Here is a 57,671-nt window from a genome sequence, read left to right as displayed (position 1 = left end):
GGCCATGGCGCTCGATCCAACTGGGATCAACATAATCGGCGGGATGAATAACGATCGCCCGCTGTCGGGCCAGATCATTGATGCCCGGCTCCAGGCCATCCATGCGCAGGGAATAGCCGTGCTTGCCGAAGTAGCTTTCCTGGGTGCGGAACAGGCCGATACTCGACTGATGGCTGCCCTCGATATTGGAGAAGTTGCTCGCCAGGTTATCACCCGAGCCCTGGCCGTGGGCGACCAGATCCTGCAGCACCAACGTCCTGGTCTGCAGATCGAAGATCCACAAGCGCTGATCGCTGGATGGCAGGGAGAAGTCGATTACGGCAAGACGCTCGGCCGGCTCGGCGCCACTATTGACCGCACATTGCATCGCCGACACGGCGGTCAGCAGTACCTGCGGATTGAGATCAGGGGCCTGGCTGGCCAGGGTGCTGGCCAAGTGGCTCTGCGGGTAGGATTGGGTGGGTGGATGGGTGATGGCGGTCTCCATGGCGGCCGCCGGGCCGGCTACAAATGCGAGATAGGCAGCAGTCAATACGCCAACGCAGCGTAGACGATCGAACATCGAATTACCCCTCGGCTCAAAAGGGTCGAGCCAACAAAAAATAAAGAAAACAGGTCGCTCTCCGGCTGCTTATCAAACAGTCTGCGTGGCTTTGCCTATACTGCAGAACAGGCCGGATGAACAGATGCGCCCCCAAAATGTCGTTGGGAGATTACCTGTTGCTCAAAAAATGTACAGTGCTATTCGTCAGTTGCCTTTGCTGGGCCGCAGTACCCGCCAAGGCAGAATTCACCGTCAAGGTTGCATTGACGCCCATCCAGGAGAGCTTGATGCAAGGCACCGCCCAGCGGTGTGAAGGGCTGCCGGAACTACGCAGTATGCCGATCGACGAAGCCCTGGAGCAGCTCTACGAGGTCAATGGCTACATTTCCATCTGGCAACAGGAAGAACGTTTGCAGAGCCTGCAGGAGGAGTTGCTCGAGCTGGCCACTGACGGGCTGGAGCCGCGGGAATATGCTCTTGCCTTTGCCGACCCGCCCGAAGATGTCTGCGCAGAACTGCGGGTGACCGGCACTTATCTGCAAGCATTGGAGCACCTGAGCCGCGGCCGTCTGGACCCCGAAGACCATGAACCCATGTGGCATCCGAAGGATTATCCGCCACCCATGCGGTCGACCGTTGCCGAGCTGGCCCGCTATGGACTAGCAGACATGTCCCGGGCATTCGACCGTGCGCGCCCCACTCTGCCCCAATACGTGGAATTACGCCGCGCCTACCGACAGATGGACCGCGAACCGATGGTCTTCACTGCCTTCCCCGAGGGCCCGTCGATCAAGCCGGGAGCGACCGATCAGCGCCTGCCCCAGCTGGCCCAGCGGCTCATGCTGGAAGGTTTTCTGCCATGGGAAGACCCTTCTGCCGGCCCGCTCACCGACCCGATCACCTCTGTTGCCGAGCCGGTACGCGCTCAGCCGCTGAGCTATGATAGTCAACTGCAACAAGCAGTCCGGGCATTCCAGGTTGCCCATGGTTTGCAAAGCGACGGCATTGTCGGTCGGCAGACGGTGGCGGCGCTGAACGTCACCCCGCAAGAACGTCGGCTGCAGCTACTCATCAACCTGGAACGTCTGCGCTGGCTGGAGGCCAGGAGGGATGAGCATGTGTTGCTGGTCAATTCGGCTGGCAGCACCGCGGTCATATTCCAGGGCAACGATGTCCGCTGGGCATCCCGGGTGCAATCGGGCACAGCCGACCGAGCTACTCCGCTTATGGTATCGCGCATCAACCGGGTTACCCTCAATCCCAGCTGGACCATTCCGCCAACCATTTTCCGCAAGGATAAACTGCCACAGATCCGCAGCAATCCGGCCTACTTTGCCGAGCGCAATCTGCAGGTGCTGGATTACCAGGGTAACCGGTTGAATCCGGCGGATATCGACTGGTACAACCCCCAAGGTGTGCTGTTGCGTCAACCACCGGGGCCAGAGAACCCGCTCGGGGCCATGGTGTTCCGCTTCGAAAATCCCTTTGCCGTATTCCTCCACGATACGCCCAGCCGGTCGCTGTTCGAACGGGCTGCGCGGAATGTCAGCTCCGGCTGTGTGCGGGTGGAGCAGGCAACGGAACTGGCGGATTATCTATTCGATAACCTGGACGCAAGCGAGCGAGAACGCATCCGCAAACTCCAAGCCACCGGAAAAACCCATGAGATCCGGGTCAGGAATGGCCCGCAGGTGATCCTCGGCTACTGGACGGTGCAGGTGATGGAGGACGGCAGCCTGCGCTATCTGCCTGACCCCTACGACATGGATGAGGCATTGGCGAAAGCCCTGAACGCGGCTCTCCAGGAGGACTGAATTCAGAAGCCCAGCGCCGCCAGCCGCTGGGCGATCGATTGCAGTATTTCCAACCCCTGCACATCGGTTTCCAGCCAGGGCAAGCGCGGACGGGGCAGTTGGCTCAGTTCGGTATCGATCCGTTGCAGATACACGGCTTCCTGCTCGCGACGGCGGCGCAGGAAGTCGCCATCGGCCTGCTCGGGAATGACCCGGTTGACCAGTGTCGCAACCACGGGAATGCCCACTTCCGCGAGAGTTGCCACGGCCCGTACGGTTTCCAGAATCGGCAGCCGCTCGGGCGTCATCACGAACAGAAAACCACTGATCGCAGGATCTTCCAGCTTGCGCCGCGCCTGATGAAACAGCCGACGACGGTCCATCAGGGTTTTGGCAACATCCCGTGATCGCCGGTCCACGGTGCTCAGCGAGTCATGCTCCGGATCGTCAAAGGGCGTGGCGATGTCGCGCCCTGCTTTGGGTGTCAGATGCTGCAACACCTTGCCCAGCTCGGCGGACTTGCGATTATGCGACAGCAAGCCATCAGTCCAGGCGGCCATGGCTTCCGGCAATGACAAAAGGCGCAGCGTATGACCGATGGGCGCGGTATCAAAAATGATCAGGTCATATGCACTGGCCGGATCATTGATCAGCCGGGCAATGCGCTCCAGCAAAGCCGCTTCCTGAGTGCCCGGGGATTGTCGCGTCAGCTGCATCTGCCGCTTGAGTTCGCCGAGCATTTCCGGGGCGGCAAAGCCCTTCATCTGCTCCATTACCCGCTTGAGGTGGCTGTCGACCTCGGCATCCGGATCGATCTCCATGGCGTCCAGATTCGGCAGTATACGTCGCGGCTGGTCGTCCAGCTCACGGGCGAAGACGTCCCCGAGACTATGGGCCGGGTCGGTGGACACCACCAGGCAACGCTGACCGCGCTCTGCGGCGAGGATCGCCAACGCAGCCGACACCGTGGTCTTGCCCACGCCGCCCTTGCCGCCGACCCAGACCAGCTTGCGGCTCAACAGATCAAACATGGGGTTCTCTCAACAGCAACGAAAGTGATCCAGCGGCGAATGTTCCATGCCCATGCGCCGATGCCAGTCGTGGAAACGCTCCAGCAAGAACGGCTGCAGCTCCAGTGTGTAATAGGCGGCCGGGTTCGGCACACCCATCATCTCGGCAAAGACCAGCAGCATGAAGAGGTCATCCTCATCGCGCCGGGCCCGGGCAATCGCGCCACGATAGCGGCTGCTGTAGGCCTCTTCCAGGAAGAAACGGGCCTGGTCAAGCCAGCCCCGCTGCTTCGGCTCTCGCCCTCCGGTCACGGCTGTTCCTGCGCCGCAATGGCGCGGTGGCGCTTGAGCGCCGAGGCGCATTCCATGGCGACCAGGATCGACGCAACCAGCACCACCAGGTCCAGGACCAGCAGGAAGTAGTTGCCTTGCTCGTAGAAAGTCCGCACTTGGAGCACCAGCGCGATGACCGTCATTACCAACACGAAGCACAGGGGCACCAGGGTATACCTGATCGGTCGACGCAGGTGGACCAGCATCACGGTGATGACTAACAGCGTCAGGCCCGCCAGTAACTGGTTGGTGGTGCCGAACAGGGGCCAGATCAGCATGCCGCCGGAGCCATCTGCGCCACCGGCGCCAAAGGCCAGCAACAGGCAGGAAGCAATCGCCAGGATGGTCGCCGGCAGCCCCTTCTTCATCCACTCGATATTGTAGATATCACCCCACTCCTGGAATATGTAGCGCTGCAGGCGCAGGCCAGTATCCATGGTAGTGCCGGCGAACAGCGCAGCCATCACTGTCAGCATGGTGGCCGCCAGCACATCGGATACCCCCATGGCGTTGGAGATGATATAGGCGCCGCCCTGCACGAATGCCGTCACCCCACCCTGGCCGAACGCGGAATACATGGCCTCCCAGTCTGCCAGCGAGGCAAATCCGGCCGAAGCCACCAGAATCGCCGCCAGGGCCAGCATACCCTCGCCCACCGCACCGAAATAACCAACGAAACGAGCATCGGTCTCGCGGTTAAGCTGCTTGGAGGTAGTGCCTGACGAAACCAGACCGTGGAAGCCGGAGATGGCACCACAGGCAATGGTCACAAACAGCAGCGGAAGAATGGATGGCGTACCGGCCGGCACGTTGTCGTTGAACATCGGCGCGATCATGCTCGGGTTGAGCAGCACGATAGCGGCATACAGGATCAGCAGCCCGACGAACAGTTGCAGGCCGTTAATGTAGTCGCGGGGTTGCAGCAGCATCCACACCGGCAATACCGAGGCGACACCGGCATAGAGGAACAGCAGCAGGATCCAGACGGCGTTACCAGACATGCCAGCGACCTCAGCTGGCATCTGAACCGGCACTGACGGCCCGAGCAGAATCAGACCATACAAGGCCGCCACGCCGACGACCGATACCGTGATCAGACCAATCTTGCGCCGATAGATCAGTTGTCCGATAACCAGCGCCACGATGATCGCACCCCACACCGGCACGACCGCCGATGGGAAAGCCATCATCAGATTGGCGATCACCACGGCGAATACCGCGTTAACCATCAGCAGCAACAGGAAGATGACGATCATGAATATGCTGCGTGCCCGCTTGCCGACCACATCACCGGTCAGCGATCCGACGGAGCGGGCCTTGTTGCGGACACTCGCCCAGATGGCCCCGGCATCGTGCACGCCAGCGAAGAAGATGGTACCAAAGACCACCCAGAGAAACGCCGGCGCCCAACCCCAGATGACCGCGATGGCCGGCCCCACAATAGGCGCGGCCCCGGCAACCGAGGTGAAATGGTGACCCCAGAGAACGTATTTGTTGGTGGGGACGAAATCGACGCCGTCTTCCAACTCATGGGCAGGCGTACGAAAGTCCGGGTCCAGACGGAATATCTTCTCGGCGATGAATTTGGAATAGACGAAATATCCCAATGCCATCAGGATCAATCCTGCCGCCAATACCAATACTGCGCTCATCCCATGCTCCTTGTTTTTATTTGTTTATCGCCATGCAATATAGCCCATGATTAGAAGCGAAGCTGCATATCAGGTGCAACCTCGAATTGCCCATGGAAACGGCCTGGCGCAGCGGTTCCGGGTCAGATCCAGCGTCGCCGACGAAAGAATACCAGCAGACCGACGACGATCACCAGCATGAGGGCCATCACCGCTGGATAGCCCCAGCGCCAGCGTAACTCCGGCATTACATCGAAATTCATCCCGTAGACGCCGACAATGAAGGTCAGCGGCATGAACAACGTGGCGAAGATAGTCAGCACCTTCATGATTTCGTTCATGCGCTTGCTGATGCTGGATAGATACAGATCGAGCATGCTGACCAGTAGCTCGCGAATGGTGTCGATGCTGTCCATCACATGGATGGCATGGTCATATACATCACGCAGGTAGAGCCGGGTTTCTTCGGAAATCAGCGTGCTTTCGTCCCTGCTCAACCGGCTGAGCACTTCGCGCAATGGCCAGATCGACTTGCGCAACAACAGCATCTCCCGCTTGTAGTGATGGATGCGCGCCAGCGTGTCGGGGCCGGGTGCGTCGATCAACTGGTCTTCCAGTGCCTCGACCTGCTCGCCGATGTATTCCAGCATTTCGAAATAATGATCCACCACCGCATCCAGCAGCGCGTAGGCGAGATAATCGGTGCGCATGAAACGGATACGCCGGCCGGCCCGCAGCCGTTCGCGCACTCCCTCGAACACATCGCCCGGGCGCTCCTGGAATGACAGAACGAAATTCGGTCCCAGCACCAGGCTCAGCTGCTCGGAATGAATCTGCTGCCGCCCCTGGTCGAACTGCAGCATGCGCAGCACGATATAGAGATAGCCCTGATAGTCTTCCACCTTGGGCCGCTGGTCGGTATTGAGGATGTCTTCCATCACCAACGGATGCAGTTCGAACAGCGCCCCGAGCTTTTCCACTACTGCTGCGTCGCTGACACCATCGACATTGAGCCACAGGATGCGCTCGGCGTCTGTCTCCCTGGCATAGCTATCCATATCCTCGATGACCGATTCGGACAGCTCGTCAGGGGTATAACCGATCAGGCGGATGGCCGCGCTGTCCGGCTTGTGCTTGCCGATATGCACCAGTGTCCCGGGCGGTGCTCCGACCTTGGCCCCGCGCCTGACTACCAACTTGCGTGCCATATGCCCTCCGGATCAGCCTTGTTCTGGCGTGTCGAACCATTTCAGCTTGTCGCGCAGACTCACCACCTCACCCACGATCAGCAGGGTCGGCGGCTTGATTTCAGTCTGCTCGACCAATGCCGGCATACTGGCCAGTGTACCGGTCAGCACCATCTGGCTGGACGTGGTGCCCTGCTGGATCAGCGCGATGGGCGTGGTTGGCGCCCGGCCATGCTGGATCAATTGCTCGCAGATCACCGGCAGCCCAACCAGCCCCATGTAGAACACCACCGTCTGGCCCGGCACCACCAGTTCCTGCCAGGGCAGATTGGTGCTGCCGTCCTTGAGGTGGCCGGTGACAAAGCGTACCGATTGGGCGTGGTCGCGGTGGGTCAGCGGTATACCGGCATAGGCGGAACAGCCGTTGGCTGCGGTGATACCCGGTACCACCTGAAAGGGAATGCCGTTGGCGGCCAGCTCCTCGATCTCCTCCCCGCCCCGGCCGAAGATGAAGGGGTCGCCACCTTTGAGCCGCAACACCCGCTTGCCCTCCTTCGCCAGGCGCACCAGTAGCTGATTGATCTGCTCCTGGGGTACCGCATGGTTGGCGCGGGCCTTGCCCACATAGATACGGTCCGCGTCACGCCGGCACAGATCGATGATGGTATCCGGCACCAGCCGATCATGCAGCACCACATCGGCCTGCTGCATCAGACGCAGTGCGCGGAAGGTCAGCAGATCCGGATCACCCGGGCCAGCGCCGACCAGATAGACCTCGCCTCGGTAGGATTGGCCCTTCTGCTCCTGCAGACGTGCGATCAACAACTGTTCGGCTTCGGCATCGCGACCGGCGAATACCCGCTCGGCGATATCGCCCTGGAAAGCGTCTTCCCAGAATACCCGGCGTTGGTTGATACCAGGAAAAGCGGCCTTGACCTTATCCCTGAAACGTTGGGCGAGCTGCGCCAGGCGGCCCCAGGTATGGGGAAACAGGGTTTCGATACGGGCGCGGGTCAGGCGTGCCAACACCGGCGCATGACCGCCACTGGAGATGGCGATCATCAAGGGGGAACGATCGACGATGGCAGGAAAGATGACAGTGCAATGCTCCGGTGCATCCACCGCATTGACCGGCAGGTTGCGCGCCTGGGCATCGCGGGAGACCTGGGCATTGAGCGTCTCATCGTCCGTGGCGGCGATCACCAGCTGCACACCATCCAGCTGCGCCGCTTGGTAACCCTGTAGCAACCCTTCCCCTTCATGCTGCTCCAGCAGTTCGTGCAGCGGAGGGGTGATATCCGGCGCCACCACGCGCAGCCGGGCACCGGCGTCGGTCAACAGGCGCGCCTTGCGCAGGGCGATGTCACCACCGCCAACGACCAATACCAAGCGCCCACGCAGATTATGAAACAGTGGTAGAAAATCCATATTTACCCTCTCTCGATAGCGACACGCGAGACTCTCGTTGAATTACGGCCAGCGCCGTTCCCACACAAGCGCTTCCGCACTCAGCCGATGCGCTCGAGCCCGCCCATATAGCTGCGCAGCACCTCGGGTACGGTCACACTGCCATCGGCCTGCTGATAATTCTCCAGCACCGCTACCAGGGTGCGGCCCACCGCCAGGCCAGAGCCGTTGAGGGTATGAACCAGCTCCGGTTTACCGGTTTCCGGGTTGCGCCAGCGCGCCTGCATGCGCCGCGCCTGGAAGTCGCCACAGCTGGAGCAGGAAGAAATTTCCCGGTATTTGTTCTGGCTGGGAACCCACACTTCCAGATCGTAGGTCTTCACCGCGCCAAAGCCCATATCACCGGTGCACAGAGCCAGGGCGCGATATGGCAGGCCGAGGCGCTGCAGCACGTCTTCGGCGTGGCCAGTGAGTTCCTCCAGAGCACGTTCGGAATCATCCGGGCGCACGATCTGCACCATCTCAACCTTGTCGAACTGGTGCTGGCGGATCATGCCACGGGTATCGCGGCCGGCTGAGCCAGCTTCACTGCGAAAGCACGGCGTATGCGCAGTCATCTTCAGTGGCAGGCTGGCTGCATCGAGAATGCTCTGGCTGACGATATTGGTCAGCGAGACCTCCGCGGTGGGGATCAGATACAGGTCACGCTGATCTTCACCGCGCGGCACCTTGAACAGATCTTCCTCGAATTTGGGCAGCTGGCCGGTGCCCTGCAGCGCTTCGGCCTGCACCAGGTAAGGGGTATAGACCTCTTCATAGCCGTGTTCGTTGACATGCAGGTCCAGCATGAACTGGGCCAGAGCACGGTGCAGCCGGGCAATCGGCCCGCGCATCAGCGCAAAGCGCGCGCCGGACAGCTTGGCGGCAGTTTCGAAATCCAGGTAGCCATACAGCTCGCCAATGGCGACGTGGTCCTTGGCCTCGAAATCGAACTGGCGCGGGGTGCCCCACTGGCGCACTTCAACGTTGTCATCCTCGCTCAAGCCCACCGGCACACTGGCATCCGGCAGGTTGGGGATGGCAAGCATGATGGCATCGAGTTCTGCCTGAATGCCGTCCAGCTCCTGCTTGGCCGCATTCAGTTCATCGCCCATGCGGTCCACGTCAGCCAGCAGCGGCTGGATATCCTCCCCACGCGCTTTGGCCTGACCGATGGATTTGGAGCGGCTGTTGCGCTCGGCCTGCAGGTTCTCGGTATGGGTCTGAACGGCCTTGCGGCGGGCTTCCAGCGACTCGAGCAGACTGACGTCCAGCTCGTAACCGCGGGTGGCAAGGCGTTCGGCGATCAGTTGGGGTTGGCTACGGACCAGTTTTGGATCAAGCATCGGGCATCATCTTATGGTTGCAGGTTACAGCCTGACGACTAGCGGGTCAGCATCAGGCCGGCCCAGGTGGCAATCAGACAAAGGCACACACTGAGCAGGACATATCCCAGAGCCAGCAGGCTCTGGCCTGTCTCCAGCAGACGCCAGGCGTCCAGGGAGAAGGTGGAAAAAGTGGTAAAGGCACCCAGGAAACCGATCATCAGTCCCTGTTGCAGCAGCGGGGACAGCTCCGGGCGGTTCAGCCACGCGCCATATAATACACCTATCGCCAGGCATCCCAGCAGGTTGATGAGCAATGTACCCAATGGGAAGGCCCCTGGCCACAGGGTTGCGACACCCTGCCCCAGGCCAAAGCGAGCCATCGCGCCCAGCGCCCCACCCAGAGCGATCGCCAGCAGGCTCTGTATCATGGTCGTCGGCGCTTGTTCGGGCTGGCGGCGTCCAGCGAGCGCAGATACTCCAGTTTCTGGCCGATCTTCAACTCCAGCCCACGGCTGACCGGCTGGTAGTAGCTGCGCGGCTCAAGCTCCTCGGGGAAGTAGTCTTCCCCGGCAGCGTAGGCTTCGGGCTCGTCATGGGCATAGCGGTAGCCCTGACTGTAGCCCAGCTCCTTCATCAACTTGGTTGGTGCGTTACGCAGATGCAGCGGCGGCTCCAGCGACGACTGGCCGGCGACATCCTGCATGGCTTTCTTGTAGCCCATGTACACCGCATTGCTCTTCGGCGCACAGGCCAGGTAGACAATAGCCTGGGCAATGGCGAGCTCGCCTTCCGGGCTGCCGAGGCGCTCCTGGACATCCCAGGCATGCAAACACAGGGTCAGGGCCCGGGGATCGGCATTGCCGATATCCTCGCTGGCCATGCGCACCACGCGCCGGGCGATGTACAGCGGATCGCAGCCACCATCGATCATGCGGGCATACCAGTACAGGGAGGCGTCCGGATTGGAGCCGCGCACTGATTTGTGCAGCGCGGAAATCTGGTCATAGAAGGCTTCGCCGCCCTTGTCGAAACGCCGGCGGTTATCATTGAGCAGGTCACCCACCAGCTCGACATCGATAGTCCCGCCATCGGGCACCAGATCGGCGGCGATCTCCAGCAGGTTGAGCAGCCGGCGGGCGTCCCCATCGGCGGCGCCGATCAGGATGCTCCTGGCCTCGGCGCTGATCGACAACTGATGCTGCCCCAACCCGCGCTCCCCATCGCTCAGCGCGCGTGACAGCAAGGCATCCAGCGCTTCTTCGTCCAACGACTTGAGCACATAGACCCGGGCTCGGGACAGCAGTGCGTTGTTCAGCTCGAACGACGGATTCTCGGTGGTGGCTCCGATGAACAACAGGGTGCCGTCTTCGACATAGGGCAGAAAGGCGTCCTGCTGAGCCTTGTTGAACCGGTGTACTTCATCGACGAAGAGGATGGTCTGCCGGCCGTTCTGCGCCGCATGCTGGCGTGCTTGATCCACCGCCAGGCGGATATCCTTGACGCCGGCCAAGACCGCGGAAATGGTCACGAAATGCGCATCCGCCAGGGTAGCCAACAGCTTGGCCAACGTGGTCTTGCCCACCCCCGGCGGCCCCCAGAAGATCATGGAATGCAGCGCGCCCTGCTCTAGCGCCACGCGCAGCGGCCGTCCTGGGCCAAGCAGGTGCTGCTGGCCAGCATACTCATCCAGGCTGGCTGGCCGCATCCGCGCCGCCAACGGCTGATGTGGCGGCGTCCGGGCGGCAAACAGATCCATGTCACTCACTGATGACATCGACCCCGTCAGGTACTTCGAAGGTGAACTGCGCATCGTCCAGCGGCGCATTCAGCTCCACGTTGCGGAACAGGATATTGGTGCGCTGGCCAACCGGATCACTCATCTGCATATCGTTGATCACGCCATCGCTGAAGGAAACCCGCAAGCTGTCGAACATGGAGTCCGCGTCCTTCGGCGTCAAGGTGAAATCCTGCACACTGCTGCCCTTGCTCCAGTCGATATCAAAGCTTTCCTGCAACTGGCTGACATCACCCGACAGCAGCAAGGCCGGTGTGTGGCTCAGGCGCTTGTCCACGGCCTGGATGGTGACCTGCTGCAAATCCGGGTCATACAGCCAGATCCGCTCGCCATCGGAGACCAGCAACTGTTCCAGCGGCGGATCGGTATGCCAGCGGAACATCCCGGGGCGCTTGAGCGCCAGGGTGCCGGTGGTTTCCTGCAAATTGGCGCCGTTGGAGCTGAGGGTCATCTGCGAGAAGCCGCCGGTCATGGTCTGGGCGCGGGACAGCAGCTCGTTCAGCCGCTCGGCGGCTTCGGCCTGGTCGTCCGCTAGCGCCGCCAGGGGCAGCGCGGCAAGGCACACGGCGGTAATGGTGGAACGCAGTAAGGTGCTGATCATCTTGGTTTGGTTGCTCCGCTGAAACTAGTCGCGTACAGGAGGCGGCGCGATCACCTCGCGCGAGCCATTGGTATTCATTGGTGTTACGACACCCGCCATTTCCATGGATTCAATCATGCGCGCGGCTCGGTTGTAACCAATCTTGAGCTTGCGCTGCACCGCGGAAATGGACGCCCGGCGGCTCTCGGTGACGAAACGCACAGCCTCGTCGTACAGCGCATCTTCCTCTTCGCCGTCACCGCCCATGCTGCCGGCATCGAAGCTGCCGCCACCGCCATCATCGGCGCCGTCGAGAATATCCTGAATATAATCGGGCTCGCCACGCAGCTTCCATTCATCCACCAGCCGATGCACTTCGCCATCGGAGACAAAGGCGCCATGTACCCGCACCGGCAGACTGGTGCCTGGGGGCATATAGAGCATGTCACCGTGACCAAGCAGTTGCTCTGCCCCGCCCTGGTCCAGAATGGTCCGCGAGTCGATCTTGCTCGATACCTGGAACGCCATCCGCGTGGGAATGTTGGCCTTGATCAGACCAGTGATCACATCCACCGACGGGCGCTGGGTCGCCAGGATCAGGTGGATACCCGCCGCCCGCGCCTTCTGGGCGATCCGGGCGATCAGCTCTTCCACTTTCTTGCCGACGATCATCATCATGTCGGCGAACTCGTCGATCACCACCACGATCACCGGCAGGGTTTGCAGCTCGGGCGGGAGATCGTCCATGCTTTCCCGACGATACAGCGGATCAGTCAGCGGCTCCCCGGCCTTCTGCGCATCCTTGACCTTGCGGTTGTAACCGGCCAGGTTGCGCACGCCCATAGCCGCCATCAGCTTGTAGCGACGCTCCATTTCCGCGACGCACCAACGCAGGGAATTGGCAGCCTCCTTCATGTCGGTTACCACCGGGCACAACAGATGCGGAATGCCTTCGTAGATCGACAATTCCAGCATCTTCGGGTCGATCATGATCAACCGCACCTCTTCGGGCGGCGACTTGAACAGGATGCTCAACAGCATGGCATTGACACCCACCGACTTACCCGAACCGGTGGTACCGGCCACCAGCAGGTGGGGCATCTTGGCCAGATCGGCGAGGATCGGCTTGCCGCCGATGTCGTGCCCCAGGGCGAGCGTCACGGGCGAACTCGCTTCGTCGAACTCGCGGGTCTGCAGCACTTCCGACAGCCGTACGATCTCGCGATCCTCGTTGGGAATCTCGATACCGACGGTGGTCTTGCCGGGGATGACTTCCACCACCCGCACACTGATCACCGCCAGCGACCGCGCCAGGTCCTTAGCCAGATTGGAGATCTTGCTGACCTTGACTCCGGGCGCCGGCTGGATTTCGAACCGGGTGATAACCGGGCCAGGCTGGACTTTCTCCACCTCTGCCTCGACGCCGAAATCCTTCAGCTTGATCTCCAGCAGGCGCGACATGGCTTCCAGCGACTCGGGCGAAAAGCCCTTGTTGATCTTGCTCGGCGGGTCCAGCAGACCGATTGGCGGCAGTGAACCGGGTACCACGGGCTCAAAGCCCAGCGGGGCCTGCTTTTCTTTCTGGGTCCGCACACTGGCGGGCGCCGGTTTGGTGTCCAGCGGTTCGATCTTCGGCGGCTGGCGTTTTTCCTGAGCGGCGACATGCCTGGTCAAGGCTTCATGACGCTGGGCGCGGGATGCTTCGGCCTGGCGTTTCTCTTCAGCCGATACCGACGGCTCCCGGCGCACGGACGGGGCCTTGTAGGCCGGCTCGTCCCGTTCGGCGGCTCGCCGTGCCAGCCAGCCGCTCCAGGCACGCTTGAGCAGATCCAGCAGATCCAGGGTAATCCGACCGATAAGATCCATCACCTTGAACCAGGACAGGTTGGTGAAAACCGTGATCCCGAACAGGAACAGAGTGAGGTACACCAGGGTGCTGCCCTGCATGTTCAGCACCGGAATGGCCATATCCTGCAGCAACTGGCCCAATACCCCACCGGCGCCGGCGCCTTCGGGGAAGCTGTCCGGCGCGGTCCCATGCAGGGCCGCCAGCGCGGTACCGGCCAGCAGCGTGAGCACAAAGCCGATCAGCCGCCAGGAGAACAGCCAACCGTTCCAGACGAACGGCAGGTGCCGGCGGCGGAACATCTGCCACACCTTGACCGCTACGATGAGAGGGAACAGATAGGCCAGATAACCCAGCACGAACAGCAGCACATCTGCGATCCAGGCGCCCATGCTGCCGCCGGCGTTCTGCACGGCCACCGTGCCGCTGCTGCGCGTCCAGCCGGGATCACTGGCATCATAGGTGAACAACGCCATGCACAGATACAGGCACAGGGCGATCATGCCCAGCAGCGCACCTTCGCGCAGGCGCAAACTGAGCTGCTCTTGCCAGGCAAAGTGCTGGCCTTTGTGAGATCGGGTATCCTTCAACGCTCTGGCTTCCGTCATGATTCAGCCGCTTATTGTACAGGTTCTACAAAACTCAGTTGAGTTGACCTGCAAAGATGGGTTGCGTTCCGCCAGTTATGGGAACTATCTTGATAGAGGACAATAACTTAACGATGCTTTTTGATAAACCTTTCAACATTCCATTTATCTGAAATGCGAACCATACGGGATTTGCGATGACTGAACTGAGGTGGCTGGATCCGGATAGTCTGGACTTTCCACCCTCCAGCGAAGCGCTTGCCAGCCCCAACGGACTGCTGGCTGTCGGCGGTGACCTCGCCCCCGCCCGTCTGATAGCCGCCTATCGGCGGGGCATCTTTCCCTGGTACGAGGAAGGCCAGCCGCTGCTGTGGTGGTCGCCTGACCCGCGCACCGTACTGACACCCTCCACCCTGCATATCTCGCGCAGCATGGCGAAGTTCCTGCGCAAGACCGCCTTCCGGGTGACCTTCGATACGGACTTTTCGGCGGTCCTGCGCGCCTGCGCTGAACCGCGCGATTATACCGATGCCACCTGGATCACCGCCGATATGCGGCGTGCCTATGAGGAGCTGCATCGGCGCAACATTGCCCACTCGGTGGAGGTCTGGGATGGGACCGAGCTCGTCGGCGGACTCTATGGGCTCGCGCTGGGCAAGGTCTTCTTCGGCGAATCCATGTTCAGCCGCCGCAGCAACGCATCGAAAACCGGCTTTATCAGTCTGGTTCGCGAACTCGAGCGGTGTGGCTGCGAGCTGATCGACTGCCAGATGCCGACCGACCACCTGGAAAGTCTGGGCGCTACAACCATTTCCCGCGCGGCTTTCGTCCAGGTTCTCGACAGGCTGTGCAATGAGCAGATTCCCAGCTGCTGGCGGAACATGCCGGCTCGGGCGCAGCATTGAAGCCCTCCATGCAGCTTCTATACTCAGATCTCCTGGCAGACAGATTCCAGAGCGATTCCCATGACTGATCTGGCGCACCTGAAGTTCTACGCGACCCAGCCGCACCCCTGCAGCTACCTCACCGAGGAGCAGGCGGTGACGCTGTTTCTTGACCCGCAGCAGCCGATCGAGACGGATACCTACAGTCAATTGTCGGAACTGGGTTTTCGTCGCAGTGGCGAACATCTGTATCGCCCGCACTGCGCGCAGTGCCGGGCCTGTGTTCCAGCACGCATCCCGTCCGCAGACTTCGTCCCGAACAGGCAACAGGCGCGCATCCACAAGCGCAACCGCGACCTGCAGGTAACCAGCCGGCGTCCGGTCATGAATGAAGAGATCTACCAGCTGTATTCCCGCTATATCATCGCCCGCCACAGCGACGGCGACATGTATCCGCCGAGCCGTGAGCAGTTTCAGTCCTTTCTCGTCAGCGAGGATGCATTCTGCGAATTCAACGAGTTCCGCCTGGATGGCCGCCTGCTCGCGGTTGCAGTCACCGACCGGCTGAACAATGGGTTATCGGCGGTATACACCTTCTTCGATCCGGACGAGTCATCCCGCAGCCTGGGCCGCTATGCGATCCTCTGGCAAATCGAGCAGGCACGCCTGGCCGGTCTGCCAGCAGTCTATCTCGGCTACTGGATCAGAAACTGCCGCAAGATGAGCTACAAGACCGAATATCGGCCGCTGGAAATGTTGATCAATCAGCGCTGGATCAGGGTCAATTGATCAGGTTCAAGTAAAAGTACCGGCAAAACTTGGCTGTTGTTGCCTTTTGAGGCACAATTGCTCACCTTTTTTGCGGGCTCTCATACCGACAGCCCGCCTAATGCAACAGATTGAGAGGCCTTTGCTTAATGGCGAAAGAAGACAGTATTGAAATGGAAGGCACCATCGTGGACACCCTGCCCAACACCATGTTCCGGGTTGAGCTGGAAAACGGCCACGTCGTGACTGCCCACATTTCAGGCAAGATGCGCAAAAACTACATTCGCATCCTGACCGGTGACAAGGTGCGCGTTGAACTGACACCCTACGACCTGACCAAGGGTCGCATCACCTACCGCGCTCGCTGAGTTCAGCGGTAGCGTATCCGCAACGCCCCGACACTTCAGTCAGGGGCGATGATTTACCCCCGCTGGCTTTTCTCACATCCCCATAAACGAAAAACCGCGTGCAAACCTGCTGTCTGCACACGGCGAAGGGTGGTTGGCGGTCGTATCAGCGTGCCATGTATTTACCCAGCTCGATCTTGCCGATTGATGCGCGATGCACCTCATCCGGGCCATCGGCCAGACGCAAGGTACGCTGCATGGCATACATGTGGGCGAGCGGTGTGTCCTCCGACACCCCTGCCCCGCCATGCATCTGGATGGCACGGTCGATGACGCGCAACGCCACATTCGGAGCTACCACCTTGATCTGCGCAATCTCGCTCTTGGCGATCTTGTTACCTACGGTATCCATCATATAGGCCGCATTCAACGTCAGCAGGCGCGCCTGGTTAATCTCGATCCGCGATTCCGCGATCAGGTCGATATTGCCACCCAGCTGGGCCAGACGGCGTCCGAAGGCCTCACGCTCCACCGAGCGGCGGCACATCAGCTCCAGAGCACGCTCGGCTGCGCCGATCGAACGCATGCAGTGGTGGATGCGGCCTGGCCCGAGGCGACCCTGAGCAATCTCGAAGCCGCGACCCTCACCCAGCAGCACGTTGCTGTAGGGCACCCGGACGTTATCCAGAATAACCTCCGCATGACCATGGGGCGCGTCGTCATAGCCGAATACCGGGAGCGGACGCAGAACCTTTACGCCGGGCGCGTCCATCGGCACCAGAATCATGGAGTGCTGCTGGTGGCGCGGCGCATCGGGGTTGGTCAGACCCATGAAGATCATCACCTTGCAGCGTGGATCACAGGCACCGGAAGTCCACCATTTGCGGCCATTGATCACCCACTCATCGCCTTCGCGACGGGCATTGGCCTGCATATTGGTCGCGTCGGATGAAGCCACCCCTGGCTCAGTCATGCCGAAGCAGGAGCGGATCTCGCCGGCCAGCAACGGTTCCAGCCATTGTTTCTTGTGCTCTTCACTGCCATAGCGCACTAGCACTTCCATATTGCCGGTATCCGGCGCGCTGCAGTTGAAGGCTTCGGAGGCCAGGCCAGAGCGGCCCATCAATTCGGCCAGCGGCGCGTACTCCAGATTGGTCAAGCCAGCACCCAGCTCCGATTCAGGCAGGAACAGGTTCCACAGGCCGGCGGCACGGGCTTTTTCCTTCAGTTCCTCGACAATGGCGGTGGGCTGCCAGCGATCGCCTTCGGCAACCTGCCGGTGGAAAATTGCTTCTGCGGGAAAGACATGCTCCTGCATGAAAGCATCGACCTGCTCACGCAGCTGTTGAACCTTGGGGGAGTATCCGAAATTCATAATTCACGCACCTTTTCCGTTTTGTTGTACATATGTATCTGGGTCACAAAAAAGGTAGATGAGTCACGCAAATTTATCTAACCTATTTTCCGCGTGTATAAAGATTCATAAGTTATATATACTCAGCCCGTCTGTATCTATAAGAGCCTATAAACAAGCCATATGAAGGATCCAGCGATGAACCTCAGTAAAGTGGACCTGAACCTGTTCATTGTGTTTGATGCCATCTACACCGAAGCGAACCTGACCCGAGCCGGCCAGATCGTCGGCATCACCCAGCCAGCGGTGAGCAATGCTCTGGCCCGACTGCGTGACACCTTCAACGATCCGCTGTTCGTGCGCACCGCTCAGGGCATGGTGCCGACGCCGATGGCGCAGAACATCATCACTCCGGTGCGCCACGCGCTGCAGTTGCTGCGCGTTTCCGTACAGGAAAGCCGCAGCTTCAACCCCGACCAAGCCAACAAGACCTACCGCATCAGCATGACCGACCTCACCGAGGCGGTGATCCTGCCGCACCTGGCGGCGCGCATCCGGCGCCTGGCACCGAATATCAATATCGACAGCTTCCTTACCCGGCGCCGGGAAACCACCAAGGAACTGGCCGCCGGACGTCTGGACTTTGCCATCGACGCGCCGTTGAACACCGATACCCAGGTGCGCCATGTAAAGCTGTTCGAAGATCGCTACGTCTGCATCATGCGCAAGGGCCACCCGCTGGCGGGGAAAGACAAGATCAGCCTGGACGACTATCTGGCGCAGTCGCACATCCATATCTCCAGCCGCCGCAACGGGCTGGGCCATGTGGACCTGGCTTTGGGCAAGATGGGGATCCAGCGCCGCGTCGTGCTGCGCTCGCAGCATTACCAGATGGCGCCGCTGGTGCTGGAATCGACCGACATGGTGATGACCGTCAACGAGCGCTTCGCCCTTCGTCATAACCTGCACTGGGCGGAGCTGCCAATCGAGGACATTCCGCCGATCCAGACGCACCTGTTCTGGCATGAAAGTACCGATCAGGACCCGGCCAACCGCTGGATGCGCGAACAGATTATCGAGCTGTCGCAACAGCTCGAGCGCAAGATGAACAAGGAACGGGAAGCACAGCTGCAAGCCGGCGCCTGACCCGCTTCACTCCAGCGTCGGCTCTTCTCCGGGAGCCGGCGCGAACTGGCCTTCCCAGATTTCCCGATACTTCTCCAATAGCCGGCGCGGCTCGCCCTGACCGGCCATTCGATGCATGCCCTGAGCCAGCGCCGCGCGCAGCGCCGGCGAATTGCAGGCCGAGTTATGCGACACCGTGAAGTACAGTGCCTCGTTGATCAGCGAACCTTCAATAACGTCCAGCTGATCGAGGATGTTCATCTGCGCCGCCAAGGCCAACCCCTGATGCCGTTCGTAGATGACATAATCAACCCGCTCGCGCGCCAGCAATTCGAAGGATTGCTGAATGGAAGGAACCATGTTGATTTCGAGATGATCGGCAGCGTAGGTATCGAAAGCGGCGCCGAAGCTGTTACTGACCAGCGAGCTGCCGCGCTTGCCGCGCAGATCATCCCAGCCACTGTAGGGAAATGCCTTGCCACGCTTGACGAAGATCACGCTCGGCACATCCATGTACGCGGGATGTACATAGTCCATCTCGGCGAGGCGACTGGGCGTGAGAAAGGCGCCGGCAAGCATATCAACCCTACCGCTGCGCACTTCCTCCTGGGCGCGGGACCAGGGCCCCACATGCAGCGCATCGACGTGGATACCGCTGCCGTCCAGCACCTTCTCCAGTAGCTCTACCGCCGCGCCGGTCAATCGCTTGGGATCATCCGGGTCCACCCACAGCACCGGTGGATACTGAGCGTTGCCGGTGACCACGATGCGTTCACAGGTGCCGTTTGCCGCCAGAGTCTGGCCGCTGATGCCCAGCAGGGCGAATGTCAGCGCCACCGCTGACCACAGCTTGCCATTGCATGCCGTATGCTCCCTCATCCTGCGCTCTCCCGTCATCATCACAGACCGCAGTATAGCGACAGATCAGGCGGCCGATTCAACCGCACCGCTATGAAAGCGAAATTCCGCATCATCCTCGATGATCGCCTGGGCCTCGATCGCAGCAAAGAAGGCAATACGCTCGTCTATCGGCTCATCGGCGTAATCGCGGGCCAGCTTGAGATAGTCCTGGTAGTGACGCGCCTCGGATTTGAGCAGGGAGCGATAGAAGTCGCCCAGCTCGGCATCCAAGTGCGGCGCCAGTTTGGCAAAACGCTCGCAGGAGCGTGCCTCGATGAATGCGCCAACAATCAGCGTATCCACCAACCGCCCCGGCTCCACGGTACGCACATGCTCGCGCAGCCGCTGGGCGTAGTGGCTGGCGGATAACCCGCGATAGGCCACGCCACGCTTGCTCATCAGCGCAATGACCTGTTCAAAATGCCGCAGCTCCTCCCTTGCCAGGCGCGACATCTTCTGCAGCAGCTCCGGTTTGTCGATATAGCGGAACATCAGGTTCAGCGCCGTCGAGGCGGCCTTCTTCTCGCAGTTGGCATGGTCGATCAGCAGTTCTTCGGGATGTGCCAGTGCCTGGCGCACCCAGGCATCCGGGGTGGCGCGCCAGAGAAAGGCGAGCAATTCGTCGGGGAGTGTCATGTCTTCACGCAGTCAGTGGATCAACCGGCGATTATACGGCTACGGCGGTACCCTGTCAGACCCACGGCATTGATCCGAGTCAACAGCAGGACGGGAAAAAACGTCTACATTGTCAGTAAGGGAATCCGAAGGCTCCCAACAGCGACATGCCCCGTTGAAAAGGAAGAACCCATGCAAGCCATCAAACGAATACTGGTGGTCATCGACCCCACCCGGGAAGACAACGTAGCGCTGGTACGATCCAGGCTGATTGCCGCTTTCATCGGTGCCGAGCTGCATCTGCTGGCATGCGAGAACCGCCACGACCACAAACCGCTGCTGGCGGAGCTGTGCGCCGGGCTGGAAGCCGCCGGCGTCACGGCCAGTTATACCCAGACGTGGCACGCCAACCTGACCGAGACCATAGTACATACCCTGAGAGCCGAGGGCTGCGGGCTGGTAATCAAGCAGCACCTGCCGGATAACCCCTTGAAAAAAGCCCTGCTGACCCCGGATGACTGGAAGCTGCTGCGTTATTGCCCAGCACCGGTATTGCTGGTCAAGGACAGCGCCTCATGGATGCATGGCAACGTTCTGGCCGCGGTCGACCTGGGCAACCATGACGACCAGCATCATGTGTTGCATGACACCATCGTCAGCCACGCGGCGGATATCGCCGACATGATCAATGGCCAGATGCATCTGATCAGCGCCCACCCGGCGCCCATGCTGTCGGCAGCCAACCCGGTCTACCAGCTGCGCGAGAACATCGTCAGGATCTATACCGACAAGGCCGCGCGTTACCGTGATCAGTACAATATCCCCGAGTCCAACCTGCATATCGACGAGGGGCCGGCCGATACGCTGATACCCAAGGTGGCGCAGCAGATCGGGGCCAGCGTGACCGTTATCGGCACCGTCGCCCGCACCGGCATCTCCGGGGCGCTGATCGGCAATACCGCGGAAGTGGTGCTGGATCAGCTGGGCGGAGATGTGCTGGTACTCAAACCTGATGACATGGTGGCCCATCTGGAACAACTACTGGAAAAGTGAGCCAATGATCGCGGCCTGCCACCGGGCCGCGACCTTTTGTCCCTTGCCAACAACAAGAGGCAGGTTGTATCGCCGTCTGCCTTAACTTTGTGCGCCTATTCCTGTAGAATTGCTGGCCGCCGTGAGTGCATGTGTACAGGCGTTTGCCCGCAACCGTATTCTGTTACCCCAGTAAATCAGGTTGCCCCCACCAGATCGGGCCTGCGCTTGCACCCATCCCTATTTTCGGCATCCCAGGTCCGTGAGGATGACCGTTCCGTCACAAACGGAACAGACTGATGAGGGTAATTATTGTGCTTGAAGCCTATCGCAAACACGTTGAAGAACGCGCCGCCCAAGGCGTCGTGCCTCAGCCGCTTAATGCCGAACAAACCGCTGGTCTGGTTGAGCTTCTGAAAAACCCGCCGGCCGGCGAAGAAGAATTCCTGCTTGATCTGCTCACCAACCGCGTTCCGCCGGGAGTGGATGAAGCTGCTTACGTCAAAGCCGCTTTCCTGTCTGCAGTAGCCAAGGGTGAAGCCACCTCGCCGCTGCTGAACAAGGTCCGCGCCGTCGAACTGCTGGGTACCATGCAGGGCGGCTACAACATCGCCACCATGGTCGAGCTGCTCGACAGTGAAGAACTGGCTGCCACCGCCGCCGAACAACTCAAGCACACTCTGCTGATGTTCGACGCCTTCCACGACGTCGCTGAGCGCGCCAAGAACGGCAACGAGTACGCCAAGGCCGTGCTGGAATCCTGGGCCGCCGGTGAATGGTTCACCAACCGCCCTGCCGTTGCAGAAAAGATCAGCCTGACCGTGTTCAAGGTGCCTGGCGAAACCAACACCGACGACCTGTCCCCGGCTCCGGACGCCTGGTCGCGCCCGGACATCCCGCTGCACGCCCTGGCCATGCTGAAAATGGCCCGTGACGGCATCGAGCCGGTCGAGCCCGGCGTTACCGGTCCGCTGACTCAGATCGAAGCCATGAAGGCCAAGGGTCTGCCAGTTGCCTACGTTGGTGACGTGGTCGGTACCGGCTCTTCGCGCAAGTCCGCCACCAACTCGGTGCTGTGGTTCTTCGGCGACGACATCCCCAACGTGCCGAACAAGCGCGCTGGTGGTTTCTGCTTCGGCACCAAGATCGCTCCGATCTTCTACAACACCATGGAAGACGCCGGCGCCCTGCCGATCGAGTTCGACTGCAACGACCTGAACATGGGCGACGCCATCGACGTCTACCCCTACGAAGGCAAGGTCTGCAAGCACGGCACTGACGAAGTCATCACCACCTTCGAACTGAAGACCCAGGTGCTGCTCGACGAAGTACGCGCCGGTGGCCGTATTCCGCTGATCATCGGCCGTGGTCTGACCGAGAAGGCCCGCGCCGAGCTGGGTCTGGGCGGCTCCGAGCTGTTCCGCAAGCCGGAAGCACCTGCCGAGAGCAACAAGGGCTACACCCTGGCGCAGAAGATGGTCGGCAAGGCCTGTGGCGTCGAAGGCGTTCGCCCGGGTACCTACTGCGAACCCAAGATGACTACCGTCGGCTCCCAGGATACTACTGGCCCGATGACCCGTGACGAGCTGAAAGACCTGGCTTGCCTGGGCTTCTCCGCCGATCTGGTGATGCAGTCCTTCTGCCACACCGCAGCCTATCCGAAGCCGATCGACGTCAACACCCACCACACCCTGCCCGACTTCATCCACAACCGTGGTGGTGTCGCGCTGCGTCCGGGTGACGGCATTATCCACAGCTGGCTGAACCGCATGTTGCTGCCCGATACCGTCGGTACCGGTGGCGACTCGCACACCCGCTTCCCGATGGGCATCTCCTTCCCGGCCGGTTCCGGTCTGGTCGCCTTCGCCGCAGCCACTGGCGTCATGCCGCTGGACATGCCGGAATCGGTACTGGTGCGCTTCAAGGGTGAAATGCAGCCGGGTATCACCCTGCGTGACCTGGTCCATGCGATCCCCTACTACGCGATCCAGGAAGGCCTGCTGACCGTCGAGAAGAAAGGCAAGAAGAACATCTTCTCCGGCCGTATTCTCGAGATCGAAGGTCTGAGCGGTCTGACTGTCGAGCAGGCTTTCGAGCTGTCCGACGCCTCCGCCGAACGTTCCGCTGCCGGTTGCACCATCAAGCTGCCGGAAGACGCCATCGCCGAGTACCTGAAGTCCAACATCACCCTGCTGCGCTGGATGATTGCCGAAGGCTACGACGACGCTCGTACCCTGGAGCGTCGTGCCCAGGCAATGGAAGCCTGGCTGGACAACCCGGAACTGATGCAGGCCGACGCCGATGCCGAGTACGCTGCGGTCATCGAAATCGATCTGGCCGACGTCAAGGAGCCGATCCTGTGCGCGCCGAACGATCCTGACGATGCCCGTCTGCTGTCCGACGTTGTCGGCCGCCAGATCGACGAAGTCTTCATCGGCTCGTGCATGACCAACATCGGTCACTTCCGCGCCGCTGGCAAGCTGCTGGAGAAGAACAAGGACTCTCTGCCGACCCGTCTGTGGCTCGCCCCGCCGACCAAGATGGATCAGTGGATGCTGACCGAAGAAGGCTACTACGGCATCTACGGCAAGGCTGGTGCGCGCATGGAAATGCCGGGCTGCTCGCTGTGCATGGGTAACCAGGCACGCATCGCCGCCAAGTCGACTGCGGTTTCCACCTCCACGCGGAACTTCCCGAACCGCCTGGGTGATGGCGCCGATGTCTTCCTGGCCTCCGCCGAGCTGGCTTCGGTTGCCGCCATCCTGGGTCGTCTGCCGAGCGTTGATGAGTACATGACCTACGCAGCTGATCTCAACAGCATGTCTGCCGAGGTCTACCGCTACATGAACTTCAACGAAATCGCGTCCTACCAGAAGGCTGCTGCCAGCATTCCGGTGACCGAAATCTGATTACCCGTAATCAGTGAAAGAACCCCGCTTTGTGCGGGGTTTTTTTATGCCAGCGAAAAACAACCGGAACCGGCTGGAAGGATTTCTTGTCACAAATTTTGTACTTGCATTGAAAGATGACGCAAACAAGAGGATTGAAAACATGAAGAAATGGTTAATTGCCGCGTTCTGCATCTCCGGAATGTTTGCTCTGGTCGGCTGCTCCAACGATCACCTGATTCGCACCAGCGACGGACAGGTCATTGAAGCGGACAATAAACCGGAAATCGACGACGACACCGGCATGATCGAATACGAGGACCATAGCGGCCGCGATAATCAGATTCCGCAGGGCGATGTCCGCGAAATCAAGGAACGTTGATCTCGCCCTGCCCTGCGGGCGCGCGCCCCGCAGGGCACCCCAAAGCAGACCGCTCCACCCAGGATGAACATCAGGATCGACATTAAGGCAGCAGCAATGGCAAACGTACGGCGTTCACGTATACGCCGAAAGTCCCGCAGAAGACGCGCCCGCCGGCGCACCTATCTCCTTTTCCTTGACCGCCAGATAGAATCCTGGCGCGAACGTGGCGTATTGCTGGACAGGCTGCGCAAGAGACGGTAGGATGAAATGACCAAGCAGTGAGGTTAGTCAATACCTGTGGGAGCGGCTCTTCCATGAAGATGCCGCGTCCTACTGCAACAGGAACCCCGCCGCCTTGCCCTCGAACACCACCAGCCGCGCCAGGGTGTCATCACCTCCATCGGCAAAGCTGATCTTCCAGATTTCCACCCGGTACCCCTGCTGATTCAGATGGGTGAGGTAATCTGCTTCATAACCTTGCTCGACCCGCTCAGCGATGACGTCAGTCACCCGGTTGAACTCTTCCTCGGGGATTCCCGTCTGGAAGTCCTCGGTGCCCAGCACCCTGAACTGTTGGTAATCTTCCGCGGCGACCGCCTCCAGCAGGCTGGACAGCAGGTGGCGCGCTTGCGCCGGTTCGTTATCGGCCCAGGCGGCTGCCGGCAGCAGGAGAGCGGCAGCAATCAGAACACAACGCAGCATTGATGACTTCATGGCTACATCTCCGGTCATACGGGTGGATTGCCGCAGTATAGTCAGAGCGCTCGTACCATACCTAACGGCGGAAATGATCGACCGATGGTGTACCGCGGCTATGGCGCGGTGCAGGGCTGCCAGCTAGAATACGCCACGTTTTTTCTTACTCCATGGCCTTCGATGACTGACACCGCGACCCCCACCAAGAACAGTGCCCCCAGTGTAGGATTCATATCACTTGGGTGCCCGAAAGCGCTCGTAGACTCCGAACGCATCCTCACCCAGCTGCGCACTGAAGGCTATCAGGTAGTGCCGACCTATGAGGGCGCGGATGTGGTGGTGGTCAATACCTGTGGCTTCATCGACTCGGCCAAGGCAGAATCCCTGGACGCCATTGGCGAGGCGATTGCCGAGAACGGTCGGGTCATCGTCACCGGTTGCATGGGTGTCGAGGAAGGGACCATTCGCGATGTGCATCCCAGCGTGCTGGCAGTAACCGGCCCGCAGCAATACGAACAGGTAGTCAATGCTGTGCACGAAGTCGTGCCGCCGCGGGCTGATCACAATCCGCTGATCGACCTGGTACCGCCACAGGGCGTCAAGCTGACCCCCCGGCATTACGCCTATCTGAAGATTTCCGAAGGCTGTAATCACAGCTGCAGTTTCTGCATCATTCCTTCCATGCGTGGCAAGCTGGTCAGCCGCCCGGTGGGCGAGGTTCTGAGCGAAGCCGAGCGTCTGGTCAAGTCGGGCGTCAAGGAGCTGCTGGTCATCTCCCAGGACACCAGCGCTTATGGTGTGGATATCAAGTACCGCACCGGTTTCTGGAATGGCCGCCCGGTGAAGTCACGCATGACTGAAATGTGCGAGGCGCTCAGCGAACTGGGCGTCTGGGTGCGGCTGCACTATGTGTACCCCTACCCGCACGTGGATGAGCTGATCCCGCTGATGGCCGAGGGCAAGATCCTGCCGTATCTGGATATTCCCTTCCAGCATGCCAGCCCGAAAGTGCTCAAGGCGATGAAGCGCCCTGCCTTCGAAGACAAGACCCTGGCCCGTATCCGCAAGTGGCGCGAGATCTGTCCCGAGCTGACCATCCGCTCGACCTTCATCGTCGGCTTCCCCGGCGAAACCGAGGAAGATTTCCAATATCTGCTCGACTGGCTGACCGAAGCGCAGCTCGACCGCGTCGGCTGCTTCCAGTATTCCCCAGTGGAGGGCGCTCCCGCCGAAGCACTGGGCCTGGAAGCTGTGCCGGACGAGATCAAGCAGGACCGCTGGGACCGTTTCATGGCCCACCAGCAGGCCATCTCTACCGCTCGCCTGCAGCTGAAGATCGGCAAGACCATCCAGGTGCTCATTGATGAGGTGGACGAGGAAGGCCCCATCGCCCGCTCCATGGCCGATGCGCCGGAAATCGATGGCAACGTTTATATCGACAGCGATGAGCCGCTGCAGCCCGGCGACATCGTCAGCGTGCGGGTCACCGCCGCCGACGAATATGACCTCTGGGCAGAGCCGGTCTGAACCGAAACACACCGGGGCCCATGGCCCCGGTTTTCGTATCGAATGAACTCTTGGATGTTGCACCTGAGCCGCAAATGACAGTCCAACCTGTATACACCGCAATAACGGCTCATTCAGGAGGGCACCATGGCGATGCTAAGCAACTATTCCGAGCAGGCCCCTTCCCGCGCAGAGGTCGATGCTTACCAGGGCGCCACTGTGATCGAATTCGGTACCGACTGGTGCGGCCACTGCCAGGCAGCACAACCGCATCTCGCCAAGGCATTCAGCGAACATCTCCATCTGCAGCATCTGAAGATTGAAGATGGTCCCGGACGGCCACTGGGTCGATCCTTCCGGGTCAAATTGTGGCCCACCCTGATCTTCCTGCGCGACGGGGAAGAAATCGAACGGCTGGTGCGGCCGCAAGATGCAGAGTCGATTCGGCAAGCGATGAACAACATCGTTCGTTGATTCTGTGACCGCCATGGATGACCATTTATCTGGATGATAGTCGCGGTGCCGGCATGGCCTTTTCCGCTGCTCAAGGGCAGACTGACTGTCTGATCCATGAGACAAGTACAAGGCATTCCATGACAGAACAGGCATTGCAGGACCTTCTTTCACCGCACGGCGTATGTTACGGCTGTGGCGGCGGCAACCCGCACGGGTTACAGATCAAGAGCCACTGGGATACGGATGGGGTGCATGTGATCACCAGACATCTGCCGGAGACCAAATACTGCGGCTGGCCGGACCTGGTGTACGGTGGGCTGATCGCCATGCTGGTGGATTGCCACTCCAACTGGACGGCAATGGCCTATCACCTGCGCGCCGAACAGGCCGACGGCAAGGACCCGACCGCGATCAACTGCGTGACCGGCGAACTGGGCATCAAATATATCAAGCCAACCCCCATGGGCGTGGAGTTGACCCTGCGTGCCCGAGTGGATGGCCCGCTCGGGCGCAAGAGCCGCATCATTTGCGAGATCTACGCTGGTGATGTGCTGACCGCTATCGGTGATTCGATCTTCGTGCGGGTGGATGCCGGCAAGCTGGCGGAACAGGCACACGGGCGCGAGGCCTGAGGCCGGCTATCAACCGGCTGCCGGCAACCACCAGATCAGCAGTAACGGGATGAATATGAATGACAGCAGGGTCGAGCAGATGACCAGGCTGGCTACGGTTTCCGGGGAGCGATTGGCCTTCACCGCAAACAGGTAATTGAACACCGCCACCGGCATCGCCGCCTGCAATACCAGAACCCCCTGGGCCAGCGGTGGCAGGTCCAGGGCCAGGGCGATACCCCAACCGATGGCCGCGCCGCAGAGCATCCGCAGCCCGCCGAGCGCCATGCCCTTCCCTACCTGCTTGGGCCGAATGCTGGCCAGGGATACACCCAGCGTCAGCAACATCATGGGAATGCTCAGACTCCCCAGCAGATCAATCGTATTACCCAGCCAGCGCGGCAACTGCAGATCCAGCAAGAGAACCACCAGCGCTACCCCCAGGCTGAGAATCACCGGGTTGAGCAACAGGCGCCGCCAGGACTCCGCTGCGCCGGAAAGGATCATCCCCACACTGAAGTGCCCCACCGAGAGCACCACGAAGAACGCCACTGCCAACGCCAGTCCCGGCTCACCAAAGGCGTAGAGACTGATCGGCAATCCCATATTGCCGGTGTTGGGGAACATATAAGCAGGCACCAGCACTTTAGGATCAGCATTGATCGTGCGACTCAACACCCAGCCGACTACCGCCATCAACAGCGTGATCACCACGCAGCCCAGGGCCATCTGACCAAATATCTCCAGATCTATCTCGGCGCGGCTCAATGTCGAGAGCACCAGACAGGGGGTGCTGATGTTGAGCACCAGGCGGGTAACGAACTCGGTGGGATAGGCCTGACCGGAACGCGCCCAGCCATAGCCGATACCAGCGACGATCAGTACGGGAGCCATGACGGCGAACAGTTCGAAAAACATAGGGGTGCTCAGCTCAGTGATCGTTGACGCAACTGCTGATAACCACGGCGGGTCAGCAACAGCAGATGACGGGTACTGGGATAAATCCTGCCGTCGGCCTTGAGACTGTCGATCAGCTCCTGATGCTCAGCAGCCGGCAACAGGAAATAGTCCACCCTCTCAACGAGATCAGCCTCACAGACCTTGAACCAGCGGAAGTTGGTGCCCTTGGGCAGGCCGTTCAGCTCATCCAGCTGACGCAGACTCAGGGTTTCGGTTCCAGCGAAGGTAATCGGGTCTACAGCGGACATGGGACTTTCCCGACCAGCAAAAACAGGATGGCAACCATAACAGAATCAGCGGCTTTCGGGGCCGGCAATCGCAGACAGCCTGCACTTTCGGGCACCGTCCCGGTCTGAATTACCGAACCGCATCATTGCTGGAGGCCTGCTGTTGAAGACCATCCTGTTTCGATTGCTGAAGTGGCTGCTGGTCCTGGGGATCATTGCCGCAGCCGTGCTGACTCGCCCCTGGGAGCACATCCCGCCGCACTGGCATCCGTGGCAGCCACTGGCCATTGATCATCCAATGACGGTAGTGAGTAAATGGAAGCTATCCCGCCTCCAGGAAGACCCACAACAATGTCTGGCGGTGCTGGAAACCGCCCCCGAAGGCGCCATTGACTACCTGGCGCTGGATGACTACACACCCGTTGCCGGCTGCCCCTTGACCAATGTGGTGCGGGTCAGCCGTACCGGCGTGCGTTTCAGCTCCACCTTCACGGTGACCTGTCCATTGGCGGTGGCCTGGGTCATGTTCGAGCGCCAGCAGCTCCAGCCGCTGGCACAGCAGCATCTGGACAGCGCGCTGGTACGGGTCGACCATCTGGGCAGTTTTGCCTGTCGCAATATCTATCACCGTGAAGGCGCTCGGCGCAGCCAGCATGCAACGGCCAACGCCTTCGACGTGGCGGGCTTTCGTTTCGAGAATGGGCAGCAGATCTCGGTGCTGACGCATTGGGACGATGAAGATGCCACGTACAAATCGGCCTTCCTCAAGGATGCCCATGATGCCGCCTGTGGCTACTTCGGTACGGTGCTGGGGCCCGATTACAACCAGCCCCATGAAAATCACTTTCACTTCGACGGCAGTGGCTTCGGTTTCTGCCGCTGATGCTGTATGCCGATGCTAAAAAGCCGACCTCGCAAGGTCGGCTTTCTGTTGCTGTTGCCGATCAGTAAGGGCAGTTGCCGCGGTACTCGGAAATGTTCCGGTCGGACTCGTGATTCGGGCCACACAGGAACTGGCTGTAGCGCGTATCGTTATCCAGGAAGCGCTTCATCCAGGACACCCCGAAGCGGCTGAGTACGTCATTGTTCAGACCACCCCCATTGGCGCAGTAGTGCGATCCGTTGTTGATCTCGACATAGGCCTTATCGATGTCATCCGGCAGTTGATTGTAGAAGGGCGACGCGTGGCTGCGTACCGGGGCGATGAGATCGGACTCGCAGGCGAAGATCAGCGTGGGTGCCTGTACTCCCCTGAAGCGGGTGGTATCCCATGGCGCCAGCGGAATGGCTGCCTTGATCCGCCCTTCGCTGGCCACCCGCAGGGTGCCACCACCGCCCATGGACCAACCAATGACACCCAGGCGCTCGGTATCGATCATGCCATTGACCGGGCTGGTCCGGCTGGTGTTCTGACTAACCAGGTAGTCCAGCGCATTGTTGATCTGACGGGCACGACTAGGCGGCTGATCGAAGCCGGTGTTGGTGTCGATGGTCATGACCACGAAGCCATGGGACGCCAGTTTGGGGCCCCACCACTCGATGGAAGACTCGGCGGATACGAAGCCCGGAATCACCACGATGGCGGCCATGGTACCGGTGGTGCCGGTCGGGTAATGAATGGTCCCACCACCGAAACCGCTGACCAGCCCGGAAACCCGACTGGTCCGCACACTGTGGGGACCAGTGGGAGCCTCGAGGAAGGCGACGCTCGGGTCAGGCCCTCGCTCGTAAGCCTGATCGGGATCAGTCGGTCCATCAGTCGGCGGGTTGACCGCAAAGGCAGAGGACGATAGCAGCAGCGCGCCTGCGGCCATCATGGCCAGCAGCGATTGGGATAGATTTTTATTGATCATTATTACTCCAGGAACATGTTTTTCAGTTTGTTGTTACTTGCATATAACGCTTTATATTGATGTCCCGAACGAGAACCGCCATCAACAGCGGGAAAGTATTTTAGTTGCTGCCCACGGCGTCAATGGCGAACAGGCAAGTTCACCCGCATGGGTTAATTCAAATGCTCGCTTGGTTATAAACATGTCGACCAAGCGATGTATTTTGCAATAAATCAATGAGTTACAATCACCGCACTCACTCTTTCGTGTGAATGGCCAACTAACATCTATCCTGAATAAGCCACCGCCCGCCAGAGTGCTATTTAATTCTTCGCGGATGCTTCACGTTCGACTGCCAACATCACAGTCTCAGTCTGGAGGCAAGATGGGGCTGTTATACTTGCCGCGACTATTATTCGCGGCTCTGCTACCATCCCAGGCAGGTACCCGCCGGCTTGGGCTGCCGAAACCGCGAAGCACTATCGAGAAATGCCTAACACAGGTTGAAAACATGAAAGCGCTCAGAGCCGTGCCCCTGTTCATGTTACTGGCTGGCTGCAGCAACGCCGAAGAGCCTGCGGCCGACAGCTGCAGCAACGCCTTGACCACCATGGAAATCAATGCCTGTGCCGCGGCGCAACAGGAGCAGACCGAGGCCCAGTTGAATGCGGTATATCAGCAGTTGATGGATCGCCTTGCCGAGCCGGATAGCGGCCTGGATGATCCTGGCTCGGTACGGGAGCAGGTGCGCGCCGCCCAGCGTCTGTGGATCGACCTCCGCAAGGCTGATTGCGATGCCCAGTTCGCCCTGTACGCCGGTGGCAGTATCCGCACCGCCGTCTATCTCGGCTGCATGCAGACCCGGGCCGCCCAACGGATTACCGAGCTGGAGTCGTATTTCCCCTATTGAGACGCAGCCGTGCGGTCATAGATTGACGCCGACGCGACGACAGCAGATCATTCCTGCCTGACCGCAACAGGGATACGCAACATGTTTGAGAATGTGGATTGGCTACCGGATAACTTCGTCATTTCCGACGCGGTGCTGAGCCTGCTGGCCAGTTCGGCCATTCTGATGGTAACGGTTTTCATCCTACGCGCACTGACGACACGCTTCATCCAGCGCACCGTGCAGTCGCCCGAACTGCGTGGCAAATGGCTGGTCAATTCGCGCAACGGCTTCCTGCTGCTATTGCTGCTCGGGCTGGTAATGATCTGGGGCGAAGAGCTGCGAACACTGGCACTGTCCATCGTCGCTATCGCTGTGGCGTTCGTAGTGGCAACCAAGGAACTCATCCTGTGCTTCACTGGCTCGATCCTCAAGAGTGGTTCGCGTTCCTTCGTCCTCGGCGACCGCATCCAGATCAAGGATCTGCGTGGCGACGTGATCGATCAGAGCCTGCTGGCGACCACCATTCTGGAAGTTGGTCCTGGCAAGCATCTGCACCAGCGCACCGGGCGCCGAATCGTCATTCCCAACGCGCTGTTCGTATCCGAGCCGGTGATCAACGAAAGCTTCACCACCCACTACGACTTTCATGTGTTCACCATCCCTTTCAAGCGGGAAGATAACTGGCAGGCAGCCCAGCAAGCATTGCTGGCGTCTGCGACCCGTCACTGCGAACCCTACCTGGAACTGGTGCGGCGCTACATGAGCAAGATCGGCAACCAGCGTGGCCTGATGATGCCCTCGGTTGACCCTCGGGTAACCATCCAGGTGCCGGTCGCCGGCGAGATCCACCTGACCGTGCGCATCCCCGCCAAAGCCGGTGAGCGCAATTTCATCGAGCAGGCGATCCTCACCGACGTGTTCTCCGAGAACGACTTCTCCCGCCATCGCGAACGCGATGAGGTGTCGGACACCCCCGCCCCGGCGCATTGATCGCGCGGTCAACCCAGCCGCGTCAAGGAAAGCCTCCGTGTACAAATATGTTCTGGTATTGCACATTCTGTCCGCCACGATCTGGACCGGCGGCCACCTGGTCCTGACGCTGGCCCTGCTGCCAAGGATTCTGCGGGAACGTTCGGTGGCCGATCTGCTGGCCTTCGAGTCGGCCTACGAAAAATGGGGCATGGCGGCGCTGGCGATACAGGTGCTATCCGGCCTCTGGCTCGCCCATACGCTGATCCCGGATATGGGCTCCTGGTTTGCCGCGGACAATTTCGTCACCCGGCTGATCTTGCTGAAACTGACCTTGCTCGCGCTGACTCTGGCCGTGGCGATGGACGCGCGACTGCGGGTCATTCCCCGGCTATCGGCCGATACTCTACCGGCCATGGCGCTGCGCATTCGATTGATCACCACCCTCGGCGTAGCCTTCGTTATCGTCGGCACCACTTTCCGTACTGGCCCCTGGCTCTAGGCTATTTGCGCATTGAAGGCGTGAAACGCCCTTAGCCGAAGCCAAGCGTATCCCGTGACGGCTCACCTGCGTCTATGCTGGAGTCAAGGCAGGAAGGGGAAAGATATGGCTAGGCGGCTCGGCAATGCGCTGCGAGTGTTATTGAGTTCTTACGTGACGACCGGCATATCTGCCGGGGTCGGACTCTTACTGGTGTCAGCCGGCGTCTATCTGCTGTTCGGCCGCTTCCCCGCCTCGGTGGCCGCCGTGGGCGCCATCATCTGTATCCCGCCCGATCATGCCCTGCCCCGGCGCGGCAAGCTCCGCAGCCTGCTGCCAGCGGCCCTGCTCGGTCTGCCGCTGTTCGTCAGCGTCCAGGCACTGCACGACCAGCCGCTGTATCTGGGATTGCTGCTGGTCCCGGCAACCTTCTTCGCATTTCTGGCTGGTGCCTGGGGGCAGCGCGGAGTACCCATCGTCATCTCCATCATGCTCGCGATGATCTTCTCGATGGCCATACCCCAGCATCTCAACACCGGCTCACTGATGAATACCGCCTTGTATTTCGCCATGGGGTCGGCGTGCTACGTGTTGTATGCCACCGCGTCCAATGCGCTGCTCAACGGCCGCTATCGGGTGCAATTGCTGGCACAGTCCATGCTGACGCTGAGCCAGTTGATGCGCACCCAGGCCGACCGCTTCGACCCGACGACGGATACCCCGTCGACCGGCCAGCTGATGCAGCAGCAAGCCGCATTGGCGGATCAGTTGCAATCGGCCCGCGATCTGCTGCTGGAGTCGCCACGCACAACCCGCCGCCAGCGTCTGGCCGCCATGCTGATCAACGTGCTGGAAATGCGCGACCACCTGCTGGCCAGCGAGCTGGATCTGGACCTGATCAAATCCCGACCGGATTCGGCGGAGGCTTTGACCGCCATGCGCAAGGTCATCGATCAACTGGCGGATGAGGTCGATCGGATGGCCGATGCGCTGTTGCGCGGTCGCAAGCCCGCACCGCTCACTGACCTGCGACCAGCGCTGGCGGCGCTCAACCGGATCCAGGCCGAGTCATCCGGCCAGCCGGGCGATACACCGTCACTTCGCACCCTGCTGCGTGGCCTGACCAACCGGGTAGGCAACATCAACGACGAGATTCTGCGGTTGAACCGGCTGGCACGTGGCGATGTGGAACCTGATCTGGCGGCAGTACGCACTGCCTGGCAGCTGTTCGTCAGCCCCACCAACTGGTCACTGCGCCCGATCCTGGTGCTGTGGCGTTGGGATGCGCCGCCGATGCGCCACGCCATCCGCGCTGCGCTGGCGATCGGCACCGGCTATCTGCTGTCCCTGGCGCTGCCTTGGGCTACCCACGGTTACTGGATCCTGGTAACCATCGTGGTAGTACTGCGCGGCAGCCTGTCGCAGACTCTGGAGCGCCGCAACAGCCGTGTCGCCGGCACCATACTGGGCTGCGTTCTGGCCGGCGCGATTCTTTCCACCCAGGCACCGACGCTACTGCTGCTGGTGATAGTGCCGATTGCCCAGGCGGTATCCCACTCCTTCGCCATCAAGCGCTACCTGATCACCGCCGTCGCGGCGACGGTGGTCAGCCTGGTCCAGGCGCACCTGCTCAGTGGCGTCGATATTCCGGTATTCAATGCGCTGGAGCGCATTGCCGACACCCTCATCGGGGTGGGCATCGCCTGGGCGTTCAGCTATGTATTGCCATCCTGGGAACGCAGTCAGATTCCCTCGCTGGTGAACCGCACCCTGCTGGCTCAGGCCCGGCATGCGCAGGTCGCGCTGAACCTGGGTCATCTGACCGCGGTGGATAACGAGCCGGAGCTGGAGTGGCGACTTGCTCGCAAGGAGGCCTATGACAGCCTCTCGGCGCTGGTTCAGGCTACCCGGCGATCCATTGCCGAGCCACGAGCGGTACGGCCCAGACTCGAATCACTGGAAAGCCTGCTGGGGCATGGTTATCAGTTGTTGGCACAACTGACCACGGTGAAAACCATGTTATTGATGCGGCGGCATCAGGAGCAAGAAGATGTGCAAGACGCACTGCGCGTAGCAGCTGCAAAAATCGGCAGCACCCTGACCGCCGCACAAGCGCCGGAGCCGAGCATACCGCTGAGCGTGGGAGGATGGGAGCAGGAAGGAACTTACAGTGATCCTTTCGTCTATGACCTGAAACCCTGGATACTGCGACGACTGGATCTGGCTTGCGGCATCGCGGAACGCATCACCGCCGACGCCAACACCGCATTGCAGCCGGCTGGGGAGCCTGAGCGCTCCCCCGACCGGCAGTAACGCTGCCGGTTACACCATGTCCGCATTGGTGCGTCTGGCTTCGCGGTAGTCACGCACCACCGCGTAGCTGATCAGCCCGAGCATGCCCAGGGTAATAGCGGGCCAGACCAGGATGTAGGAACCCAGAATGATTGTCTGCATGATTATTCTCCTTGGTTGAAAGAGCAGCCTGCGGCCACCGCAGGCTGCTGAAAATTGTTTCAGCGAGCGGCGACCGTCTCGCCCTTCAGTTCGTCGGCGGCGGGCTTGTTGTACTCCACCACCCGCTCCTGAATGAGATCGAAATCAAAGCGTTCGTTGCTGGCCAGACTGATGACGGTACATACCAGTGTGCTCACGCCGTAGGCGGTCAGGGACGAAAGCAACACGGTGTATTCGCGCAACGTGCCCACGCCGATCCAGGCCACCACCACGGCAGCGATGAAGAAAGCCGCTACACCCAGGCGCTTGCCCAGGAAGCCGAAAACCATCAAGCCGCCCACCACACCTGCGCCGATCGATGCCAGCAGCTCGACGCCAATGGCCAGCACTCCCGTCATTGGCAGCAGGTCGAAACGCACGAGACAGAAAACCGCCAGCGCCGAGAGCACCGCCCAGGTAAAGGCCTTGTTGGTAACACGGTCCCAGAAGCAACTGGCGATGACCGGGAACACCACAGCGCCCCAGAGCGCGCCAACGAATACCAGCATGACCAGGATATCCAGCGAAAAACTGGCGAGAATGATGCCCAGCACGGTGGCGACGATCATGGTCATTCGACCGATCAACAGCATCTTCTTCGGGTCAGCGTTGTTCTTGGCGATGTTCTTGCCATACACGTCGGCCATCATGATCGCCGACAGTGCTGACAGGTCGGAGTCGGCGGTGGAAGACAGCGAACCGATTACCAGGATGAAGAACAGGCCGATGAAGAACGGCGGCAGATAACTCGACACCATCTGCGGAATCAGATTGTTCATGTTGCCATTTATCGGCTCCACGCCCAGTGTCAGCGCCATCAGACCGATCATGCCCAGGCCGATGACAATCGCACCGTAGCTGATGGTCGCAGTGATAAAGGTCGGCTTGATATGCGACTCATCCACCGCGAACAGCCGCTGGGAGATGGTCTGGTTGCCGATGGCGTAGGCCAGCACCGCCACGAAGTACGGCGCACCCTGATGCAGGAAGGCTTCACGGGAGAAGATATTGGCCTGCTCCGCTGTCAGGTTCGACAGATTGTCGACCATCACCGCCGGCCCGCCCATGGCAAATAGCACCGCGGGAATGATCACCACCGCAATTGCCATCATGGCGATCAACTGGGCGAAGTCGGTGAATACCGAGGCCCGAAAACCCGAATACAAGGTGTAGCTGAGCACCCCCAGTCCGGCAATGACGATCCCCGCCTGGAACGACAGCGGCGACAGCACCGACACCAGCGCACCCGCCGCCGTCAGGTTGACCATCAGACTGATGATGCTGCCGAGCAGGTTGGACAACGCCAGGATCAGCTGGCTGGAAGCGCCATGGCGCGCATGAATCAGCTCACCCAGCGTATGGGCATTGGGCGCCAGTTCGCGAAAGCGACGGCCAAAGGGGTAGATGAACAGGATCATCAGCGCGCCCCAGAAACCGTAATGCAGCGGCCCGGAAACACCATAGGTGTAACCCGAGGTGGCAGCCGCGTAGAAGGATGCCGCCCAGATCCAGGTGGCCGTCATGCTCGCCGCGCCCATACCCAGGCCGATCCGCTGGTTGGCGACCATAAAGCCATCGGCATCCCCATCGTTTTGCTTGAGCCGGGTGGAGAGCAGATAAGTGCCGCCATAGAAGGCAACCATCAACAACAGGACCGTGATGGTGGAAAATTGAAACAATTCGGAATTCACTACTTGACCTCAAGGCTTTTTGCGGCGGAACCCAGCACCCAAATTCGGGGCATGACCGAACCACAAAAAAGAAACGAAATCGCGCCGCTGCGCTCGACTTACGCGCACGACAAACGATATGAAACAAGAATGCTCTGGAAAACGCAGCGCGCCGGAGTCCGGCCAAACGCGAATGAAAAACCTGATTCAGGCCCGATGAAAGATCAGCGTGGCCGAGCGTTGCCGCTTTTCAGAGATTCCCGGGAGAGGACAGCAGAAGTGCTAATGGTAGCCTTTGTAGGCTGAATGATTGTAAAACGCGGTCTTTAAACGAAGGGCTGATGCTAAGTCTTTATCACGATAGTTGAACATAGACATTATTTATTCTCCGATGCTACTTCTGTCCATTTATATGGCTGGCTTTACGAACATCTCCTGATGCAAACATAACCGGACGTATTGGGTAATCGACCCGTATTCACCCGGCAGACAATGAAACAACGCTGTCGATACCTGCGAAAGTGGCGATGAACAGCAGACTTTACAATGGCGATATCGACTGGACAGAACGCCTGTTTCAGGGCCATGCCGACTTATTCGATTGGTCGATTCTACAGCAGTAGTCTCTTTGCTACAACCTTGGGACTTTTCTGTACCCAGCCATGAAAGAGCCGAAGCCCTCTGGTTCGGGGCCTGCAAATGGACAACCCCTCCTCCGCATGCTACTGTCCGGGCCAATTCAAACAGGCTTTCACCCAGGCTCCGAGAGCCGGAAACAATGAAGGTAATATCATGAGCACACTTCCCAACTGTCCCTCTTGCAGCTCCGAATATACTTACGAAGATGGGACCATGTATGTCTGCCCGGAGTGCGCGCATGAATGGGCGAAAGAGGGTGAACAAGAAGCTCTGGCAGATGAGACTGTTATCACCGATGCCCATGGCAATATTCTGCAAGATGGGGATTCGGTTACCGTCATCAAAGACTTGAAGATCAAGGGCTCCTCTTCAGTCGTGAAGGTCGGCACGAAGGTAAAGAATATCCGGCTGGTGGGCGGAGATCACGACATCGATTGTCGGATCGAGGGCATCGGTGCGATGAAACTCAAGTCCGAGTTCGTCAAGAAGAGCTGATCAGTAATTCTTCACCAGCGTGGCGCCCCAGGCCACCGCCATCGAGCCGACGGCGACCAGACTGATGGGTTTGCGCAATGCGGGGTACCAATCCGGCGCCAGGCCGTGCCTGACCGCCCAGATGTCCGCATAATACAGCGCGGCGAAGGCACAGAAGAACAGCGGTACGGCGAAGTCGATCGGCAGGCTCAGAGCGAACCAGCCCAGCAGCGGCGGAATGACGGACAGGCCCAATTGAATCGGTGCGTCGGGGCTCGACTCATCGGCCCGCATGGCCAATCCCCAGTGAATTGCGCCCATAAAGGCCAGCATCACCGCGGCGAAGGCAAGCAGTTCTTCCATCACCCAGACACGCCAGCCCTCCGGGATAACCCACAAACCCAGTGCGCCGGTAACAAAGGGCACCAGTGCAGCCATGGCCAGCCCAACGGCAAGCCCGGGTGGGCGTGAGGCATTGAAAGGGTGCACTGCAGGCTCCTGTCTAACAGCGTGAACGCGCTCACATTACAACCGCGGCCCTAACCAGGCAAGTCCAGCGACGTAATCGGCCGCCGCGGGCGGGTGTGCGGCAGGACCCGCAGCAGGTTTCGCAGGGCCAGGTTCAACTGTGTTGCTGTCGGCGCAGCTGCCGCCGGCGCGGTGGCATAGCTCAGACGGATGTATTCAGCGAAGAAGGCCGCCAGTTCTGCCTTCTGCCCAGGCAGTATCTGCTCCAGTCGTTGCTGCCAGTCACGCGGCCCTTCTCCCATCTTTGCCTGCAGCTGCAGCCGCGCCAGGCGCCGGTTCAGCGTCTGCCAGGCCCGCTGCTGCGGGTCACGCGGTTGCCGGGCTGGACGGAGGATCCACAACGCCATCGGCAGCATGAACAGCAACAGCACACCCAGGGAAATCAGACCTATACGTTGCCAGTCGGCCGTGCCCAGCCAGCGGCGGAAGAATTCCAATTGACGCTCGCTCTGGTAGCCCAGTACTCGCAGTTGCCATTGATAGTTGAGATCATCCCAGAACAGCCGCGTATTGTTCAGCCAGCCAATGTCGCGGTAGCGTGCTGCAGCCAGGGGCGAGTTCTCGAGAAAACTGCCCTCCTCCGACAACGCGTCCTGCAAGCCCCGCTCGATACGCTCCGGCGCCACCTGGAAGGTCGGATCGACCGACACCCATCCCTGCCCTGGCAACCATGCCTCGACCCAGGCGTGAGCGTCGAACTGATGTACCAGCACGTAATTGCCCCGCGGATTGATTTCCCCACCCTGGTAGCCAGCGACGACCCGAGCTGGAATGCCCGCCGCACGCAGGACAAAGGTCATGGCGCCGGCGAAATGCGCACAGAAGCCGCGGCGGCTGTCGAACAGAAACTCATCATTGCTGTGCAGTCCCAACGGGGTTGGACGCAGAGTGTAATGGAAGGGTTCGCGGTTGAAATGGCCAAGCAGCGCCTCAACCAGATCTGCGTCCTCAGGATGGGATTGACGCAATTGCGCAGCGAAGGCTCGACTGCGGGGGTCGCTGCCCTCCGGCAACTGCAGATTGACCCGTTCCTGCAAGGGGTCCAGCTCCTGCGGTTGCAGCAGGCTATCCATCCTGGAGCTGGCGACGTAGGAAATAGCCCGTCCCAGCGGCTGCCGGGCCTGCAGCACGAAATCGCCGGTGAGCAGCAAGCGCTCATCCTCGGTACTGGCGCCGCGCAGGCTGAATACCCAGGGTTGGTTACTGGCCGGGGCAATGACGCGGTAGCCAATCGGCTCGCCCCGTGGCTGCCACTCCGGTGGCGCCGCCGCCGTGGTGAAGCGCGAACGGCTCCAGGTGCGGCCATCGAAGCGGCTCAGGGTCATGGCGCGCCAATACAGCTGTGGCTGCGCCGGCACTGCATCGTCGAACGCCGCACGGAAGGCCAGCTCACCGGAACGGGCCAGCTCGGCCACATCTGCCGGCGCCATGCTTTCCGCCAGCCCGGTGCGCGCCTGGTTGCCCGGTGCATTGACCGACCATAGCGGGCCCATGCGCGGAAACAGCACAAACAGAACCACCATCAGCGGCACGGCTTGCATCAGCAGTATGCCGCCGGTGCGCATGGCCCGAGCCGGGTCATTGCGCCCCGGTGTCTGTTGCAGACCGACCAGTGCCGCCACCAGCACCAGCAAGGAGAAACACTGGAACAGCGCCAGCGGTATGCCCTGATCGAACAGAAAAGCCGCGGCGACGATGAAAAAGCCAAGGTAGATGACCACCAGCGCGTCACGGGGTTTGCGCATTTCCAGCAGTTTGAGCATGAACAGCATCAATAGCAGCATCACCGCGGCATCGAGCCCGATCAGGGTCCCCTGCACCAGAAACACCCCGGTAGTCACCAGTACCAGCGCCAGCACCCGTACCAGGAATCCCGGATAGGGCCAACGCATGCGCTGAATCTGCACCCGCCACAATGCACAGCCCAGCCACAGGACGGCTACCCACAGCGGCAACCGGGGCAGGTGTGGCGCCAGTGCGACCACTTGTGCGGTGAGCAACCAGACCAGGCTGTTGCGGGGTATCAGCGCATGGGACGTCATGGGGTCACTCCATAGAGCGCCAGAGCACGCAGGCAGGCATCCCGGTGGGCTTCGCCCAACGCCGGGCCGATGCGCTGGCCGGCCAGCTCCAGCGCGTAGGGCCGGTGGCGGCTTTCCAGTTGCAGCACCCAACCGGCCAGGCAGCTCAGTTGCTGCTCCAGCGAGGCGCCGGGTGCTTGCTCCAGGCTCAGCCAGAGGCTGTCATGCTGCGGCTCGGCAAACACCTTGCTGTGCAACCCCTGCCCCCGCGACCAGGCGCGCCAATCCAGCCGTTTCTTCGAGTCTCCGGGCTGATAGGCACGCAGGCCCTGAAAATCGTCCACACCTTCAGCCAGCAACTGGTCGCCCTCGCCTGCTTCGGCAGCACGCGTACCCGGCAGAGGCAGGCTCAGCGGCTGCGGGTAGACCAATACCTGCCAGTCGAGATCCACCAGGCTCCAGGCCACGAACCAGCCCAGCGGATAACGGGTCTCCACACGCAAGCGATTGGGCTTGAACCAGCCGCGGTGGGTGGTCGGATGATAGAGCGACAGCGTGGTGCCCAGTTGCTGCTCCACATCCACCTGCCGCTGCGGGGTGCTCGGCCAGAACAGGGCGACCGATTGATGCTCCCGGCGCGGCGCCAGCAAGGTCAGTGTCAGCGCCGCCTCCTCCCCGGCGAACACCGGCAGGCTGCCATTGGCATGCAACTCAAGTCCAGCGAGGTTGCGGTAGGTGTGGTGCAGGCCGACCCAGAATAGACTCCCGAGCAGGAACACCACGGCATAGACCAGGCTGTTCTGATAGTTGATGGCGCCGATCAGCATGATCAGCAGCAACAGCAGCAAGCCCATGCCGGCGCGGGTAGGCATGATGAAGATGCGCCGATGGTTGAGCGTCACCTGGCTGGCCGCCGGAATGCGCTTTTTCAACCAGCGCTGGAACAGGGCGCTGGTCTGGCCACCCAGCCGGGCGATCAAACCGCCGGCACCTCGTTTAGCAGCCGCTGGGCCAGACTGCCGCCGCCGTGCCCGGCTGGGTCCTCACTGGCGCGCAGACGATGGCTGACCACAGCCGGAAGCACCGCCTGCACATCCTCGGGAATGACGTAGGCCCGGTGTTCCAGCATGGCCCAGGCGCGAGCAGCTGCCAGCAGGCCGAGGCTGCCCCGGGGCGACAGGCCCCAGGCACACAGATGGCTTTCCCGCGTGCGGGTGACCAGTCGCAGGATGTAATCGATGATCGCCTCGCTCGCTGTTACCTGCGGCACCGCTGCCTGCAATGCCTGTAGCTGCGCGCGGGTGAGCACCGGCTTGAGGTCATCCAGGCGCGCCCGCCCGGTACCGCCCAATAACAGCGTCTTCTCTGCCGCCGGGGTTGGGTAGCCGAGGGACAAGCGCATCAGAAATCGGTCGAGTTGGGATTCCGGCAAGGCGAAGGTACCGCCTTGGGAGGCCGGGTTCTGGGTGGCGATGACGAAGAAGGGTTCAGGCAGCGGCCGGGTGGCACCGTCCACGGTGACCTGCCCCTCTTCCATGGCCTCCAGCAGCGCGCTCTGGCTCTTGGGCGTGGCGCGGTTGATCTCGTCCGCCAACACCAGCTCGGCGAAGATCGGCCCCGGATGGAAAACGAAGCCCCCACTGTCACGATCGAATACCGAGGTGCCGAGAATATCGCCGGGCAGCAGATCACTGGTGAACTGGATGCGTTGATAGCTGAGCCCCATCACCCGCGCCAATGCCTGGGACAGAGTGGTCTTGCCCATACCCGGCAGATCCTCGATCAGCAGGTGCCCGCGGGCCAGTATGCAGGCCACTGCCAGCTTGACCGCATGCTGTTTGCCCAGCAGCACCTGATTGATTGCATCCGTTGCGTTACTCAGCACATCCTTCATGTACACCTCTCGTTGGCCTGCTGGTCCATCTTATGGTCAGTCCCTGACAGTTGAAACCCCGCGCAATGAACTGTCACACACCCGCGGCCCTCTCGCCACGGGCAGCACCCTGCTCCTCCTCCATCTGCCGCAACCGGGTGATCATGTAGCCTACATGCAGATGCAGGCTATACAGTTCATGAGCATAGGACAGGGGCACATCGACCCGGGTCAGCTCGTCTTCCAGCTTTACCAGACTGGCAATCTCCCGCTCCAGCACCTGATGGATACCGCCGTTATGAATCAGCTTGTCCACCCGCCGCAGGTCCGCGTACCAGCGATAGACCCGCGCCCGCATGCGCCAGCTGTAGAGCGGCCCCATGCTCTTGATCAGCGGCAGCATGATAACGATGAAGGGGATCAACAGCACCACGTAGCGGTCAAAAATCGAGGCCACCCAGAACGGCAGATAGCGCTGCAGCATCGGCACGCCATTCTTATGGTAGTACTCCGCTTCACCAGTGAGCTCCAATTCCATGGGCATAGCCGCGGGAAAGGCCCCCGGCGGGTCCAGCAGACTGCCCTGGCGCAACACATCGGTGGTCGCTTTCAAAACCAGCGACGCCAGTGCCGGATGGAAGGCATCGTTGACCACCAGGGTGGCGACCGGCGACAGTAACCGGGTGGGCTGGGCCGGTACATTACGCTCCAGATCGAGCAGCCCCTCAGGAATACTCAGGGTATCGAGAAACGGCAGTCTGGCGGCAAGCGCCTCGGTTTGCTCGAGGCTGACCAGTTCCAGATCCGGGTCGGCCAGCAGTTGGCGTACCGTGGCATTATTCACCGGCAGAACGAAGAAGGCCGCGTCCAGCTCGCCGCTGCGCAGCCCCTCCAGCGAGTCCCGCGCCGACAAACGCTGCCAGTTACCCGCCAGCACATCTGCCTCGCCGACCTGATCACCGAGCTGACTGAACAGGCTGTGTACTACTGCCCAGGTGCCGCTGCCCATGGTGCCGACCGAGACCCTGCGGCCATGCAGGTCCGCCAGCCGGGTAATATCCGCACCTCGACGCTGAAACAGCCACAACGGCTCGTGATAGATGGCTGCCAAACCCTCCAGCCGGGCTCGCTGCGCGGGCTCGATCAGGCTGGTGGTGCCGCTCTGAATCAGACCCAGCTGCACCTCGCCAGTGCCATCACTCAAGCGCTGCAGGTTCTCCACTGAGCCGCTGCTGGGGCGCAATTCCAACGTCAGCCCATCCTCTGCCAGCCGTTCCTGCAGGGCCAGGGCGAAGCCATGGTAGCCGCCGGACTCACCACCCGTGGTCATCACCAGGGTCCGCGGCGGCGCCGGGTCGAGAAAGCGGAACAGCCCCCAGGCCAGCAGCAGCGCCAGGGGGACAATCCATAAATTGGTACGAATGAACAACGCGATCTGCTTCACTGCGTGCATCTGAGCTTCTCCAGTCTCATGGCCGGGTGGAAACCGGGCGAGCGCCAGCACCAAAACCGGCGAGGAGCTTGCAAGAAGTCGCCATTCTGGTACTGTCTATCTATGCCGATGTCCTGTTGGCTTCTTTACCTGTTTTTCCCAACTACCGTTTTTTCATTGTCTTTAACAAGGAGTAATGCTGTTCGCCATGAGCAAATCACCCTCTATCGTGCTCACCCGTCTGGATGTCCAACGCCTGGATGAGGTGTTGAATACCATGGACGCGCCGATCGACCTGCTGGAGGCTCTCGAGAACGAGATGCTGCGAGCCAAGGTCGTGTCTCATACGCGCGTTGCTCCGGATGTGGTCACCATGAATTCCACGGTGCGCTTCGCGGATGAAACCAGCGGCCGCGAAATGGTCCTGACTCTGGTTTACCCTGACAAGGCCGGACGGGATGGTACCATCTCGGTGCTCGCGCCGGTGGGCATTGCCCTGCTCGGTCTGAAGAAAGGCCAGAGCATCGATTGGACCGGCCCCAATGGTCGCCCGCTCAAGCTCAAGATCATCGATATCGAATACCAGCCCGAAGCAAGCGGCGACTTCCATCTGTAAAGCCCGGCGCCCTGCCGGGTTCTCCTCTTCCCTTCCGAATCTCATCCCAGCGTATCCGCTGCCGGTACATCGTGGCCGAGCTCAAGCTCGGCACGATCGGTCCAGTTTTCCCCAAGTTCTGCTTTAACAGACACGCCCAACTCCTTGAAATCATTGACCTGTTTAACCAGGTTGCCACGGCCACTCACCAGCTGGGCACAGGCTTTGTGATAAGCCTCGCTGGCCTTGTCTAGGCTGCTGCCGATACTCTCCATGCTGCCGAGGAAGGTGCGCAACTTGTCATGCACCCGTGCGGCCCGCTCGGCCAGCTCGGCGGTGTGGCGGTTCTGGTCTTCGAAGCGCCACAGCTGCCGCACGATGTTGAGGCTGGTCAGCAAGGTGGTCGGCGTCGCCACCAGCACGTTCTGTTCGATGGCTTTCTGGAATAGGGTTTCGTCGGCTTTCAGCGCTTCGACGAAGGCGGATTCGATGGGCACGAACATGAACACCATCTCGGGTGCGTTGAGCCCCGGCAGGTCGAAGTAATTGCGCTCGGCCAACTCGCGTATCCGCTGCCCGAAGGCCTGCACATGCTCGGCCAGGGCCAGCCGGCGCTCGGTATCGTCCTCGCTGTTGATATAGCGGGTGTAGGCATTCAGCGACACCTTGGCATCAATGATCAGATGCTTGTCCTGGGGTAGGTAGACCAAGGCATCGGGGCGCTGGCGTTGACCATCGCTGGCGGTCATGCTCACCTCACGCTTGAAATCGATGCCGGCGCGCAGACCGGAGCGCTCCAGAACGTTCTCCAGAATCAGCTCGCCCCAGTTGCCCTGGGTCTTCTTCTGCCCGCGCAGGGCGATACTCAGGTCGTGGGCTTCCTGGGTGATCTGCTGGTTGAGCTGCTTGAGGTGCAGCAGCTCCTGCGCCAGAGCCGCCTGCTGCTGGGTGTCCTTGTGATGGATATCTTCCACTTTGCTGCGGAACTGATCGATCTGCTCGCGGAACGGCTTGAGCAACGCGTCAAGAGATTGCTGACTGGTCTGGGTGAAGGTCTGGCCCTTGGCTTCGAAGATGCGTCCGGCCAGTTGCTCGAATTCCAGCTTGAGCTGCTCGCGGCTGTCCTTGAGCAATTGCTGCTGTTCATCGAAGTGCTGCTGGCGTTGGCTCAGGGTGGTCTGCAAGGTGGAATGCTCGACCCGCAGCTGTTCGTGGGTTTGCTGCAATTGCTGCAGCCGCTGCTCCAGGGTCCGGCGTTCAGTCTGCAATAGCTCGCCCTGGCGCTGCTGCTCCTGGGCCTGGACCTGAAAGCGCTCGGCAGAACGCTGCCATTCGTTGCACTGCCCCTCTGCATCAGCCAGGCGGGTTGCCAGCCGACCACGTTCCGCATCCAGCCGGGCTACGGATTCCTGCAGGTGCTCAAGGCGAGTTTCCAGACTCAGCTGTGCCCCCAGCTGTTGATGCATTTCCAATTGCTGGCTGCGGTTTTGCTCAAGCAATTCATCGACCCGCCCTTGCAGCAACCGTTCCCGGCGCAGCAACACCCAGCCGGTGAGCAGCCAGCCACCCAGCAGGGCCAGGCTGAGCAAGGGCAACAGAAACCGCATTTCATTCAGGGGCATGGGTCATCTCCTATGGCTGCCCGGTATTATCCCTGCGTATGGCTGAATATGTAACCGTTGGCTGTTAACGCGAGGTGGCGACCTCACCGACCAGCGCGAGTAGCGGCCTGCGGCAATGACTGTGACAGCCATGGGCGAAGCGAATGAAGGTAGGAACGGTGCCGGCGAGCGCCAGCGGGGTAAAGGCAGGACACTGCGCCGGTAGCCCCGGCGCAGTGGAATCGTCAGCACATCAGCCGCACTTGCTGTCGCCACAGGCCAGGCAGGTGAGACAGCCGTCCATCTGCACCGCGGCCTTGGTGTGGCATTTGCCGCACATCTGCGCGCCGGCCGGGTAGGCTTCGGCACTGTCGTCACAGTCCGCTGCCGCCTGGGCTGGAGCATTGATGCTGGTGAACTCGGCCCGCTTCTGCTCCAGATAGGCGCGCTGGTGCTCGTCCATCCCGTCCTCAAGCATGCCGATGCGCTTGAGGTGCTGCTCCAGCACATCACCGATTTCCGCAACCAGCGAGGGCATCCAGCGGCCGCCACGCTTCATGTAACCGCCCTTGGGGTCGAATACGCTGTTCAACTCTTCGACCAGGAAGGTGCAGTCGCCACCCTTGCGGAATACTGCGGAGATGATCAGCGTCAGCGCCGAGATCCACTGGTAATGCTCCATGTTCTTCGAGTTGATGAAGATCTCGAAGGGCCGGCGGGTTTCATGGTCGCTGCCGGGGTTGAGCACCACGTCATTGATGGTGACGTAGATGGCGTGCTCGGAGGTTGGCGTCTTGATCTTGTAGGTCGAGCCTTCGAGGAACTCGGGGCGTTTGAGCTTCTCATGCATCTCGACATAGGTGGGCGCAGCCGGTTCGGGCGCCTTGGCCGGCTCGTCCGGCTTGACCACTGCGTAGTCGACAATCTTGCTGGTTATCTTGAGTGCCATGTCCATCTTCCTTGCCCCGCGCCTTGGCGGGGCTGTGTTGTTTGTTCAGCCGTGCGATGCAGTAATCCAGCGGCTCAGAATTTGCCGTAGTAGCCTTCCTTGAGCGCATCATACAGATTGGCGGCGGAATGCATTTCGCCGTCGTATTCGATTTCTTCCCCGCCCTTGGCCTCGATGATGCTGCCGTCTTCCAGCTTGAAGCGGTAGGTGGTGTTGGCCAGGTCCTGTTCCTTCACCAGCACGCCCTGGAAGGCTTCAGGGTTGAAGCGGAAGGTGGTGCAGCCCTTCAAACCCTTGTGGTAGGCATACAGGTAGATATCCTTGAAGTCCTCGTAGGGATAATCCGTCGGCACGTTGGCGGTCTTGGAAATCGACGAGTCGATCCACTTCTGCGCTGCGGCCTGCACGTCCACGTGCTCGGTGGGCTTCACGTCATCGGCAGCGATGAAGTAATCCGGCAGGTTGCGCGAGGCAGCTTCCATGTCCGGCAGCGCCTGGGGATCGATGAATTCCCGATAGGCCAGTAGCTCGAAGCTGAACACGTCGACCTTTTCCTTGGACTTCTTGCCTTCGCGGATCACGTTGCGGAAATAGTGATGGGCGAAGCTCGGCTCGATACCATTGGAGGCGTTGTTGGCCAGCGACAGGGAGATGGTGCCGGTGGGGGCGATGGAGCTGTGATGGGTAAAGCGCGAACCCTGCTCTGCCAACGCCTCGACCAACGCCGCATCTTCACCCGCGACCTGCTGCATGTAGCGGCTGTACTTGGCCCAGAGTACCTTGCCCTTGACCTTCTGACCGACCTTGAAGCCGTCCTTCTGCATTTCCGGACGCTTGGCGAGCATGGCACCCGTGACGGTGAACTCTTCTTCCATGATCGGCGCCGGGCCCTTCTCCTCACTGAGCTTGAGGCCGGTGCGCCAGCCCTGCAGGGCCATTTCGCGGGAGACCTGCTCGGTGAATTCCAGCGACTGTGCATCGCCATACTTCATGCACAGCATGGTCATGGTCGAGCCCAGACCGAGGAAACCCATGCCGTGGCGGCGCTTGCGGAAAATCTCATTGCGCTGCTCTTCCAATGGCAGGCCATTGATCTCGACCACGTTGTCCAGCATGCGGGTGAAGATGTCCACCACCTTGCGGTATTCGTCCCAATCGAACCGGGCTTTGTCGGTGAAGGGATCGCGTACGAACAGGGTCAGGTTGATCGAGCCCAGCAGGCAGGCGCCATAGGGCGGCAGCGGCTGCTCGCCACAGGGGTTGGTGGCACGGATTTCCTCGCAGAACCAGTTGTTGTTCATCTGGTTGACCCGGTCGATCAGGATGAAACCGGGCTCGGCGAAGTCGTAGGTGGAGGTCATGATCATGTCCCAGATGCGCCGCGCCTTCATGGTGCGGAACACGCGGCAGGCTACCAGGCCGTCGTCGCGGGTCACATAACGTTCGTTGCTTGGCCACTCACGCCAGATCACCTGCTCGGCATCGTTGACATCGACCTTGTCTGCTTCGGCTTCGCCGATGCCCAGCGGGAAGGCCAGCTTCCATTCGCTGTCGGACTCCACCGCCTGCATGAACTCCTCAGTGATCAGCAGCGACAGGTTGAACTGACGCAGGCGACCGCCCTCGCGCTTGGCGCGGATGAAGTCCGCCACGTCCGGATGACCCACATCGAAAGTCGCCATCTGCGCACCACGACGGCCACCGGCGGACGACACGGTGAAGCACATCTTGTCGTAGATATCCATGAACGACAGCGGGCCGGAAGTGTAGGCGCCAGCGCCGGAGACATAAGCACCGCGGGGCCGCAGGGTGGAGAATTCATAGCCGATGCCGCAGCCGGCCTTCAGCGTCAGGCCGGCCTCGTGCAGCTTGGACAGGATATCGTCCATGGAGTCGCCGATGGTCGCCGAGACGGTGCAGTTGATGGTCGAGGTCGCAGGCTTGTGTTCCAGCGCGCCGGCGTTGGAGGTGATGCGGCCGGCGGGGATGGCACCATGGCGCAGCGCCCAGAGAAACTTGTCATACCATTCTTCGCGCAGCTCCGGCAGCTCGACTTCGGCCAGGGCGCGGGCGACACGCTGATAGGTCTCATCGACGGTCTGGTCGATGGCTACGCCATCCTTGGTCTTGAGCCGATATTTGGTGTCCCAGATATCTTCCGAGGCCGGCTGCATGGGAATGTTGGTTACGACATTATGCAGACGTTGCACCTTGGCTGTTTGACTCATCATATTCTCCTGGAATCAGTGCTGTCCGGGCTTGACAAACGTTCACGCCTGCTCACCCCTGCACCTGAAAAACACTACTGGTTGTGCGTATTGCGAATCCTAGACCCAGATATGGTAAAGATCAACAACAAAGGAAACCTGAAAATGCGGCCTGGAGATCTTGACTTGCATGCAGGCCGCGACAGCTCAGGCGGTGACCGCCGAGCCATCTATCGGAAAGAAATGTCCGTCACTCCATACGCCGATGCGGGGCTGGCCATCGACCTGTTCCTCGACCGCCAGGTCCGCCAGTTCATAGAATACGTTGCGATGGATCAGCGCCCGCAGGTTGCTGCGCAGCAGCACGTAGGGTGAAGGTTCGCTGGTGTCGGCATCCACTCGGACGGTGATCGGATGCATCTCGCCAGCCAGCACACTGTGGCCCAGGCTGGTGAAGAGGGTCAGACGCTGTTCGCGGCCCTGCCCCTCCACCTCCAGCCGTACCGCAACGAAGGGGACATCATCGACCCGGATGGCCCAGCGCTCCACCGGCGTGACCAGGTAATAGCGGCCATCTTCATCCAGCCGCAGAATGCCGGAAAACAGCTGCGCCAGGGACTTGCGGCTGATGGGTCCGCCTTCGTGATACCAGGTGCCGTCACGGGCAATGTGCATATCCAGCTCACCGCTGAAATCCGGATGCCACAGATGCACTGGCGCCGGCTCGCGGGCGTCGCCGGTACTCGACTCAGGCAAGCTGTCGAGCAGCGACTGGGGAGGTGGTGGTCGGTTGTCCATAGGTTACCTCGATCTCGGGATGGCTAGGGTCTGCCCAGCAATTGACGGGTATAGTCTTCCATCGGTTCCCGCAGCAGATTTTCCGGACGGGTTTTGGAGAAAGCGAGAAAGCCGGTGCGGCTGGTGATGGTGGCAAAATCGATGAGCCGCTCGGTGCCCGCTTCCAGCAGCATCAATTGCAACACCACTGCATCGCGCCCCACATGGCCTGCGCTGGCCTGCTCAGCGGTCGGCTGCGCGCCGGCACTGCTCTGGGCGCTGGCGAAGCGGGTGTACAGCAGATAATCCAGCCCCTGTTGTCGGGTATGCAGCAACGCCTCGTCCAGCCCCAACGGCTGTTCCGCGCGCCGCACCATGGGAAAGACCTGCACTGCGGCGGCAAATCCTTCCTCGGCCAGAATGTTCGGGCGCGCATAGGCATGACCGACCGGCACGAAGTGACTCTGCGCTATGTAGAATCGCGAGTCGGCCTGCAGGCGGAAGTTGCCGCTGCGGGTGATCTGATAGCGATCCAGCAGCCCGGCATCGCTGAGGTAGAAGCGCCCTTCCTCCTTCATCTGCGAGGGCGTACAACCCCAGGCCAGCACGGCCAGCGCCAGCACCGCAGTAATTCGGGACAGCGATATCATCGGTTTCATAATCCACGCATCCGTTCCGGTCGCAGCCCGGCCTGTTCCGGTTGCTTGATGGCCTGGCGCACCTGCGCCAGCAGGCGCGGCTGGTCAGCGCCCAGTATCCCTTTGAGTACCAGATAGTTCGATGCATGGTCGCTGCGAAAAACCGTATTGTTCAGCTCCAGGGCAGACAGGAGCATCTCGATCTCGCGGAACAGTCCGAGCTGATCGAGGGGCTGGAAGTCAGGGAAACGCGCCTGGTAGCGTTCCATGCCATGGGGAAAGCTGACCACCAGTGTGGACAGGAAATCCGGCTGGGTCAGGTTCATCAGCCGGGCTGAGTTCGCCGCATGCTGCTCGGACAGATTCCGGCCACCCAGCCCGTTCAGAATCATCAACGAGGTCTGCAAGCCAGCCTCCTGGGCCTTGAGCAACGCCTCGGCAGTGGAATCGAAGGTCTCGCCCTTGTTCACCCGCTGCAACACCTCGTCATCACCAGACTCGGCACCGACATAGAGCATCTGCAGGCCGGCCTCGCGCAACTGCCTGAGTTCCTCTACGGACTTGCGGCGCAGATTGCGCGGCAGGCAATACGAGGTGACCCGCTGTACTTCCGGCATGTACTCGCCTATCGCCTCGAGAATGCGTAGCAGGCGGTGAGTCGGCAACACCATGGCGTCGCCGTCGGCGAGAAACACCCGCTGCACGATCAACTGCTCGCCACTGCGGCGGATCTCATCCAGCACCTGCTGTTCGTCACGGGCGCGAAATTTCTTCTGCGGCGCAGTGTACATATCGCAGAAGGTGCACTGGTTCCATGAGCAGCCGTTGGTCACCGGCAAGATCAGCGAATGCGCCTCGCTCGGCGGACGAAATACCGGCTCGATGTAGTCGATGGGAAAACGGGGCTGGGCTGACATGCATCACTCCAATCAAGGTTCGCTGCTCAGTTTACAGAATAGCCGGGCATACGCCCTCCCCCGGTGATTGATCACCCGTATGGGTTTAGCGCGCGGCTGATGATTCTTTTATGGTTTCCGTACCGAAAGAAGGCATTTTGCCAGGGTAATCGGCTGAATAATCATACGGATAATAACAATGCGCAAAACAACCAGCATCACATCATCTCGCTTCATCCTGTCCACCCTATCGGCAGTGATCATGGCTACCAGCCTGAGTGGCTGCCTGTCGGGAGGCGGTGGCGGCAGCAGTCATGACGGCGGCTCCGTTGAGAACCCACTGAAGGTCACCACCCAACAGGGTGATTACATCGGGATCGAGCATGACGGCATGCGGGTATTCCGTGGCCTTCGCTACGGTGTAGCCGAGCGCTTTGCCGCGCCCGCTCTCCCGCCGGCTCACGCTGATGCCATCCAGTTGAGTGAAACCTTCGGCAGCAGTTGTCCGCAAGATGCCAGCCCCTTCGGTGAAGCAAGTCTGGATGAGGATTGCCTGTTCCTGAATGTCTATGCGCCGGAAGAGCCCGGGGAGTATCCGGTCATGGTCTGGGTCCACGGCGGCGCCTTCATTTATGGCTCCGGCGGTGCCAGTTACGAACCAGTGCGGCTGGTAGAGCAAGGCGTGGTAGTGGTGACCCTCAATTACCGCCTGGGTGCGTTGGGCTTCCTGCCCCATGTCGCGCTGGGAAATGCCAACTTCGGTCTGCAGGACCAGCAGCTGGCACTCCAGTGGGTCCGGGACAATATCGACCAGTTCGATGGCGATCCAGATAACGTCACCCTTTTCGGCGAGTCTGCGGGCGGCCACAGCGTCATGAGTCAGCTGGCCTCACCAGGCGCAGCGGGCCTGTTTCACAAGGCCATCGTGCAGAGTGGTTCCTACAACGGCGCGCAGGTACCGCTGGGGGATATCCCCCTGGGGCTGGACACTGTCATTCCGGGCGGCCAGAGCTTGTTTGGCCTCCCCACCATTGCCCAGACCACTTGTAGAGATACCCCGGATGCGCAACTGCTGCAATGTCTGGGAGACTTATCCGTACGGGAGCTGCTCGATGCCCAGCCGGGCAATATTCTCCCTGTCTCCAACACCGCGACGCTCCCCCGGTCGATCAACCAGGCATTGGCCAGCGGGGAATTCAATGAGGTCCCGGTGATGATGGGCAGCAACCTGGATGAAGGCGCGCTATTTACCCTGCTGGCACTGGGAGACGGCGAGGATCTGTTCACCCCGGCGGGCTATACCGCCGCTGTCGCCAAGCTGCTGACAGAAGACCCAACCCTGGACGCCGGCCAGATCGCCGATGATTATGCCGCAGAGCAACCCACCGGCCCCCTGCAGTTCGTCAATGCCTATTCGGCAATCGGTACCGACTGGCGCTTCAACTGCCCGAACAACAACCAGTGGAACCTGTTACAGAGCCAAGTGGATACCTGGGGTTACTGGTTTGCTGATCGCAACGCACCAAATATTCTTGACGGTGTAACGGCGCCCTTCCCCCTGGGTGCTGCTCATTCCTTCGAGATTCAATACGTGTTGAGCTCCGAACAGACACTGATTGACCGTGGCGCCGGAGAAGATCAGCTCGCCCTGGGGGAACATATGGCTCGCTACTGGACCAATTTTGCCAAATACGGCGTCGACCCGGCCATCGGCCCCAATGGCACTGACGGCGCAGCGGAAGCGGTGGAATGGCCACGTCTGACGTCAGGCGGGCAGATCCTGCGCCTTGACGCTCCGACCCCGGCCGCGGTCGATCAGAGCGCCTTCAACACAGCCCACCAATGCGCTTACTGGCAGAACCCGCCACGCATTCCCCTGGGGTAAGGCAGGCTCCAGCCGTGGCATCGAATCAGTCGATGCCACGGTTCAGTTATCCTGGCTCTGCCGTGGCAGGATCGCCAGGAAATTACTCCCCGCCACCTTGTGCGCCACCGTCTCGGGCAAGGCATCGAGGAAAACGTCGAACCCGCTCATGTACTCCCCCAGACTGCCGAACTTGCCCACCACATCCGAGCCGATCATGAAGCGATCCGGGAAGCGTTCGACCAGTTGCAGCCAGCGCGGGTCCGGCTTGCCCTCGCTGTCGAGCAGGTAAGGCTCCAGCATGGTCCACGACAGGTCGATATACAGGTTCGGATACAGCCCGAGCAACCGCTCCACCTCATCGAACAGGAATGTCAGCTTCTCCTGGTGACGATGGATTTCCTTGCTGGTGCCGGCATGGGCCCAAATGAAACGCACCTGCGGATGGTCACGCAGGGACTCTTCCAGCTCCGGCAGATACAGCGGATTACGCTCACGCTTGGAGGTGATATTGCTGTGGATCATCACCGGCAGATCATACTCGGCGGCCAGGTAGTAGATCCGGTCCATGGCCTCGCTGTTGGCGCGGGGCACCTCGCTGTTGGTCAGTGCGGTCAGGTCGTCATGGCGGGTGAATACCTCGCCGATGCCCTGCCACATGCCCGGATAGGTCTCCAGCAGGCGGCGCAGGTGCTCGCCGGAGTTCTTGTCGTTGGGGTTGAAACCAGAGAGGAAGGGATGAAAACGCGACCGCTGTTTCTCATCCAGTTGTTCCAGCGCATGCGCGACGATGTAATCCGTTGCGCTGAACCAGTATGCCCCTGCGTCATCCCCAGCGTAATAACGCGGCCGACGTGGTTCATTTTCATGCCATTTCTTGGCTACCGGAACACCGCTGATCATGGCGTGGCGGATATTATGCTCATCCATCTGCTTCAACAGCTCGGTCATGCCGTCGGTTTCCTGGAAGAAGTCGACGTAATGCAGATGGGCATCGGTATAACTGTAGTCACGCGCCTGGGCGGGCAAGACCGCCAGCGCGGCGAGGAGACACAAGGCAGAACGGAAAGGCGGCAAGCGGGTACTCCTGTTCAAGTCGATTGCCCGGTAGACCCGCCGCTTCGCCTCAAGTTCACGCCCTGCCCTCAGGCGGGATCGCCATCGCGCCGCCGCTTGGAACGGTTGCCCATGCGTACGCCAATATCCATCAGAAACTGCATGTAACCTTCCTTGTCTTCGATCACTTCGCGCCAGAACGGCGAGTGATACATGGACATGGCGCCGTGCGCCAAAGCCCAGGCCGCGCAATAGTGAAAGTACGCCGGTACATCCTCCAGCTTGCCTTCGTCGATACGCTCCTGAATCACCCCGGTCAGATGATTGAAATTGGAGGCGCGGATGCGATGCAGCTCCTCCACCAGTTCCGGCATCTGATTGGCCTTGAGAACTTTCTCCTCCAGCCGATCGAACAACCGATAGCGCTCCGGATCACTCATGCGAAAGGCGAAGTATTCCCGGGAGAGCGCCTCTCGATCCGTTTCGATGGATTCCGAATGCAGCAGCTCGGCCAGATCGCGCTCGTAGTCCAGCATCAGGCGCAGATAGATCTCGGCTTTTGACTTGAAGTGCTTGTAGATGGTGCCCTTGCCGATTCCGACATCATCGGCAATCATTTCAACCGTGACGCTGTCTTCTCCCTGCTCCAGGAACAAACGCAACGCCGAGGTCAGAATTTCCTGTTCCCGGCGCCGAAACTCCCGGATCTTGCGTGATTCTTTCTGCATATGCTTACCTGCATGGGCGTGACGATGAAAATGCATTATGCCAATTTCATGACCAATTGCACACTTTTGGTATTAATATGACCAAAAGTTCATGCCTTTACAGTGACCATGTTCCGTTTGGCTCCAGGCACGCTATCATCGGCAACAGAAATGCAATCCGCACAGGACCCGACCATGCTCCATAAACTGCAATGGGATGATGAGTTCCCCCAAGACCCCACCATTTGCTATTTGAATCACGCAGCTGTTGCCCCCTGGCCCAAACGCGCCGCTGATGCAGTGACGGCCTTCGCCCGGGAGAACATTACACGGGGAGCGGAGGATTATCCTCGTTGGATTCAACTGGAGCATCGCCTGCGGGGGCAATTCCAGACCCTGCTCAACGCGCCGAGCAAAGGCGATATCGCCCTGGTGAAGAACACCTCCGAGGCGTTATCCCTGGTGGCCATGGGGCTGGACTGGACGGCCGGCGACGAGGTCCTCGTCAGCGATCAGGAGTTTCCTTCAAACCGCATTCCCTGGCAGGCGCTGGAGAGTCGTGGCGTTATTCTGCGTCAGGTGAGCCTCGATGGAGATGATCCGGAAGCGGCATTGATTGCGGCAATGGGGCCGGCGACTCGTCTGCTGAGCATCAGCTCCGTGCAATATGCCAGTGGCCTGCGCATGGACCTGACGCGCCTGGGGCGCGCCTGTCGCGAGCGCAACATCCTGTTTTGCGTCGATGCCATTCAATCGTTAGGCGCCCTGCCGTTGGACGTGCAGGCATTCGATTGCGACTTCGCCATGGCCGATGGACACAAATGGTTGCTGGGGCCTGAAGGACTGGGCGTATTCTATTGCAGGCGCGCTGCCCGCGACCGGCTGAAGCTTCTGCAATTCGGCTGGCACATGGTCGAGGCCATGGGCGACTATGATCGCGAAGACTGGATGCCAGCGAGCACCGCCCGACGTTTCGAGCCCGGCAGTCCCAATACCCTCGCCCAACATGCTCTATCGGCGAGCCTGGAGCTATTGCTGGAGGTCGGCGAACAGCGCATTCAGGAAGCGTTGCAGCAGCGCACGGCGTACTTGCTGCAATCACTTGGTCGCCTGCCGGGGGTGCGCATTCTCAGCCCTGCGGCACCTGAACGACGCGCGGGCATCGTCACCTTTCGCATCGAGGGTTGGGATACCAGCCAGCTGTTTGCCCAGTTGAAGGAAGCCGGAGTGATTTGCGCCGCCCGTGGTGGCGGCATTCGCTGGTCGCCGCATTTCTATACGCGGCAGGACGTGCTGGATCGAGCATTGGCTATCCTCAAAGGCATCCTCGCCCAGCGGCAAGACTGAACCAGTCACGATAAGCTCCTGCACCTTATTCCGAATAGGTTTAATGAAAGGGCCTATCTGACTGGAAATGCCGCAAAAGTCGGCAATACTTCTCATATCAGATGCAGCACCTCCCCCAAGTGCCGCATCTGGCAGAGCCGGCCCCGTCCGGCTCTGTATCACTCCTAATGGTCTTGACCCGAATTTCTCCCCCGGAATTCGGGTTTTTTTTAACTATTCAACAGAGAACACATCAACTTATTCGATATTTATGCTGGGTATTTTGCGCTTTTAACCCAGATTACTTTGATAGATCATCGCTGCATCTGATCGAAGCAGCCAGAGCTCCGATCACCATAGAACAGGAGACAGACAATGATCGAACTGCGTCCTTACCAAGAATTGGGTGGTGCCCACCACGGTTGGCTGAATGCCCGGCACCATTTTTCCTTTGCTGAATACCATGATCCCAAACGCATGCACTGGGGACATCTGCGCGTATGGAACGATGACATCATCGCTCCGCATTCGGGGTTCCCAACCCATCCGCACCGCGACATGGAGATCATCACCTATGTCCGCGAGGGAGCGATCACCCACCAGGACAGTCTGGGCAACAAGGGCCGGACCCTCGCGGGCGATGTACAGGTAATGAGTGCCGGCACTGGCATCGCCCATAGCGAGTTCAACCTGGAGGACCAGGAAACGCGGCTGTTCCAGATATGGATCTTGCCCGACGAGAAAGGGTTGGCCCCCTCCTGGGGTACCAGACCTTTCCCCAAGGGTGAACGCAGCGGGACCTTTGTCACCCTGGCCAGTGGGCTGGCGGAGGATGGCGATGCCCTGCCCATCCGGGCAAATGCCCGCTTGGTCGCCGCCACCCTGAAACCGGGGCAGACTGCGGACTATGCTATTGCCACGGGGCGCAAAGTCTATCT

54 protein-coding genes (2 of these 54 only partly in view) are annotated in these 57,671 nt (G+C 60.5%); 21 read left to right on the top strand and 33 right to left on the bottom strand.

Annotated features, from left to right (window positions below):
* Window positions 1–487, bottom strand: the 5' portion of a protein-coding gene (locus DHB74_RS14700) for a murein L,D-transpeptidase catalytic domain family protein (protein WP_280165669.1). The gene continues 182 nt to the left of window position 1, outside the view; 487 of the gene's 669 nt are visible here — the first part of the coding sequence; the start codon lies at window positions 485–487; its stop codon lies beyond the left edge, outside the window.
* A 344-nt stretch (window positions 488–831) separates the two neighbouring features.
* Between DHB74_RS14700 and DHB74_RS14695 the strand changes: the two genes are divergently transcribed.
* On the top strand, window positions 832–2,358 hold the full coding sequence (locus DHB74_RS14695; RefSeq protein WP_499161803.1) for a L,D-transpeptidase family protein: 1,527 nt from the start codon (window positions 832–834) through the stop codon (window positions 2,356–2,358).
* Window positions 2,359–2,360: 2 nt separating this feature from the next.
* On the opposite strand, the gene DHB74_RS14690 is transcribed toward DHB74_RS14695, so the two are convergent.
* The 10 genes from DHB74_RS14690 to DHB74_RS14645 all read right to left on the bottom strand — a co-directional run bounded on the left by DHB74_RS14690 (window position 2,361) and on the right by DHB74_RS14645 (window position 14,101).
* A complete protein-coding gene (locus tag DHB74_RS14690) occupies window positions 2,361–3,368 on the bottom strand; it encodes an ArsA family ATPase (protein ID WP_136869469.1) in 1,008 nt (335 codons plus the stop codon).
* A 9-nt stretch (window positions 3,369–3,377) separates the two neighbouring features.
* The gene (locus tag DHB74_RS14685) at window positions 3,378–3,659 is read right to left on the bottom strand and encodes a cory-CC-star protein (RefSeq protein WP_074778629.1); all 282 of its coding nucleotides are present in this window, start codon (window positions 3,657–3,659) and stop codon (window positions 3,378–3,380) included.
* Window positions 3,656–5,332, bottom strand: a complete 1,677-nt coding sequence (locus DHB74_RS14680) for a carbon starvation CstA family protein (RefSeq protein WP_499161802.1) — start codon at window positions 5,330–5,332, stop codon at window positions 3,656–3,658. Before DHB74_RS14680 ends, DHB74_RS14685 begins: the two co-directional genes overlap by 4 nt.
* A 122-nt stretch (window positions 5,333–5,454) precedes the next feature.
* The gene (gene corA / locus DHB74_RS14675; protein ID WP_074778625.1) at window positions 5,455–6,519 is read right to left on the bottom strand and encodes a magnesium/cobalt transporter CorA; all 1,065 of its coding nucleotides are present in this window, start codon (window positions 6,517–6,519) and stop codon (window positions 5,455–5,457) included.
* A gap of 12 nt (window positions 6,520–6,531) precedes the next feature.
* Window positions 6,532–7,926 carry a siroheme synthase CysG gene (gene cysG, locus DHB74_RS14670; RefSeq protein WP_074778623.1) on the bottom strand — a complete coding sequence of 465 codons (1,395 nt, stop codon included), beginning with the start codon at window positions 7,924–7,926 and terminating at the stop codon, window positions 6,532–6,534.
* Between the two features lie 80 nt (window positions 7,927–8,006).
* On the bottom strand, window positions 8,007–9,290 hold the full coding sequence (gene serS, locus DHB74_RS14665; RefSeq protein WP_499161801.1) for a serine--tRNA ligase: 1,284 nt from the start codon (window positions 9,288–9,290) through the stop codon (window positions 8,007–8,009).
* Between the two features lie 38 nt (window positions 9,291–9,328).
* The gene (gene crcB / locus DHB74_RS14660; RefSeq protein ID WP_136869472.1) at window positions 9,329–9,700 is read right to left on the bottom strand and encodes a fluoride efflux transporter CrcB; all 372 of its coding nucleotides are present in this window, start codon (window positions 9,698–9,700) and stop codon (window positions 9,329–9,331) included.
* On the bottom strand, window positions 9,697–11,028 hold the full coding sequence (locus tag DHB74_RS14655) for a replication-associated recombination protein A (RefSeq protein WP_074778617.1): 1,332 nt from the start codon (window positions 11,026–11,028) through the stop codon (window positions 9,697–9,699). The genes crcB and DHB74_RS14655 overlap by 4 nt, the downstream gene beginning before the upstream one ends.
* A 1-nt stretch (window position 11,029) precedes the next feature.
* Entirely contained in the window at window positions 11,030–11,668 is a 639-nt protein-coding gene (gene lolA, locus DHB74_RS14650; protein ID WP_136869473.1) for an outer membrane lipoprotein periplasmic chaperone LolA, read from the bottom strand.
* Window positions 11,669–11,692: 24 nt separating this feature from the next.
* Window positions 11,693–14,101: a DNA translocase FtsK gene (locus tag DHB74_RS14645; protein ID WP_499161800.1), complete on the bottom strand. Its 2,409-nt coding sequence runs from the start codon at window positions 14,099–14,101 to the stop codon at window positions 11,693–11,695.
* Between the two features lie 176 nt (window positions 14,102–14,277).
* On the opposite strand from DHB74_RS14645, the gene aat reads away from it, so the two are divergent.
* The 3 genes from aat (at window position 14,278) to infA (ending at window position 16,100) form a co-directional block, all read left to right on the top strand.
* Window positions 14,278–14,985 (top strand): leucyl/phenylalanyl-tRNA--protein transferase, encoded by a 708-nt coding sequence (aat, locus tag DHB74_RS14640; RefSeq protein ID WP_499161799.1) that lies wholly within the window; start codon window positions 14,278–14,280, stop codon window positions 14,983–14,985.
* A gap of 60 nt (window positions 14,986–15,045) precedes the next feature.
* Window positions 15,046–15,753, top strand: a complete 708-nt coding sequence (locus tag DHB74_RS14635; protein ID WP_136869475.1) for an arginyltransferase — start codon at window positions 15,046–15,048, stop codon at window positions 15,751–15,753.
* 128 nt (window positions 15,754–15,881) lie between these two features.
* Window positions 15,882–16,100, top strand: coding sequence for a translation initiation factor IF-1 (gene infA, locus DHB74_RS14630; protein WP_036989719.1), 219 nt, complete (start codon window positions 15,882–15,884; stop codon window positions 16,098–16,100).
* 145 nt (window positions 16,101–16,245) lie between these two features.
* Here infA and DHB74_RS14625 read toward each other — a convergent pair whose 3' ends face one another.
* Window positions 16,246–17,454, bottom strand: a complete 1,209-nt coding sequence (locus DHB74_RS14625; RefSeq protein WP_136869476.1) for an acyl-CoA dehydrogenase — start codon at window positions 17,452–17,454, stop codon at window positions 16,246–16,248.
* Between the two features lie 177 nt (window positions 17,455–17,631).
* On the opposite strand from DHB74_RS14625, the gene DHB74_RS14620 reads away from it, so the two are divergent.
* A complete protein-coding gene (locus tag DHB74_RS14620) occupies window positions 17,632–18,579 on the top strand; it encodes a LysR family transcriptional regulator (RefSeq protein ID WP_074778605.1) in 948 nt (315 codons plus the stop codon).
* 6 nt (window positions 18,580–18,585) lie between these two features.
* On the opposite strand, the gene DHB74_RS14615 is transcribed toward DHB74_RS14620, so the two are convergent.
* Together DHB74_RS14615 and DHB74_RS14610 are read right to left on the bottom strand one after the other, a co-directional pair.
* Window positions 18,586–19,437, bottom strand: a complete 852-nt coding sequence (locus DHB74_RS14615) for a substrate-binding periplasmic protein (RefSeq protein WP_074778603.1) — start codon at window positions 19,435–19,437, stop codon at window positions 18,586–18,588.
* A gap of 45 nt (window positions 19,438–19,482) precedes the next feature.
* Window positions 19,483–20,094 carry a MiaE family protein gene (locus tag DHB74_RS14610; protein WP_074778601.1) on the bottom strand — a complete coding sequence of 204 codons (612 nt, stop codon included), beginning with the start codon at window positions 20,092–20,094 and terminating at the stop codon, window positions 19,483–19,485.
* 171 nt (window positions 20,095–20,265) lie between these two features.
* On the opposite strand from DHB74_RS14610, the gene DHB74_RS14605 reads away from it, so the two are divergent.
* The 3 genes from DHB74_RS14605 to DHB74_RS14595 all read left to right on the top strand — a co-directional run bounded on the left by DHB74_RS14605 (window position 20,266) and on the right by DHB74_RS14595 (window position 24,375).
* On the top strand, window positions 20,266–21,126 hold the full coding sequence (locus DHB74_RS14605) for a universal stress protein (RefSeq protein WP_074778599.1): 861 nt from the start codon (window positions 20,266–20,268) through the stop codon (window positions 21,124–21,126).
* A gap of 293 nt (window positions 21,127–21,419) precedes the next feature.
* Window positions 21,420–24,014, top strand: coding sequence for a bifunctional aconitate hydratase 2/2-methylisocitrate dehydratase (gene acnB, locus DHB74_RS14600; protein ID WP_074778793.1), 2,595 nt, complete (start codon window positions 21,420–21,422; stop codon window positions 24,012–24,014).
* A gap of 142 nt (window positions 24,015–24,156) precedes the next feature.
* Entirely contained in the window at window positions 24,157–24,375 is a 219-nt protein-coding gene (locus tag DHB74_RS14595) for a YgdI/YgdR family lipoprotein (RefSeq protein WP_036990325.1), read from the top strand.
* A gap of 312 nt (window positions 24,376–24,687) precedes the next feature.
* Here DHB74_RS14595 and DHB74_RS14590 read toward each other — a convergent pair whose 3' ends face one another.
* Window positions 24,688–25,071 (bottom strand): hypothetical protein, encoded by a 384-nt coding sequence (locus tag DHB74_RS14590; protein WP_280164182.1) that lies wholly within the window; start codon window positions 25,069–25,071, stop codon window positions 24,688–24,690.
* Window positions 25,072–25,233: 162 nt separating this feature from the next.
* On the opposite strand from DHB74_RS14590, the gene rimO reads away from it, so the two are divergent.
* The 3 genes from rimO (at window position 25,234) to DHB74_RS14575 (ending at window position 27,647) form a co-directional block, all read left to right on the top strand.
* Complete coding sequence (gene rimO / locus DHB74_RS14585; RefSeq protein ID WP_499161798.1) at window positions 25,234–26,580, top strand: 30S ribosomal protein S12 methylthiotransferase RimO; 1,347 nt, start codon at window positions 25,234–25,236, stop codon at window positions 26,578–26,580.
* Between the two features lie 126 nt (window positions 26,581–26,706).
* The gene (locus DHB74_RS14580; protein ID WP_499161797.1) at window positions 26,707–27,033 is read left to right on the top strand and encodes a thioredoxin family protein; all 327 of its coding nucleotides are present in this window, start codon (window positions 26,707–26,709) and stop codon (window positions 27,031–27,033) included.
* A gap of 119 nt (window positions 27,034–27,152) precedes the next feature.
* Window positions 27,153–27,647, top strand: coding sequence for a PaaI family thioesterase (locus tag DHB74_RS14575; protein WP_499161796.1), 495 nt, complete (start codon window positions 27,153–27,155; stop codon window positions 27,645–27,647).
* 9 nt (window positions 27,648–27,656) lie between these two features.
* Here the strand turns inward: DHB74_RS14575 and DHB74_RS14570 are convergent, their stop codons facing one another.
* Together DHB74_RS14570 and DHB74_RS14565 are read right to left on the bottom strand one after the other, a co-directional pair.
* A complete protein-coding gene (locus tag DHB74_RS14570; RefSeq protein WP_036989710.1) occupies window positions 27,657–28,544 on the bottom strand; it encodes an AEC family transporter in 888 nt (295 codons plus the stop codon).
* A gap of 8 nt (window positions 28,545–28,552) precedes the next feature.
* Entirely contained in the window at window positions 28,553–28,834 is a 282-nt protein-coding gene (locus tag DHB74_RS14565; protein ID WP_499161795.1) for a hypothetical protein, read from the bottom strand.
* Window positions 28,835–28,976: 142 nt separating this feature from the next.
* On the opposite strand from DHB74_RS14565, the gene DHB74_RS14560 reads away from it, so the two are divergent.
* Window positions 28,977–29,696 carry an extensin-like domain-containing protein gene (locus tag DHB74_RS14560; RefSeq protein WP_235833912.1) on the top strand — a complete coding sequence of 240 codons (720 nt, stop codon included), beginning with the start codon at window positions 28,977–28,979 and terminating at the stop codon, window positions 29,694–29,696.
* Between the two features lie 61 nt (window positions 29,697–29,757).
* On the opposite strand, the gene DHB74_RS14555 is transcribed toward DHB74_RS14560, so the two are convergent.
* Entirely contained in the window at window positions 29,758–30,666 is a 909-nt protein-coding gene (locus tag DHB74_RS14555; RefSeq protein WP_036989706.1) for an alpha/beta hydrolase family protein, read from the bottom strand.
* 490 nt (window positions 30,667–31,156) lie between these two features.
* Here DHB74_RS14555 and DHB74_RS14550 point away from each other — a divergent pair, with 490 nt between their 5' ends.
* The 4 genes from DHB74_RS14550 (at window position 31,157) to DHB74_RS14535 (ending at window position 35,300) form a co-directional block, all read left to right on the top strand.
* Window positions 31,157–31,555: a lysozyme inhibitor LprI family protein gene (locus tag DHB74_RS14550; protein WP_499161794.1), complete on the top strand. Its 399-nt coding sequence runs from the start codon at window positions 31,157–31,159 to the stop codon at window positions 31,553–31,555.
* A gap of 81 nt (window positions 31,556–31,636) precedes the next feature.
* A complete protein-coding gene (locus DHB74_RS14545) occupies window positions 31,637–32,527 on the top strand; it encodes a mechanosensitive ion channel domain-containing protein (RefSeq protein ID WP_051610826.1) in 891 nt (296 codons plus the stop codon).
* Between the two features lie 37 nt (window positions 32,528–32,564).
* Window positions 32,565–33,008 carry a CopD family protein gene (locus DHB74_RS14540; protein ID WP_036989703.1) on the top strand — a complete coding sequence of 148 codons (444 nt, stop codon included), beginning with the start codon at window positions 32,565–32,567 and terminating at the stop codon, window positions 33,006–33,008.
* Between the two features lie 105 nt (window positions 33,009–33,113).
* A complete protein-coding gene (locus DHB74_RS14535) occupies window positions 33,114–35,300 on the top strand; it encodes an FUSC family protein (protein ID WP_136869483.1) in 2,187 nt (728 codons plus the stop codon).
* Window positions 35,301–35,309: 9 nt separating this feature from the next.
* Here the strand turns inward: DHB74_RS14535 and DHB74_RS14530 are convergent, their stop codons facing one another.
* A complete protein-coding gene (locus DHB74_RS14530) occupies window positions 35,310–35,441 on the bottom strand; it encodes a putative transporter small subunit (protein ID WP_211242646.1) in 132 nt (43 codons plus the stop codon).
* Window positions 35,442–35,500: 59 nt separating this feature from the next.
* Window positions 35,501–37,171, bottom strand: a complete 1,671-nt coding sequence (locus tag DHB74_RS14525) for a sodium:solute symporter family protein (protein ID WP_074778590.1) — start codon at window positions 37,169–37,171, stop codon at window positions 35,501–35,503.
* Between the two features lie 771 nt (window positions 37,172–37,942).
* On the opposite strand from DHB74_RS14525, the gene DHB74_RS14520 reads away from it, so the two are divergent.
* Window positions 37,943–38,284: a zinc ribbon domain-containing protein YjdM gene (locus DHB74_RS14520; protein ID WP_036989701.1), complete on the top strand. Its 342-nt coding sequence runs from the start codon at window positions 37,943–37,945 to the stop codon at window positions 38,282–38,284.
* On the opposite strand, the gene DHB74_RS14515 is transcribed toward DHB74_RS14520, so the two are convergent.
* From DHB74_RS14515 to DHB74_RS14495, 5 genes are all read right to left on the bottom strand, one after another.
* Window positions 38,285–38,752: a DUF3429 domain-containing protein gene (locus DHB74_RS14515; protein ID WP_036989699.1), complete on the bottom strand. Its 468-nt coding sequence runs from the start codon at window positions 38,750–38,752 to the stop codon at window positions 38,285–38,287.
* Between the two features lie 50 nt (window positions 38,753–38,802).
* Window positions 38,803–40,833, bottom strand: a complete 2,031-nt coding sequence (locus DHB74_RS14510) for a transglutaminase TgpA family protein (RefSeq protein WP_499161793.1) — start codon at window positions 40,831–40,833, stop codon at window positions 38,803–38,805.
* Window positions 40,830–41,792, bottom strand: a complete 963-nt coding sequence (locus DHB74_RS14505) for a DUF58 domain-containing protein (protein WP_499161792.1) — start codon at window positions 41,790–41,792, stop codon at window positions 40,830–40,832. The genes DHB74_RS14510 and DHB74_RS14505 overlap by 4 nt, the downstream gene beginning before the upstream one ends.
* The gene (locus DHB74_RS14500; RefSeq protein WP_074778585.1) at window positions 41,789–42,706 is read right to left on the bottom strand and encodes an AAA family ATPase; all 918 of its coding nucleotides are present in this window, start codon (window positions 42,704–42,706) and stop codon (window positions 41,789–41,791) included. Before DHB74_RS14500 ends, DHB74_RS14505 begins: the two co-directional genes overlap by 4 nt.
* Window positions 42,707–42,779: 73 nt before the next feature.
* Window positions 42,780–44,138, bottom strand: a complete 1,359-nt coding sequence (locus DHB74_RS14495) for a TAXI family TRAP transporter solute-binding subunit (RefSeq protein ID WP_074778583.1) — start codon at window positions 44,136–44,138, stop codon at window positions 42,780–42,782.
* A gap of 187 nt (window positions 44,139–44,325) precedes the next feature.
* On the opposite strand from DHB74_RS14495, the gene rnk reads away from it, so the two are divergent.
* Window positions 44,326–44,733: a nucleoside diphosphate kinase regulator gene (rnk, locus tag DHB74_RS14490; protein WP_036990314.1), complete on the top strand. Its 408-nt coding sequence runs from the start codon at window positions 44,326–44,328 to the stop codon at window positions 44,731–44,733.
* Between the two features lie 41 nt (window positions 44,734–44,774).
* Here the strand turns inward: rnk and DHB74_RS14485 are convergent, their stop codons facing one another.
* From DHB74_RS14485 to DHB74_RS14460, 6 genes are all read right to left on the bottom strand, one after another.
* On the bottom strand, window positions 44,775–46,334 hold the full coding sequence (locus DHB74_RS14485; RefSeq protein ID WP_499161791.1) for a DNA recombination protein RmuC: 1,560 nt from the start codon (window positions 46,332–46,334) through the stop codon (window positions 44,775–44,777).
* Window positions 46,335–46,566: 232 nt separating this feature from the next.
* Entirely contained in the window at window positions 46,567–47,262 is a 696-nt protein-coding gene (locus DHB74_RS14480; RefSeq protein WP_036989692.1) for a TSCPD domain-containing protein, read from the bottom strand.
* Window positions 47,263–47,336: 74 nt separating this feature from the next.
* Entirely contained in the window at window positions 47,337–49,490 is a 2,154-nt protein-coding gene (locus tag DHB74_RS14475; protein WP_280165670.1) for an adenosylcobalamin-dependent ribonucleoside-diphosphate reductase, read from the bottom strand.
* 186 nt (window positions 49,491–49,676) lie between these two features.
* Window positions 49,677–50,267: a DUF1285 domain-containing protein gene (locus DHB74_RS14470; protein WP_499161790.1), complete on the bottom strand. Its 591-nt coding sequence runs from the start codon at window positions 50,265–50,267 to the stop codon at window positions 49,677–49,679.
* A 23-nt stretch (window positions 50,268–50,290) separates the two neighbouring features.
* Window positions 50,291–50,905: a DUF4823 domain-containing protein gene (locus DHB74_RS14465; protein ID WP_499161789.1), complete on the bottom strand. Its 615-nt coding sequence runs from the start codon at window positions 50,903–50,905 to the stop codon at window positions 50,291–50,293.
* Window positions 50,902–51,801 (bottom strand): radical SAM protein, encoded by a 900-nt coding sequence (locus DHB74_RS14460; protein WP_499161788.1) that lies wholly within the window; start codon window positions 51,799–51,801, stop codon window positions 50,902–50,904. Before DHB74_RS14460 ends, DHB74_RS14465 begins: the two co-directional genes overlap by 4 nt.
* A 178-nt stretch (window positions 51,802–51,979) precedes the next feature.
* On the opposite strand from DHB74_RS14460, the gene DHB74_RS14455 reads away from it, so the two are divergent.
* Window positions 51,980–53,665, top strand: a complete 1,686-nt coding sequence (locus DHB74_RS14455; protein WP_136869490.1) for a carboxylesterase/lipase family protein — start codon at window positions 51,980–51,982, stop codon at window positions 53,663–53,665.
* Window positions 53,666–53,707: 42 nt separating this feature from the next.
* On the opposite strand, the gene DHB74_RS14450 is transcribed toward DHB74_RS14455, so the two are convergent.
* Both DHB74_RS14450 and DHB74_RS14445 read right to left on the bottom strand, forming a co-directional pair.
* Window positions 53,708–54,721 carry an amidohydrolase family protein gene (locus tag DHB74_RS14450; protein WP_499161787.1) on the bottom strand — a complete coding sequence of 338 codons (1,014 nt, stop codon included), beginning with the start codon at window positions 54,719–54,721 and terminating at the stop codon, window positions 53,708–53,710.
* A gap of 68 nt (window positions 54,722–54,789) precedes the next feature.
* A complete protein-coding gene (locus DHB74_RS14445) occupies window positions 54,790–55,428 on the bottom strand; it encodes a TetR/AcrR family transcriptional regulator (RefSeq protein ID WP_499161786.1) in 639 nt (212 codons plus the stop codon).
* 174 nt (window positions 55,429–55,602) lie between these two features.
* On the opposite strand from DHB74_RS14445, the gene DHB74_RS14440 reads away from it, so the two are divergent.
* Together DHB74_RS14440 and DHB74_RS14435 are read left to right on the top strand one after the other, a co-directional pair.
* Complete coding sequence (locus tag DHB74_RS14440; protein WP_499161785.1) at window positions 55,603–56,754, top strand: aminotransferase class V-fold PLP-dependent enzyme; 1,152 nt, start codon at window positions 55,603–55,605, stop codon at window positions 56,752–56,754.
* 354 nt (window positions 56,755–57,108) lie between these two features.
* Window positions 57,109–57,671, top strand: partial view of a pirin family protein gene (locus tag DHB74_RS14435; protein ID WP_074778566.1) — the 5' portion only. 136 nt of this gene lie beyond the right edge of the window; 563 of the gene's 699 nt are visible here — the first part of the coding sequence; it begins with the start codon at window positions 57,109–57,111; the stop codon falls past the right edge of the window.

Source organism: Pseudomonas sp. G11-1, from assembly GCF_024031555.1.
GTDB lineage: Bacteria > Pseudomonadota > Gammaproteobacteria > Pseudomonadales > Pseudomonadaceae > Halopseudomonas > Halopseudomonas bauzanensis.
Note: the sequence above shows the minus strand (reverse complement) of the source record. Positions and strands in the feature narration are given on the sequence as shown.

Coding starts and splice junctions, on each gene's coding strand:
- DHB74_RS14485 (WP_499161791.1), bottom strand. CDS start 46,334: ATGCCCCTGAATGAAATGCGGTTTCTGTTGCCCTTGCTCAGCCTGGCC.
- DHB74_RS14550 (WP_499161794.1), top strand. CDS start 31,157: ATGAAAGCGCTCAGAGCCGTGCCCCTGTTCATGTTACTGGCTGGCTGC.
- DHB74_RS14455 (WP_136869490.1), top strand. CDS start 51,980: ATGCGCAAAACAACCAGCATCACATCATCTCGCTTCATCCTGTCCACC.
- DHB74_RS14605 (WP_074778599.1), top strand. CDS start 20,266: ATGCAAGCCATCAAACGAATACTGGTGGTCATCGACCCCACCCGGGAA.
- aat (WP_499161799.1), top strand. CDS start 14,278: ATGACTGAACTGAGGTGGCTGGATCCGGATAGTCTGGACTTTCCACCC.
- DHB74_RS14570 (WP_036989710.1), bottom strand. CDS start 28,544: ATGTTTTTCGAACTGTTCGCCGTCATGGCTCCCGTACTGATCGTCGCT.
- DHB74_RS14625 (WP_136869476.1), bottom strand. CDS start 17,454: ATGAATTTCGGATACTCCCCCAAGGTTCAACAGCTGCGTGAGCAGGTC.
- DHB74_RS14475 (WP_280165670.1), bottom strand. CDS start 49,490: ATGAGTCAAACAGCCAAGGTGCAACGTCTGCATAATGTCGTAACCAAC.
- DHB74_RS14445 (WP_499161786.1), bottom strand. CDS start 55,428: ATGCAGAAAGAATCACGCAAGATCCGGGAGTTTCGGCGCCGGGAACAG.
- DHB74_RS14535 (WP_136869483.1), top strand. CDS start 33,114: ATGGCTAGGCGGCTCGGCAATGCGCTGCGAGTGTTATTGAGTTCTTAC.
- DHB74_RS14500 (WP_074778585.1), bottom strand. CDS start 42,706: ATGAAGGATGTGCTGAGTAACGCAACGGATGCAATCAATCAGGTGCTG.
- DHB74_RS14565 (WP_499161795.1), bottom strand. CDS start 28,834: ATGTCCGCTGTAGACCCGATTACCTTCGCTGGAACCGAAACCCTGAGT.
- DHB74_RS14635 (WP_136869475.1), top strand. CDS start 15,046: ATGACTGATCTGGCGCACCTGAAGTTCTACGCGACCCAGCCGCACCCC.
- infA (WP_036989719.1), top strand. CDS start 15,882: ATGGCGAAAGAAGACAGTATTGAAATGGAAGGCACCATCGTGGACACC.
- DHB74_RS14695 (WP_499161803.1), top strand. CDS start 832: ATGCAAGGCACCGCCCAGCGGTGTGAAGGGCTGCCGGAACTACGCAGT.
- serS (WP_499161801.1), bottom strand. CDS start 9,290: ATGCTTGATCCAAAACTGGTCCGTAGCCAACCCCAACTGATCGCCGAA.
- DHB74_RS14590 (WP_280164182.1), bottom strand. CDS start 25,071: ATGAAGTCATCAATGCTGCGTTGTGTTCTGATTGCTGCCGCTCTCCTG.
- DHB74_RS14470 (WP_499161790.1), bottom strand. CDS start 50,267: ATGGACAACCGACCACCACCTCCCCAGTCGCTGCTCGACAGCTTGCCT.
- DHB74_RS14555 (WP_036989706.1), bottom strand. CDS start 30,666: ATGATCAATAAAAATCTATCCCAATCGCTGCTGGCCATGATGGCCGCA.
- cysG (WP_074778623.1), bottom strand. CDS start 7,926: ATGGATTTTCTACCACTGTTTCATAATCTGCGTGGGCGCTTGGTATTG.
- DHB74_RS14495 (WP_074778583.1), bottom strand. CDS start 44,138: ATGCACGCAGTGAAGCAGATCGCGTTGTTCATTCGTACCAATTTATGG.
- DHB74_RS14615 (WP_074778603.1), bottom strand. CDS start 19,437: ATGAGGGAGCATACGGCATGCAATGGCAAGCTGTGGTCAGCGGTGGCG.
- DHB74_RS14690 (WP_136869469.1), bottom strand. CDS start 3,368: ATGTTTGATCTGTTGAGCCGCAAGCTGGTCTGGGTCGGCGGCAAGGGC.
- crcB (WP_136869472.1), bottom strand. CDS start 9,700: ATGATACAGAGCCTGCTGGCGATCGCTCTGGGTGGGGCGCTGGGCGCG.
- DHB74_RS14530 (WP_211242646.1), bottom strand. CDS start 35,441: ATGCAGACAATCATTCTGGGTTCCTACATCCTGGTCTGGCCCGCTATT.
- rnk (WP_036990314.1), top strand. CDS start 44,326: ATGAGCAAATCACCCTCTATCGTGCTCACCCGTCTGGATGTCCAACGC.
- corA (WP_074778625.1), bottom strand. CDS start 6,519: ATGGCACGCAAGTTGGTAGTCAGGCGCGGGGCCAAGGTCGGAGCACCG.
- DHB74_RS14595 (WP_036990325.1), top strand. CDS start 24,157: ATGAAGAAATGGTTAATTGCCGCGTTCTGCATCTCCGGAATGTTTGCT.
- DHB74_RS14680 (WP_499161802.1), bottom strand. CDS start 5,332: ATGAGCGCAGTATTGGTATTGGCGGCAGGATTGATCCTGATGGCATTG.
- DHB74_RS14645 (WP_499161800.1), bottom strand. CDS start 14,101: ATGACGGAAGCCAGAGCGTTGAAGGATACCCGATCTCACAAAGGCCAG.
- DHB74_RS14465 (WP_499161789.1), bottom strand. CDS start 50,905: ATGAAACCGATGATATCGCTGTCCCGAATTACTGCGGTGCTGGCGCTG.
- DHB74_RS14460 (WP_499161788.1), bottom strand. CDS start 51,801: ATGTCAGCCCAGCCCCGTTTTCCCATCGACTACATCGAGCCGGTATTT.
- DHB74_RS14510 (WP_499161793.1), bottom strand. CDS start 40,833: ATGACGTCCCATGCGCTGATACCCCGCAACAGCCTGGTCTGGTTGCTC.
- DHB74_RS14440 (WP_499161785.1), top strand. CDS start 55,603: ATGCTCCATAAACTGCAATGGGATGATGAGTTCCCCCAAGACCCCACC.
- DHB74_RS14480 (WP_036989692.1), bottom strand. CDS start 47,262: ATGGCACTCAAGATAACCAGCAAGATTGTCGACTACGCAGTGGTCAAG.
- lolA (WP_136869473.1), bottom strand. CDS start 11,668: ATGATCAGCACCTTACTGCGTTCCACCATTACCGCCGTGTGCCTTGCC.
- DHB74_RS14610 (WP_074778601.1), bottom strand. CDS start 20,094: ATGACACTCCCCGACGAATTGCTCGCCTTTCTCTGGCGCGCCACCCCG.
- DHB74_RS14580 (WP_499161797.1), top strand. CDS start 26,707: ATGGCGATGCTAAGCAACTATTCCGAGCAGGCCCCTTCCCGCGCAGAG.
- rimO (WP_499161798.1), top strand. CDS start 25,234: ATGACTGACACCGCGACCCCCACCAAGAACAGTGCCCCCAGTGTAGGA.
- DHB74_RS14520 (WP_036989701.1), top strand. CDS start 37,943: ATGAGCACACTTCCCAACTGTCCCTCTTGCAGCTCCGAATATACTTAC.
- DHB74_RS14575 (WP_499161796.1), top strand. CDS start 27,153: ATGACAGAACAGGCATTGCAGGACCTTCTTTCACCGCACGGCGTATGT.
- DHB74_RS14620 (WP_074778605.1), top strand. CDS start 17,632: ATGAACCTCAGTAAAGTGGACCTGAACCTGTTCATTGTGTTTGATGCC.
- DHB74_RS14655 (WP_074778617.1), bottom strand. CDS start 11,028: ATGGATCTGTTTGCCGCCCGGACGCCGCCACATCAGCCGTTGGCGGCG.
- DHB74_RS14545 (WP_051610826.1), top strand. CDS start 31,637: ATGTTTGAGAATGTGGATTGGCTACCGGATAACTTCGTCATTTCCGAC.